Source organism: Pseudomonas sp. WS 5411 (genome assembly GCF_012985595.1).
Taxonomy (GTDB): Bacteria; Pseudomonadota; Gammaproteobacteria; order Pseudomonadales; family Pseudomonadaceae; genus Aquipseudomonas; species Aquipseudomonas shahriarae.
The window spans coordinates 1-45,518 of record NZ_JAARMC010000033.1 but is presented as its reverse complement, the minus strand read 5'-3'; the positions used below and the strand labels follow the sequence as shown (position 1 = coordinate 45,518).

The 45,518-nt window shown below is 60.1% G+C and carries 51 protein-coding genes and 1 pseudogene; 31 read left to right on the top strand and 21 right to left on the bottom strand.

Annotated elements, in window-relative coordinates:
* From HBR93_RS25715 to HBR93_RS25695, 5 genes and pseudogenes are all read left to right on the top strand, one after another.
* Nucleotides 1–335, top strand: a 335-nt coding sequence (locus HBR93_RS25715) for a ribonucleotide-diphosphate reductase subunit beta (RefSeq protein ID WP_169961166.1), incomplete at its 5' end; no start/stop codon positions are given.
* A 63-nt stretch (nt 336–398) separates the two neighbouring features.
* A pseudogene (locus HBR93_RS25710) lies at nt 399–575 on the top strand (HNH endonuclease); the annotation flags it as partial.
* 72 nt (nt 576–647) lie between these two features.
* The gene (locus tag HBR93_RS25705; RefSeq protein WP_057960453.1) at nt 648–1,292 is read left to right on the top strand and encodes an HAD family hydrolase; all 645 of its coding nucleotides are present in this window, start codon (nt 648–650) and stop codon (nt 1,290–1,292) included.
* 116 nt (nt 1,293–1,408) lie between these two features.
* On the top strand, nt 1,409–2,359 hold the full coding sequence (locus tag HBR93_RS25700; RefSeq protein ID WP_169961356.1) for a hypothetical protein: 951 nt from the start codon (nt 1,409–1,411) through the stop codon (nt 2,357–2,359).
* Between the two features lie 123 nt (nt 2,360–2,482).
* On the top strand, nt 2,483–2,857 hold the full coding sequence (locus HBR93_RS25695; RefSeq protein WP_057441910.1) for a helix-turn-helix transcriptional regulator: 375 nt from the start codon (nt 2,483–2,485) through the stop codon (nt 2,855–2,857).
* A gap of 21 nt (nt 2,858–2,878) precedes the next feature.
* Here HBR93_RS25695 and HBR93_RS25690 read toward each other — a convergent pair whose 3' ends face one another.
* Together HBR93_RS25690 and HBR93_RS25685 are read right to left on the bottom strand one after the other, a co-directional pair.
* Nucleotides 2,879–3,427 (bottom strand): hypothetical protein, encoded by a 549-nt coding sequence (locus HBR93_RS25690; protein WP_169961355.1) that lies wholly within the window; start codon nt 3,425–3,427, stop codon nt 2,879–2,881.
* 327 nt (nt 3,428–3,754) lie between these two features.
* Nucleotides 3,755–4,810 carry an MBL fold metallo-hydrolase gene (locus HBR93_RS25685; protein ID WP_169961354.1) on the bottom strand — a complete coding sequence of 352 codons (1,056 nt, stop codon included), beginning with the start codon at nt 4,808–4,810 and terminating at the stop codon, nt 3,755–3,757.
* 132 nt (nt 4,811–4,942) lie between these two features.
* Here HBR93_RS25685 and HBR93_RS25680 point away from each other — a divergent pair, with 132 nt between their 5' ends.
* Nucleotides 4,943–5,566 (top strand): TetR/AcrR family transcriptional regulator, encoded by a 624-nt coding sequence (locus HBR93_RS25680; RefSeq protein WP_115128784.1) that lies wholly within the window; start codon nt 4,943–4,945, stop codon nt 5,564–5,566.
* A gap of 196 nt (nt 5,567–5,762) precedes the next feature.
* Entirely contained in the window at nt 5,763–6,821 is a 1,059-nt protein-coding gene (locus HBR93_RS25675) for a diguanylate cyclase (RefSeq protein WP_169961353.1), read from the top strand.
* Between the two features lie 116 nt (nt 6,822–6,937).
* Here the strand turns inward: HBR93_RS25675 and HBR93_RS25670 are convergent, their stop codons facing one another.
* Nucleotides 6,938–7,825 (bottom strand): LysR family transcriptional regulator, encoded by an 888-nt coding sequence (locus HBR93_RS25670; protein ID WP_169961352.1) that lies wholly within the window; start codon nt 7,823–7,825, stop codon nt 6,938–6,940.
* Nucleotides 7,826–7,905: 80 nt separating this feature from the next.
* Here HBR93_RS25670 and HBR93_RS25665 point away from each other — a divergent pair, with 80 nt between their 5' ends.
* Complete coding sequence (locus tag HBR93_RS25665) at nt 7,906–8,613, top strand: CTP synthase (RefSeq protein WP_169961351.1); 708 nt, start codon at nt 7,906–7,908, stop codon at nt 8,611–8,613.
* On the top strand, nt 8,610–8,966 hold the full coding sequence (locus HBR93_RS25660; RefSeq protein WP_169961350.1) for an antibiotic biosynthesis monooxygenase: 357 nt from the start codon (nt 8,610–8,612) through the stop codon (nt 8,964–8,966). Before HBR93_RS25665 ends, HBR93_RS25660 begins: the two co-directional genes overlap by 4 nt.
* 6 nt (nt 8,967–8,972) lie before the next feature.
* Here the strand turns inward: HBR93_RS25660 and HBR93_RS25655 are convergent, their stop codons facing one another.
* Entirely contained in the window at nt 8,973–9,296 is a 324-nt protein-coding gene (locus HBR93_RS25655; protein WP_076962912.1) for a DUF2025 family protein, read from the bottom strand.
* Nucleotides 9,297–9,542: 246 nt separating this feature from the next.
* Here HBR93_RS25655 and HBR93_RS25650 point away from each other — a divergent pair, with 246 nt between their 5' ends.
* Together HBR93_RS25650 and HBR93_RS25645 are read left to right on the top strand one after the other, a co-directional pair.
* Complete coding sequence (locus HBR93_RS25650; RefSeq protein ID WP_169961349.1) at nt 9,543–10,670, top strand: glycerophosphodiester phosphodiesterase; 1,128 nt, start codon at nt 9,543–9,545, stop codon at nt 10,668–10,670.
* On the top strand, nt 10,671–11,345 hold the full coding sequence (locus HBR93_RS25645; RefSeq protein ID WP_169961348.1) for an AraC family transcriptional regulator: 675 nt from the start codon (nt 10,671–10,673) through the stop codon (nt 11,343–11,345).
* On the opposite strand, the gene HBR93_RS25640 is transcribed toward HBR93_RS25645, so the two are convergent.
* A complete protein-coding gene (locus HBR93_RS25640) occupies nt 11,337–12,215 on the bottom strand; it encodes a sterol desaturase family protein (RefSeq protein WP_169961347.1) in 879 nt (292 codons plus the stop codon). The genes HBR93_RS25645 and HBR93_RS25640 overlap by 9 nt on opposite strands.
* Nucleotides 12,216–12,366: 151 nt before the next feature.
* Between HBR93_RS25640 and HBR93_RS25635 the strand changes: the two genes are divergently transcribed.
* Nucleotides 12,367–12,672, top strand: coding sequence for a PepSY domain-containing protein (locus HBR93_RS25635; RefSeq protein WP_038442689.1), 306 nt, complete (start codon nt 12,367–12,369; stop codon nt 12,670–12,672).
* A 51-nt stretch (nt 12,673–12,723) separates the two neighbouring features.
* On the opposite strand, the gene HBR93_RS25630 is transcribed toward HBR93_RS25635, so the two are convergent.
* Nucleotides 12,724–14,352, bottom strand: coding sequence for a methyl-accepting chemotaxis protein (locus tag HBR93_RS25630; RefSeq protein WP_057441933.1), 1,629 nt, complete (start codon nt 14,350–14,352; stop codon nt 12,724–12,726).
* Nucleotides 14,353–14,583: 231 nt separating this feature from the next.
* Between HBR93_RS25630 and HBR93_RS25625 the strand changes: the two genes are divergently transcribed.
* Both HBR93_RS25625 and HBR93_RS25620 read left to right on the top strand, forming a co-directional pair.
* Entirely contained in the window at nt 14,584–15,606 is a 1,023-nt protein-coding gene (locus HBR93_RS25625) for a transporter (RefSeq protein ID WP_057441934.1), read from the top strand.
* 146 nt (nt 15,607–15,752) lie between these two features.
* On the top strand, nt 15,753–17,369 hold the full coding sequence (locus HBR93_RS25620) for an inorganic phosphate transporter (protein WP_169961346.1): 1,617 nt from the start codon (nt 15,753–15,755) through the stop codon (nt 17,367–17,369).
* Nucleotides 17,370–17,462: 93 nt separating this feature from the next.
* Here HBR93_RS25620 and HBR93_RS25615 read toward each other — a convergent pair whose 3' ends face one another.
* Nucleotides 17,463–17,906 (bottom strand): multidrug/biocide efflux PACE transporter, encoded by a 444-nt coding sequence (locus HBR93_RS25615; protein WP_057441938.1) that lies wholly within the window; start codon nt 17,904–17,906, stop codon nt 17,463–17,465.
* Between the two features lie 90 nt (nt 17,907–17,996).
* Between HBR93_RS25615 and HBR93_RS25610 the strand changes: the two genes are divergently transcribed.
* Nucleotides 17,997–18,851: a LysR family transcriptional regulator gene (locus HBR93_RS25610; protein ID WP_057441941.1), complete on the top strand. Its 855-nt coding sequence runs from the start codon at nt 17,997–17,999 to the stop codon at nt 18,849–18,851.
* Nucleotides 18,852–18,864: 13 nt separating this feature from the next.
* Here the strand turns inward: HBR93_RS25610 and HBR93_RS25605 are convergent, their stop codons facing one another.
* Genes HBR93_RS25605 through HBR93_RS25590 form a run of 4 tightly spaced genes read right to left on the bottom strand, consistent with a single transcriptional unit; the run spans nt 18,865 to nt 21,407 of the window.
* The gene (locus tag HBR93_RS25605; RefSeq protein WP_169961345.1) at nt 18,865–20,094 is read right to left on the bottom strand and encodes an RNA polymerase sigma factor; all 1,230 of its coding nucleotides are present in this window, start codon (nt 20,092–20,094) and stop codon (nt 18,865–18,867) included.
* Nucleotides 20,091–20,567, bottom strand: coding sequence for an SRPBCC family protein (locus tag HBR93_RS25600; RefSeq protein WP_057441942.1), 477 nt, complete (start codon nt 20,565–20,567; stop codon nt 20,091–20,093). Before HBR93_RS25600 ends, HBR93_RS25605 begins: the two co-directional genes overlap by 4 nt.
* A 32-nt stretch (nt 20,568–20,599) precedes the next feature.
* Nucleotides 20,600–20,944: a YciI family protein gene (locus tag HBR93_RS25595; RefSeq protein ID WP_057441944.1), complete on the bottom strand. Its 345-nt coding sequence runs from the start codon at nt 20,942–20,944 to the stop codon at nt 20,600–20,602.
* 43 nt (nt 20,945–20,987) lie between these two features.
* Nucleotides 20,988–21,407 (bottom strand): nuclear transport factor 2 family protein, encoded by a 420-nt coding sequence (locus HBR93_RS25590; protein ID WP_057960470.1) that lies wholly within the window; start codon nt 21,405–21,407, stop codon nt 20,988–20,990.
* A gap of 148 nt (nt 21,408–21,555) precedes the next feature.
* Between HBR93_RS25590 and HBR93_RS25585 the strand changes: the two genes are divergently transcribed.
* The 4 genes from HBR93_RS25585 to HBR93_RS25570 all read left to right on the top strand — a co-directional run bounded on the left by HBR93_RS25585 (nt 21,556) and on the right by HBR93_RS25570 (nt 24,207).
* Complete coding sequence (locus HBR93_RS25585; protein WP_057441948.1) at nt 21,556–22,044, top strand: GNAT family N-acetyltransferase; 489 nt, start codon at nt 21,556–21,558, stop codon at nt 22,042–22,044.
* Nucleotides 22,045–22,114: 70 nt separating this feature from the next.
* Complete coding sequence (locus HBR93_RS25580; RefSeq protein WP_057441950.1) at nt 22,115–22,369, top strand: helix-turn-helix domain-containing protein; 255 nt, start codon at nt 22,115–22,117, stop codon at nt 22,367–22,369.
* Nucleotides 22,362–23,570: a type II toxin-antitoxin system HipA family toxin gene (locus HBR93_RS25575; RefSeq protein ID WP_169961344.1), complete on the top strand. Its 1,209-nt coding sequence runs from the start codon at nt 22,362–22,364 to the stop codon at nt 23,568–23,570. Before HBR93_RS25580 ends, HBR93_RS25575 begins: the two co-directional genes overlap by 8 nt.
* 31 nt (nt 23,571–23,601) lie before the next feature.
* Entirely contained in the window at nt 23,602–24,207 is a 606-nt protein-coding gene (locus HBR93_RS25570) for a pyridoxamine 5'-phosphate oxidase family protein (RefSeq protein ID WP_057960474.1), read from the top strand.
* Nucleotides 24,208–24,358: 151 nt separating this feature from the next.
* On the opposite strand, the gene HBR93_RS25565 is transcribed toward HBR93_RS25570, so the two are convergent.
* A complete protein-coding gene (locus HBR93_RS25565; RefSeq protein WP_057441956.1) occupies nt 24,359–24,841 on the bottom strand; it encodes a GyrI-like domain-containing protein in 483 nt (160 codons plus the stop codon).
* A 195-nt stretch (nt 24,842–25,036) separates the two neighbouring features.
* Here HBR93_RS25565 and alaC point away from each other — a divergent pair, with 195 nt between their 5' ends.
* Nucleotides 25,037–26,248, top strand: coding sequence for an alanine transaminase (gene alaC / locus HBR93_RS25560; RefSeq protein WP_029296464.1), 1,212 nt, complete (start codon nt 25,037–25,039; stop codon nt 26,246–26,248).
* Nucleotides 26,249–26,302: 54 nt separating this feature from the next.
* Here alaC and HBR93_RS25555 read toward each other — a convergent pair whose 3' ends face one another.
* Nucleotides 26,303–27,655 (bottom strand): GntP family permease, encoded by a 1,353-nt coding sequence (locus HBR93_RS25555; RefSeq protein ID WP_057960476.1) that lies wholly within the window; start codon nt 27,653–27,655, stop codon nt 26,303–26,305.
* An 84-nt stretch (nt 27,656–27,739) separates the two neighbouring features.
* Entirely contained in the window at nt 27,740–28,273 is a 534-nt protein-coding gene (locus HBR93_RS25550; protein WP_057441958.1) for a gluconokinase, read from the bottom strand.
* Nucleotides 28,274–28,486: 213 nt separating this feature from the next.
* Between HBR93_RS25550 and HBR93_RS25545 the strand changes: the two genes are divergently transcribed.
* The 5 genes from HBR93_RS25545 to HBR93_RS25525 all read left to right on the top strand — a co-directional run bounded on the left by HBR93_RS25545 (nt 28,487) and on the right by HBR93_RS25525 (nt 32,330).
* Nucleotides 28,487–29,518 (top strand): LacI family DNA-binding transcriptional regulator, encoded by a 1,032-nt coding sequence (locus HBR93_RS25545; protein ID WP_162947806.1) that lies wholly within the window; start codon nt 28,487–28,489, stop codon nt 29,516–29,518.
* Between the two features lie 340 nt (nt 29,519–29,858).
* Nucleotides 29,859–30,182 (top strand): DUF6124 family protein, encoded by a 324-nt coding sequence (locus HBR93_RS25540; protein WP_169961343.1) that lies wholly within the window; start codon nt 29,859–29,861, stop codon nt 30,180–30,182.
* Nucleotides 30,183–30,299: 117 nt separating this feature from the next.
* Nucleotides 30,300–30,932: a glutathione S-transferase gene (locus HBR93_RS25535; RefSeq protein WP_169961342.1), complete on the top strand. Its 633-nt coding sequence runs from the start codon at nt 30,300–30,302 to the stop codon at nt 30,930–30,932.
* Nucleotides 30,933–30,942: 10 nt separating this feature from the next.
* Nucleotides 30,943–31,680 carry an NAD(P)-dependent oxidoreductase gene (locus tag HBR93_RS25530; RefSeq protein WP_169961341.1) on the top strand — a complete coding sequence of 246 codons (738 nt, stop codon included), beginning with the start codon at nt 30,943–30,945 and terminating at the stop codon, nt 31,678–31,680.
* Between the two features lie 149 nt (nt 31,681–31,829).
* Nucleotides 31,830–32,330 carry a hypothetical protein gene (locus HBR93_RS25525; protein ID WP_169961340.1) on the top strand — a complete coding sequence of 167 codons (501 nt, stop codon included), beginning with the start codon at nt 31,830–31,832 and terminating at the stop codon, nt 32,328–32,330.
* Nucleotides 32,331–32,516: 186 nt separating this feature from the next.
* Here the strand turns inward: HBR93_RS25525 and HBR93_RS25520 are convergent, their stop codons facing one another.
* The gene (locus HBR93_RS25520; protein WP_057439937.1) at nt 32,517–33,836 is read right to left on the bottom strand and encodes a PAS domain-containing methyl-accepting chemotaxis protein; all 1,320 of its coding nucleotides are present in this window, start codon (nt 33,834–33,836) and stop codon (nt 32,517–32,519) included.
* Between the two features lie 704 nt (nt 33,837–34,540).
* Here HBR93_RS25520 and HBR93_RS25515 point away from each other — a divergent pair.
* On the top strand, nt 34,541–34,957 hold the full coding sequence (locus HBR93_RS25515; RefSeq protein WP_057444176.1) for a GNAT family N-acetyltransferase: 417 nt from the start codon (nt 34,541–34,543) through the stop codon (nt 34,955–34,957).
* Here the strand turns inward: HBR93_RS25515 and def are convergent.
* The 3 genes from def to HBR93_RS25500 all read right to left on the bottom strand — a co-directional run bounded on the left by def (nt 34,954) and on the right by HBR93_RS25500 (nt 36,818).
* Entirely contained in the window at nt 34,954–35,493 is a 540-nt protein-coding gene (def, locus tag HBR93_RS25510; protein WP_029296447.1) for a peptide deformylase, read from the bottom strand. The two genes, HBR93_RS25515 and def, sit on opposite strands and share 4 nt — an antisense overlap.
* A 3-nt stretch (nt 35,494–35,496) precedes the next feature.
* On the bottom strand, nt 35,497–36,450 hold the full coding sequence (locus tag HBR93_RS25505) for a YihY/virulence factor BrkB family protein (RefSeq protein WP_115128800.1): 954 nt from the start codon (nt 36,448–36,450) through the stop codon (nt 35,497–35,499).
* Nucleotides 36,451–36,626: 176 nt separating this feature from the next.
* Nucleotides 36,627–36,818 carry a CsbD family protein gene (locus tag HBR93_RS25500; RefSeq protein ID WP_057439941.1) on the bottom strand — a complete coding sequence of 64 codons (192 nt, stop codon included), beginning with the start codon at nt 36,816–36,818 and terminating at the stop codon, nt 36,627–36,629.
* Nucleotides 36,819–37,017: 199 nt separating this feature from the next.
* On the opposite strand from HBR93_RS25500, the gene HBR93_RS25495 reads away from it, so the two are divergent.
* Nucleotides 37,018–37,395 (top strand): hypothetical protein, encoded by a 378-nt coding sequence (locus HBR93_RS25495; protein WP_057439943.1) that lies wholly within the window; start codon nt 37,018–37,020, stop codon nt 37,393–37,395.
* Nucleotides 37,396–37,590: 195 nt separating this feature from the next.
* Here HBR93_RS25495 and fadD1 read toward each other — a convergent pair whose 3' ends face one another.
* A complete protein-coding gene (fadD1, locus tag HBR93_RS25490; RefSeq protein WP_057439947.1) occupies nt 37,591–39,282 on the bottom strand; it encodes a long-chain-fatty-acid--CoA ligase FadD1 in 1,692 nt (563 codons plus the stop codon).
* 312 nt (nt 39,283–39,594) lie between these two features.
* Complete coding sequence (gene fadD2 / locus HBR93_RS25485) at nt 39,595–41,283, bottom strand: long-chain-fatty-acid--CoA ligase FadD2 (protein WP_057439948.1); 1,689 nt, start codon at nt 41,281–41,283, stop codon at nt 39,595–39,597.
* Between the two features lie 210 nt (nt 41,284–41,493).
* Between fadD2 and HBR93_RS25480 the strand changes: the two genes are divergently transcribed.
* Together HBR93_RS25480 and HBR93_RS25475 are read left to right on the top strand one after the other, a co-directional pair.
* A complete protein-coding gene (locus HBR93_RS25480) occupies nt 41,494–42,438 on the top strand; it encodes an alpha/beta hydrolase (RefSeq protein WP_169961339.1) in 945 nt (314 codons plus the stop codon).
* A gap of 68 nt (nt 42,439–42,506) precedes the next feature.
* Nucleotides 42,507–42,977, top strand: a complete 471-nt coding sequence (locus HBR93_RS25475) for a MaoC family dehydratase (RefSeq protein WP_032862565.1) — start codon at nt 42,507–42,509, stop codon at nt 42,975–42,977.
* A gap of 185 nt (nt 42,978–43,162) precedes the next feature.
* On the opposite strand, the gene HBR93_RS25470 is transcribed toward HBR93_RS25475, so the two are convergent.
* Nucleotides 43,163–43,630 (bottom strand): PA2169 family four-helix-bundle protein, encoded by a 468-nt coding sequence (locus HBR93_RS25470; protein ID WP_057439949.1) that lies wholly within the window; start codon nt 43,628–43,630, stop codon nt 43,163–43,165.
* Between the two features lie 206 nt (nt 43,631–43,836).
* On the opposite strand from HBR93_RS25470, the gene HBR93_RS25465 reads away from it, so the two are divergent.
* Nucleotides 43,837–44,073 (top strand): DUF3820 family protein, encoded by a 237-nt coding sequence (locus HBR93_RS25465; RefSeq protein WP_008056784.1) that lies wholly within the window; start codon nt 43,837–43,839, stop codon nt 44,071–44,073.
* 12 nt (nt 44,074–44,085) lie between these two features.
* Complete coding sequence (locus HBR93_RS25460) at nt 44,086–45,258, top strand: aminotransferase class V-fold PLP-dependent enzyme (protein WP_169961338.1); 1,173 nt, start codon at nt 44,086–44,088, stop codon at nt 45,256–45,258.
* The last annotated feature ends 260 nt before the right edge of the window (nt 45,259–45,518 follow it).

The window sequence follows — 45,518 nt, the reverse complement described above, 5'->3', positions numbered from 1 at the left end:
TCAACCAGATCAAAATCGAAAACCCACACCTGTGGGATGCCGACATGAAGGAAGAAGCGACCCAGATGATCCTGCAAGGGACCCAGCTGGAGATCGAATACGCACGCGACACCATGCCGCGCGGCGTATTGGGCATGAACGCGGCGATGATGGAGGACTACCTCAAGTTCATCGCCAACCGTCGCCTGTCGCAGATCGGCTTGAAGGAAGAATACCCAGGGACCACTAACCCGTTCCCGTGGATGAGCGAGATCATGGACTTGAAGAAAGAGAAGAACTTCTTTGAGACCCGCGTGATCGAGTATCAGACCGGTGGGGCGTTGAGCTGGGATTGATCAGCTCATAGTCGCAGCGTGAAAAAGCCCTGGGGTCGCACCCGGGGCTTTTTTATGGCCGCCGGTTTGCCATTTCTTGAAGTACATCACCTCAAACACCTGACCCGTAAGGGTTCGGATCGCATCTCCAATGCTGTAGCCTTGTGCCCCAATTGCCATCAGCGTTGTCACCGGTCGAGCGACCGGGATGATTTCACTGCGGGGTTTTACTCGAGAATCAGCAGATTGATACCGGAGTAGACTCCTGCGGTCACAGCTTATGCATTCCAAAAAAATAGTAGATAGGACCGAGGCCACCCCGTGAACCCAGACATGCTAGAAGCCGGCCCCGTGGGCGCCAAGGTACTTTCAGTGTTCGACTTCGACGGCACCCTGACCCGCCACGACAGTTTTGTGCCGTTTCTCAAGTTTGCTTTCGGCAAGCAGGAATTCAATCGCCGGATGCTCAAGCTGGCGCTGCCGGGCTTGCGCTTTCTGGTGCGCCGGATGAGCCGTGATGAGCTCAAGGCGCAGTTGATTCGCACCTTTATGACCGGCGTAGAGAAGGCCTGGGTGCAGCGCAAAGCCGAAGAATACTGCCAGGCTTATTGGAACAAGCTGATGCGCCCTGCCGGTTTGCAGTCGGTGGCCGATGAAATTGGCTCCGGTGCCGAAGTGACGTTGTGTTCGGCTTCGCCGGCAATCGTGTTGCAACCTTTTGCCGATCGCCTGGGAATCAAACTGATCGGGACCGAGCTTGAGGTGGTCGATGGGGTGTTGAGTGGGCGCCTTACGGGCAACAACTGCCGTTGTGAGAACAAGGTGTTGCGGCTTGAAGCGGTGTATGGCGACCTGGGTGAGTATCGGCTCAGGGCCTGGGGCGACACGCGCGGGGATCGCGAGTTGCTGGCGGCGGCGCAAGATGCGCATTGGCGGCATTTTCATTCGGCCAAGCGCCGAGGCAAACCGAAGCCGTAAGCCGCTTGGAACCAGCCCTTTCAGACGCGTTGAAAGGGCTGCGCCCTGATAGCGGACATTTGTGCTACCTGCGCAACCCCGCTATTAATAGCGAATCTTGCCACGGACCCGCCCCGATGAAATTCGACATAGCCTATTGCCTGAGCCTGGACGAAAAGCTGTCGATCTATGACGTGCGCGACCTGAATTTCGACGAAACCGCCGCCTTCGACTCCGATAAGGACAGCTTCCTCTGCCCCAACGATGATTGCCGCGCAGCGTTTGCGGCGGGCAATGTGCTGGGTACGTTCAATGGCAAGAACGTCAACTACCTGCGCACCCCGCACTTCAAGAACCTGCCCAGCACCCGGCATATCGACGGCTGCCGCTATGCCAGCCACAAGGCCGCTGCGGGAGACGCTGCGGACGAGCTCGAGGAGAACTTCCCGTCGGAGTTTGTGCTGACTCGACGTCAGTACGAACGCAAGACAGTCATCCAAGGTTCCGCAGACGCTATCCCACAAGATCCGGCGAAAGCACCTTCGAAAACCTCCAATACTTCCCACAGCGCCAGCGAAACCACCCCGGACAAGACCAGCGTCTTCGCCCACCCGGTGGAATGCTACGTGTCCAATATCGACGACAAGGACAAGCTCAAGGGCATGCCGTTGAAGATCGGTGAGCACACCGCGACGTATTGGGCGTTTTTCAAGAAGATCGAATACCTGCAAGACAGCAAGGGCTTGATCTACTGGGGCCGGATCAAAGCGATCAAGGACTACACCAGCAGCGTTCGCATCGACTTTGAAAAGAAAGTGTGGCTCGACAAGAAGCCATACTCCGTCAACGTCTACCTGAACAAGAAGCTGATCGAGAACTACCGCAAGCGCAAGGCGTTCCTGGAGCAGATCAGGGCCGCCGTAAACAGCGATCGCCCGCTGTATTGCTTCTTTTATGGTGTGACGCCGGAGTTGAAACAGGTACCAAGCAAGAAAAACCCCGAGCAGACGTTCGGGGTGTTCAGTGCCGATATCCAGAACCTAGACCACCTGCTGATCCGCGAGGCGCCGGGGCTGGAGGAGAAGTGACCGGAAGCGCCCGCCAATCGCGGGCCGATCAGCCGAGAAAGAATCCAGTTGATGAACGGTCAAAACAACTGTACAAAAACACAGTATAGTTTGCCCTCCCCCGTTGGATTCCTGGAGAACCCCATGTCCTCTCTGGCAGTGAGCACCACCGTAGATCAGCAAATCGTCCTTCATCAATTCACCCCACGGCACAGTGTGCAGGCCCGCGCGCTGCTGGGCTGGAGCCGGGAAGACCTGGCCCGACAAGCCGGGGTTGGGGTGGACGCTATCCAGCGTTTTGAAAGCCATCAGGAGGTGGATGACGCCATCCGCATCGCCCTGGCATTTCGTCTGGAGCACGAAGGCCTGGTGTTTTTCCCAGGGTTTGCGCCGGGATGGGGCATGAGCGGGCGTCGCTCCCCTGCGCCACAGGCGGATGCCGAACCGGCTCGTCGGAGCCTTATCGCCCGGCTGCTGGGCTCGCCATCCTCGAACACGCCTCAACCCAACGGCGCTTAGGCCCGATGACCGCGCAAAGGGTCACCTCACGGGCATGTCGGCGTGAGCCTGCATCGCCTGTTGATAGACCCGCACCAAGACCGACAGCGAGTCCCGTGCCCAACGGGCACCGTAGAACCAGAGTACGACCCTCGTGCCTTGGAGATCGTCGCTGAATATCTGGCATGCGCCTGGGTATCCGGTTTTGCAGAAGAGGTGGAAGGCTGGGCTTTGGCCGTCTGACACCAACGCGTCGAGGCGATGCTCGTTCATTCGCTTGTCGATCTCGTTGCTGGACTCCAGGGTGAAGTACGCGGCATCCGGTAACTGTGCCTCCACTGGCACCACTTGGGCGCCGGCAGCCTTTAACACCTCCAAAGCCTGGAGAAATCCGCTGGAATGCTCCACCGTTTCACGTACACCGTTGCGCAAATATCCGTCGGCAAAACCGATACGCCAATCGGCCAGGGCGGGAGCGGATTTGGCGGCGTTGTTTTCCATGATGGGCGGAACTTCCACCATGACCTGGCCTACAGGGTCCAGGCCGCTCAAGGCAATAAGCGATAGCGACGGATCACGTACGGTCTTCATCATCGGGCCAGGGATATCGAACCTGGGGCCCTGGACGGCAGGCGCAGCAGCAGGCTGAAACTCAATGCCACCGCGAGACGTTGACACATTGTCTGTCGACCCAGAAGGAGCGGCAGGCCCACAAGGCATTGCGTTAAAGGCGTTGAACACCAAAGGCAACCCCACGGAACAGGGTGCACCGGGCGACAAGGTTTTCCTACATTTGTCCTCCATCAGGCCCCACTCCCAGAAAATGGCTTTCCGAGATCATCGCACCCTTTTCCAGTCGGTTCTCCAGGCAGAAATACCTTGAAAGCCCTTTTTACAGTGTGGCTTTAGCAACCCCTTTCAACTCACTAGCTGTTCTGCCGCCTGGGCCTCGACATCCAGCCACCAGGCACGCCCACGTTCAGGGGCAGCCAGCATAAAAGCCTGACCCATGGCGGGTGTGGCAATTGACACATTGCGCTCCCAGGCCAGGGCCATGATGCGGTCAAACGGCTCATGCCAGGCATGGAATGCCAGGTCAAAGGTGCCATTGTGGATCGGCAGCAACCAGCGCCCCTTCAGGTCGATATGGGCCTGCAAAGTTTGTTCGGGCTGCATGTGGATATCGGGCCAGTCGACGTTGTAAGCACCGGTTTCCATCAGCGTCAGGTCAAATGGCCCATATTGCTCGCCAATACGCTTGAAACCTTCGAAATAGCCGGTGTCGCCACTGAAAAAGATACGCCGGGCATCATCGACCATCACCCAGGACGCCCACAGCGTCTGGTTGCCATCAAACAGGCCACGGCCGGAAAAGTGCTGGGCTGGGGTGGCGACAAAGTGGATGCCGTCCACTTCAGTGCCCTGCCACCAATCCAACTGCCGCACCTTGCCTGGCGCCACACCCCATTTGATCAAGGTGTCACCCACGCCCAGTGGCGCGAGAAAATAGCGCGTCTTGGCGGCCAATTGCACAACGGCTTGGCGGTCCAGGTGGTCGTAATGGTCATGCGACAAGATCACCGCCTCAATCGGCGGCAGTTCTTCAAGGCTGATAGGCGGCTGATGAAAGCGCTTGGGGCCGGCCCAATTGAAAGGCGAAGCCCGCTCGGCGAACACCGGATCGGTCAGCCAGAACTTGCCGCGCATTTTCAGCAGGACGGTGGAATGCCCCAAGCGGTAGACACTGTGATTCGGGGCGCTCAATAACTGCTCACGCGTCAGGCGCTGTACCGGGATTTCACCTACCGGCCGCGTGCTGCGGGGCTTATGAAAGAGCATGTTCCAGAAAATCTGTAGCGTTTTGCCAAAGCCTGCACGGCTGACCGGCGCATGATTGTTGAACTGACCTTGCTGCTGCTCGGACGATTTGAGCGCTGGGGAAGAGGTATCGACACGGGTAGAGATCGTGGCCATTACAGAGTGACTCCGGTACGTTCTGCTGATGCAGGTCAACAACTACACTGCACAGTGTAGTTTCAAGATTGCAACAAAACCCGGACCAAGTAAACTACCGAGTGTAATTTTCTTCCCAGAGCCGAAAGCCCCATGACTGCACCTCAACGCCTCACCGACCGTAAACGCGAAGCCATTGTGGCAGCGGCCATTGCCGAGTTTCGCGATAACGGTTTCGAGGTCACCAGCATGGACAAGATCGCCGCCACCGCTGGCGTATCCAAGCGCACGGTGTACAACCACTTCCCCAGCAAGGAGGAGTTGTTCACCGAGATCCTGAATAAGTTATGGGCCAGCAGCGTTGCACAACTGGATGTCAGCTACAGCAGCGCACAGCCCCTGCGCGACCAATTGCGGGTGTTGCTGCAAGCGAAGATGAAGATGATGTCGGACGCCAACTTCCTCGACCTGGCCCGCGTGGCAATTGCCGCGACCATCCATTCCCCGGAGCGGGCCCAGGGCATCGTCAATCGCCTGAGCGAACGTGAAGAAGGGTTCACATTATGGGTGCGCGCAGCGCAGGAAGACGGTCGCCTCAAGCCCGTGGACCCGTGCTTTGCCGCCCATCAGGTGCAAAGCCTGCTCAAGGCCTTCGCCTTCTGGCCGCAAATCACCCTGGGCCAACCCACCCTGGATGCAGCTACCCAGGCCAACGTGATCGAGTCAGCGATGGACCTGTTTCTGGCCGGCTACGAGATTGCCACCCGCCCCCAATAAATCCCTCTGTCGTCAATACGACACTGGCGGGTCGTTTTTGCCTGAATCCTGCGGATCCCCACGCAAATGGCCTGGAAGGACACTGATTATTCCTGCGTAAATCACTGACAATAATCACCTGTCATCTGGCGTAAATGGCCTTTTGACAAGGCACGCCTTCGCAACTTAAAAAAAGAACAACCTGACGCAGGAATCTATGGAAAACCTTCGAGGCAAAGGGCTGTCGTTTGCCCGGCGCATTTATCGGCCGCGCATTCTCGGGCTGGGCATCGGCAGCCTTTGCGTGCTGGCCGCCCTATACCCGCTGTCCATGCCCGGATGGGTCTGGGCACTGTGGCTGTTCAACGGGTTTATCTGGCCGCACCTGGCATACCAGCTATCAAGCCATTCAGCGTTTCCGTACCAGGCCGAGCGACGCAATCTGCTGTATGACTCAGTGTCCGGCGGGTTCTGGGCCGCAGCCACACAATTCACGCCCCTGACTGCAGTGACCATCCTCGCGATGATGACCATGCATAACGTCACGGCGGGCGGCAAAAAGCTGATGATCCAGGGCATGCTCGCGCAACTGGTGGGCGTGGCAGTGGCCTGGCTGGTGTTCGGTCCTGCGTTCAACCCCAATGTCGGCCTGATCCAGGTGTATGCCTGCCTGCCGATGCTGATTCTCTACCCCGTCGCCATCGGCATGGCCAGCTATCGCCTGGCCATCAAGCTCTCGGAACACAAGCGCGCCCTGAGTGCCTTGAGCCGTACCGACAGCCTGACCGGCCTGCTCAATCACGGGTCGTGGAAGGACTTGCTGCAACTGAAGTTTCACAAGTGCCAGCAGCGACAGTCCCAGGCCACCATCGCACTGATTGATGTCGACCACTTCAAGCAGATCAACGATGCCTATGGCCATATCGTCGGCGACCGGGTCTTGCGGCAACTGAGTAAGGAGTTGCAGCGCAATGTGCGGGAAAATGACCTGACGGGCCGCTACGGTGGCGACGAGTTCTGCGTGATCCTGCCGGACGTGTCGCTGGAGCAAGCCAGTTATGTGATGGAACGCCTGCGGGAAATGTTCAGCCGCTACCGCGACCCGCAGGTTCCAGAACTACGGGTCAGCCTGAGCATTGGCCTGGCGGCCTACCAGGTGCAATTCACCCAGGCGCATATGTGGCTCAACGCGGCGGACCAAGCCCTGTACGCCGCCAAGGGCACCGGGCGCAATCGGGTGACCGTCGCCGATTCACTGGTCGCACGCTCTGCCTGAAGGGGCTAATTATTCAGACCGCATGTTCGTCCACCCTGTAGAAGCCGGCTCGCCGGCGGGCGGTGAGCATGTTTGCCAATGCTCGGCTGGGCTTGTAGGCGCCGGCTGGCCGATGTCTATAAAGGGCGACGCAGGTGCCGGCCCAGCTCATCGAACAACGTCACCACTGAACGCAGCGCCCGACTGTCCGGGCGCGTCAGCAACCACAAGGCCGTGTCGTAACCCGTAAGCGCCGGCCCCAACGGCTGCAATCCCTGGCCATCCGCCAACAGAAAATCCGGCAGCGCCGCCACGCCCAGACCGGCACGTACCAATTGGGTTACAGACAACATGCTGTTGCACCGATAACTGGGCCTTACGCCGGGTAAATGCTGGCGACGCCAAGCCACGGTGGGATGGTCGGGCAAGAAATCATCCGGGGCGATCCACGCCAGGGCCGCCAAATCTTGAGTAGCGTGTTGCTCTATGTAACCGGCACTGGCGCAGACCCGATAGGACACCGTCCCCAAACGCCGTCCCACCAGGTGCTCCGGCGGCGTCCTGGTCAGGCGCAAGGCAATATCCGCGTCGCGGCGGCTGAGGTTGGCGAAATCATTGGACGTACTCAACTCCAGGGTCAGTGCCGGGTAAGCGGGCATGAACTGCGCCAAGGCCGGCAATAACAGGCCCTGCAACACTGAGTCGGTGCAGGTCAGGCGCACCGTGCCGCTGATCACTTCACCGCCCTGCTCGACCCCCACGCGGGCTGCTTGCAGCGCCTGTTCGGCACGCTCGGCCTGCTGGGCCAAGGTGGTGGCCAAGCTGGTCGGCAGGTAACCGGCGCGGCTTTTTTCGAACAGTGCCTGCCCCAAAGACGACTCAAGACGCCGAACGGCCCGAAACACCGTAGACACATCCACCCGCAGCAAGGCCGCAGCCCGCGCCAACGTGCCGCCGCGCACCAGGGCAAGGATCAGCGCCAGGTCGGGATAGTCGATTTGATAGTGCGTGGCTGCATTTAACATGTGGGGTAACGCCAATATTGATTGCGCGAACGCCAATCTATAGTGCCCTTCAGGACTCGACAAGCCATTGGACGCACGCCATGACCCTCACTGCTCTGCACCTCGCCCTGATCGGCGATTACGATCCTCAAGTCACCGCCCACCAAGCCATTCCCCTTGCCCTGCAACAGGCGAGTACACACCTGGGGCTGACACTTCAGATTGAATGGCTGGCCACCGACACCCTTCAGGACAACCACACCTTGCAGTCTTTCGACGGGTTCTGGTGCGTACCTGCAAGCCCCTATCGCGATGCCGACGGGGCGTTGCGGGCGATCCGCTTTGCCCGCGAACAGCGGCGTCCTTTCCTCGGCACCTGCGGCGGTTTTCAACATGCCGTGTTGGAATATGCACGCAATGTGCTGAGGTGGGCCGATGCCGAACATGGCGAGCTGGCACCTGATGCGCCACGGGCGGTGATCGCCCCCTTGTCGTGTGCTCTGATCGAAACCATCGCGCCCATCCACTTGATGGCCTTCACCCGTATCGCCGAGGCTTACGGCACCCTTGAAATCCAGGAGGGTTATCGTTGCCGCTATGGCCTCAATGCCGACTTCAAACAGGCACTGCTGGAGGACAATCTGATTGGCAGCGCCCATGATTCGGCGGGCGAGGTGCGGGCGATAGAACTGCTGGACCATCCGTTTTTTGTCGCCACTCTGTTCCAGCCAGAACGCGCGGCACTTACCGGTGCCAGCGTGCCGCTGGTCAGCGCATGGCTCCAGGCCTGCCTGGAGCGCTCGGCATGATCGCCCAGACACCCTCCCCGCCCTACTACGCAGTGATCTTCACTTCCCTGCGCACCGAGACCGACCAAGGCTACGCACAGGCCGCCGACCGCATGCTCGAACTGGCCCGCCAGCAACCGGGGTTTCTCGGTGTCGAATCAGCCCGCGGCGATGATGGCCTGGGGATTACCGTGTCCTACTGGACCAACGAGGCCGCCATCCTGGCCTGGAAACAACACGCCGAGCACCGCAACACCCGCGAACAGGGCCGGGCCATCTGGTACAGCGCGTTTCAGACACGGGTATGCAAGGTAGAACGGGCTTATGCCTTCACCGCAAACGGCACCACCCCCGCGCCTACGGGATTGGCGTGATGGTGATCAACCCACCAGGCTGCGCACCGCGCTGATCTGCGGGATCTCCACCCGGCGCATATACACCCGCAGCGGCTCGGTGATGTTGATGCGGTCGTCGATGTTCTGGTCCAGCAGCAGTTGGATGTGCTCGCGGGACAGGGTCATGGCCTGGTCGGCCGCCGGCTGCCAGACAAACTCGCTGGTGGGGATGATGCCGTCGTCGGCGACGTCCATGCCGAACGAGTCTTCGCTGAAACGCACGATGTACTGGCCGGTCTTGCGGTTCAGGCCGACAAAGCCGTTGAGTTGGTCGGCGGCCTGGCAGATGAGTTCTGAAGTGATGCGCATGCTAAACCTCACTGAAAAATCCCACAGGGGAAGTGAACGATGGTTTACACGCGAGGCGGCGAAAGAAGGCAATGCAGGTTTCCCTCTGGCGGGGAAACTCGGGCCAAGAATACTGCATAGCACGGCACAAAAGCGCAGAAAAATAGCGCATGCGCACGTTAATGTCGGTTTGGTGATAGCGCGATTTGCATGCAATTGTTAAAAAGGAAGCCTTCTTGAAGCTACCTCCACGAAAGGACCTCGCACATGCCTGCTACGTTTACCAAGAGTGCCCTGCTGCTCGCACTGATGATGGGCCTTGGCCACGCACAGGCTGCAAGCCCCATTAGCCCGGTTGAACTGGCGACCAAGGAGGGCATTCCGCACCCTGCCGTGATCGCCCACCGGGGTGCGTCCTACGATGCACCGGAATCCACCGCCGCCGCCTACAAGCTCGCCCGCGACCTGGGTGCCGACTACCTGGAACTGGACCTGCAACGCAGCAAGGACGGCGTGCTGTTCGCCCTGCACGACAATAACCTGCAACGCACCACCGACGTGGCCACCAAGTTCCCCGAGCGCAAGGACAGCCCGGCCAACGAGTTCACCTGGAAAGAACTGCAAAGCCTGGATGCCGGCAGTTGGTTCAACACCGCCTACCCAGAGCGTGCGCGCCCGGGCTTCGTCGGGTTGAAAATCCTCAGCCTGGACGAAATCATCAAGATCGCCGAAGGCAACCCCCAGCATAAACCCGGCTTGTACATCGAAACCAAAGAGCCCAAGCAGTTCCCGGGGATCGAAGCCGATCTGAAGGACAAGCTGCTGGACAAGGGGTGGCTGAGTTCCGTGGGTTCCAAGCTGGGCAAGAGCAACACAGGCGTCGGCCAGGGCAAGGGCCGCGTGGTGTTGCAGACGTTCGAGACGGCCAGCCTCAAGGAACTGCAGAAAGAGATGCCCAACACCCCGAAAATCCTGCTGTTGTGGGTAGGTGAAGGCAGCATCGAGCCCAAGTCCAAGGTGACTTTCGCCGAGTCCGGCGAACCGACCAAGGCGGCCTACTATGCCAAGCAGGAACCCAAGGACGCGGCCGAATTCGAGAAGTGGGTCGATGAAGCCAAGAGCCTCGGTGCAATTGGCACTGGCCCATCGGCACAACTGACGAACCTGGGCGACCAGAGCTATTCGGACCTGGTCAAGCCCGAGATGAACCAACTGACCCACGACAAGGGCCTGCTGGTGCACGTCTATACCGTCGACGAGCCGGTGGACTTCGAGAAGGTCATGAGCGCCGGGGTCGATGGCATCTTCACCAACCGTGCCGCCGAACTGCTGAAGTTCTACAAGCGCTGGCCGTCTTCCAGCGTGCAGGATCTGCTGCAGGACAACGGTTACTGAGTGAGCGAGTGGTCAGGCCAACTGTGGCTGGGGCCTGATTACGGCCTGATCCTCGGTGAGACGGGGCGTACGGCGCCCCACGCGCATTACGCCCATCAATTTATCCTGTCCGCGGAGAGCCCCATCACGGTCAGCCTTGATGGGCACCTGCAAACGGCTTACCGCCTGTTCATCCCCTCTCGCCAGCCCCATGCCATCGTGCATGCCCCCGGTACGGTGTTGATGGCTTATGTGGAACCCGGTGCATTTGAAAGCGAGTCGTTGCAACACGCCCTGGATACCGCCGATTTTTCCCATGAGCGCCTGGAGCAGACATTGCGCCAGCTACCACGTCGCCAGGCGGACGATGAGCGCGTGCAACGCGCCCTGCACACCCTCGATCAACAGTTGAGCGGCAAGGTCTCGGCGCAGTCATTGGCGCAGGCGGCGCACCTGTCGTTGAGCCAGTTGGAGCGCCTGTTTGTCAGCCAGCTCGGCGTGCCGGTGCGGCGCCTGGTGATGTGGCGCCGCCTGCGCCTGGCCCTGGATCTGGCCCTGAACGGTCACACCCTGACCCAAGCAGCCCATGGCGCGGGGTTTGCCGACTCGGCGCACTTCTCGCGGACCATGAAGCAACTGTTTGGCGTGACCGCCGGGGCCTCCTTGCGCCATCTTCAAGTACATCTCCTACAGTAGTGCGCTTGGCACCGCAGGTTCCTTGCTCAGTTGCGCCGCACTGAAGGGATCACGCAACTGCTCGACGTAATCCACCGGAAAATCCGGCCGGCTGCCAATCCCCAGGTCGCCCTCGCCCATTCGATAGTCCTCGGTGTAAAACGCAGTCCCCAACAGCCAGTCCCACAGGTTGAAAAACAAAGCGAAATTCACATCCCCTGCGCGCCCGTACTTCATATGGTGGAAGCGATGCACGGGCGCCCAGGCAAATACCCAGCGCAACGGCCCCAGGCGCATATCGACATTGGAGTGCTGCAGCAACAGTTGGATGGCAATGGCCAACGCCAGCAGCATCGCCACCTCCAGCGGAATGCCCAGCAGGATCAACGGCAGCAGGCCGGCCGTGGCCTCCAGCATCTGGTGCAAGGGATGCTTCATCAAGCCATTGAACCCATAGAGCCGCTGCACGCTGTGATGCACCGCATGCAAACGCCAGAGTGCGGCGATGCGATGGCTGGCGTAATGCATCAGGGTGATGCCCGCATCGGCAATGATGATTGCCAGCAGCAATTGCGCCCACAGCGGCCAGGCGCGCGGCCAGGCGCCCTCGATCGCCAGCCATGCCGTGAGCAGCGGCAATGCCAGCAACCCCAGGGCATTCAGGCTTTCATTGACCAGCGCGTGGAGGACATCCCGGCGTCGGTCGCCCAGAGGGCGGTTCCACTGGGGCTCGTAGGGCAAGCACAGCTCGGCGATAAACGACACGCCGATGGCCAGCGCAAACACCGCCAGCAGCCACTGCGATGCCCCTAGCGTGACCAACCAGAGCCCCGCGCCAATAAAACCCGCCCAGAACAAGGGCGCGTATAGCCAAGCCAATAGGTGTTTCATAAGTGTCTCCCGTGGGTGAGACACCAGCATGAAATTCCCCGGCGCGGGGCGATTGAACAAACAACGCAAACGTCCTACACAATTAAGGGTAAATTAAGTTGCGCGGGGTAATCTGATCCCACTTAAACAGCTCACCCCAAAGGACCACATCATGAAAAACCTGACCGCTCTGTTCGCTGCTGCTGCCCTGACTCTGACTGCCGGCCTGGCCCAGGCCGATGTTCGCCCGGACCAGATTCCAAGCCTGCTGCAATCGGGCGCCGTGAAGCCATTTGAACAGCTGAATGCCGCCGCCCTGGCCAAACATGCCGGCGCCACCATCAACGACACTGAGCTGGATAACGAAGCCGGGCGCCTGGTCTACGAAGTTGACCTGACCGACACCACTGGCAAGAAGTGGGATGTGAAGCTCGACGCCAAGACCGGCGAAGTGCTGGAAAACAAGCAAGACACTTAAGTTGCCCCGGCAACACAACGCGCCGCCTTCGGGCGGCGCAGTTGTGTCTGGTCAGGCGCTAAGGCGCGCCGTCACCTCATTCAGCTCAGCAGACAGCCCACGCAGGTTATGACTGGCCGCTTCGGTGCGCTGCACGTTGTCCAGGTTGGCAGTGGCCACCGTGGTGATTTGCGTGATGTTGCGCGAGATATCCTCGGCCACCGAGGTTTGTTCTTCGGCCGCTGTGGCAATCTGCCGGTTCATATCGCGGATCGCCTCTACAGCCTGGGTGATATGACTGAGCATCGCCCCGGCCTGGGTGACCTTTTCGACACTCTCATCACTGCATGACTGGCCGCTGACAATCGCCTCGGCGGCATCCACGGCGCCGGTCTGCACTGCCTGGATAATCTGGTTGATCTCGATGATCGACGCCGCTGTGCGTTGCGCCAGGCTGCGCACCTCATCGGCCACCACCGCAAACCCACGTCCGGCTTCGCCTGCTCGCGCGGCCTCGATCGCCGCATTGAGGGCCAGCAGGTTGGTCTGTTCGGCGATGCCGCGAATCACTTCCAGCACCGTGCCGATGCGCACGCTGTCTGCTTCCAGGCGGCGGATAATGCCACCGGTGTTGAGGATCTCGTTACGCATCTGGCCGATGGTGGCAATGGTCACTTGCATCACCTCGCCGCCCTCACGGGCCGAATGATCGGCCTCGTCTGCTGCCCGCGAAGCGCTGGCGGCGTGGCGCGCGACTTCCTGGGCGGTGGCGGACATTTCGGTCATCGCCGTCGCCACTTGATCGGTACGGCTGAACTGATCCTGGGTGCCCGTCGCCATCTGCCCGGCAATCGAGTTCAACTCGCCACTGGCGCTCACCAGGTCCTTGGCACTGCGCTGTAGGCGGCCAAAGGTTTCAGCGAGGAAGTCGCGCAACGTATTGGCGGCTTGGGCCAAGTGCCCCAGTTCATCCTGGCGCTGGCTGGCAACGCGCTCGGCAAACCGGCCATGGCTCAATTGGGCCACATAGTCGATCAGGCCACGGATCGGCAAAATCAGGTTGCGGTTGATCAACCACAGGCTGAACAGACCGATCAGCCCTCCAGACAGCACCATCACCGCCAGGCCCAGCATCACGGTACGTTCGGCATAGGCGCTGATTGCCAGGGATTGCTGCTTGCCCTGCTCATGCAGTTGGGTAACCAGCGCGCTCATCTGCTCACTCACCGCGCGGTCCACACCCTTGACCGCGTTATCCCCGGCCGCCGCATCAGCCCCGGCGGCCACGTAAGCGTCACGCCCCTTCTGGTAGGCCACGCCCAGCATCTGGTGCTCTTGACGCAAGGTTTCCAGGCGACGGTTCAAGCCTGGATCGCCCTGGGTGTTGCTCACCAGCCGCGCCAGGATGCCCTGCACGTCTTGCTGCCGATCCTGGAACTGCCCCCAGTACTTGTTCATGTCCTGGGGTTGCTTGCCACGCAGCAGGACGTTTTTCCATTCCTGGACCTGGACCTTGAATTGCAGGTTGGCTTCATCAATCAGCTGTGAGGTTTGCAACGGCCCCTCCAGCAAACTGCGGTAACTCTGCACACCGTTGGAGAGAAAATGAAAACACGCCAGGGCAATCAACAGCATTGCCAACAGGCTGCCACCGAGCAACGACAAAATCTGTGCTCTCAAGGACTTTCGCAAAAAACTCATCGGGGAGAAGCCTCGAAACAGGGAAATGGGGACCTGCACCGCAACATCCCTGTCGGCCAACACATGGCCAATCCAATTGCATACTTGCACCTTGAATCGGCCGGACTAGACGCTTCTTGAGCCCAGTGGATGAGCGGTCGTACGGCGTCGATCTGTGACTGACACAAAACGGTCAAATCCCCTTGCAATGATTGCGCGACGCGCATCTGTCGCCCTCCCCTGCGAGCCACCATGAACCACAGCATCGACCACGGCCACCAGGACTCCGACCTGTTTGGCCTGCTTTACGGTTTCCGCTTCAGGCCCGGCGAGAAAGCCGAGCAGATCGACTCGGCGGCCGTGCTCAAGGCCTTGCAAGCCCCGGCCGACCCCGATGAATTCCTCTGGCTGCACCTGAACCTGGCCCACGCCGCCTGCCAGCGCTGGATGCAGGCGCACCTGGAGTTGCCGCCGGAGTTCTTCGAAGCCTTGCACGAAGGCTCGCGCTCCACCCGTATCGAGCATGTGGACTCGGCCTTGCTGGCGGTGGTCAACGACGTGGTGTTCAACTTCAGCAGCATGATGTCATCGGACATTTCCACCTTGTGGGTCTGCGCCCGCAGCCGCCTACTGATCAGTGCGCGCCTGCAACCGCTGCATTCGGTGGACAAGCTGCGCTCATCGGTAAAGGCCGGCGAACACTTCCGCTCGCCCCTGGAATTGCTGGTGCATCTGTTGCGCGATCAAGGCGAGGTGCTGACGCAGATCGTGCGCAAGACCAGCCTCAGCGTCGACCAGATCGAAGACCAGTTGCTGTCCTCGCGCCTGTCCACCAACCGCGCCGAACTGGGGGCCATGCGCCGGGTGCTGGTGCGCCTGCAACGCCTGTTGGCGCTGGAGCCGGGCTCGCTGCTGCGCCTGCTCAATCGCCCGCCGCAGTGGCTGCAGAAGGAAGACGTAAAGGAGTTGCGCAAATCCACCGAAGAGTTCGCCCTGATCATCAACGACCTCACGGCCCTGGGCGAACGGATCAAGTTGTTGCAGGAAGAAATCGCCGCCAACCTCAACGAACAGAGCAACCGCACGCTGTTTACCCTGACGGTGGTCACGGTACTGGCGCTGCCGATCAATATCATCGCGGGCTTCTTTGGCATGAACGTGGGTGGCGTGCCACTTTCCCAGGATCCCGAGGGTTTCTGGATTCTGGTGGCGCTGGTGGCGACGTTCACCTTGATTGCCGGCAGATGGGCGTTTCGCAAGCGCCAGGATTACTAAGGCTCAAATGCAATCAACCTGTGGGAGCGGCGGTGGGTTTTAGACCAGCGGCCGGCTGACGACACCAAACACTGACTTGAGGCAGCACCTCTGTAACATTCTGCAATGATCATGGGAAACATCCTCCCCACTCTGGATGCTCCGGCATGGCCACCCCTTCCCTGACCGCCTCCCACCAGGCAGCCGCCCCTGACGCAAAACCGCAACTGGACACCAAACCCAGCCTGCTCACGGTGATCGTGTTCTTTTCCGTGCTCGCCATGGGCCTGTTGTTCACCGCCTACAGCCTGATGCACGACATGCACGAACTGGGCACGGTGGTCACCACCTGGACCCCATTCCTGCTGCTGGGTGTGGCGCTGCTGATTGCCCTGGGGTTCGAGTTCGTCAACGGTTTCCATGACACCGCCAACGCCGTGGCGACAGTGATCTACACCAACTCGCTGCCGCCGCAATTCGCTGTGGTCTGGTCGGGGTTCTTCAATTTCCTCGGGGTGCTGCTGTCCAGTGGCGCAGTGGCCTTTGCCATCATTGCCTTGCTGCCGGTGGAGTTGATTTTGCAGGTTGGCTCTTCCGCCGGTTTTGCGATGATCTTCGCCCTGCTGATCGCGGCGATCCTGTGGAACCTGGGCACCTGGTGGCTGGGTTTGCCGGCGTCGTCCTCCCATACGCTGATCGGGTCGATCATCGGGGTGGGCGTGGCCAATGCCCTGATGCATGGCAGGGACGGCACCAGTGGCGTGGACTGGGCGCAGGCGATCAAGATCGGCTATGCGCTGCTGCTGTCACCGCTGATCGGTTTCGGCTTTGCCGCTCTGCTGTTGCTGGCGCTGCGGGCCTTTGTGAAAAACCGCGCGCTGTACAAGGCGCCCAAGGGCAACACCCCGCCGCCGTGGTGGATTCGCAGCCTGCTGATCGTGACCTGCACCGGCGTATCTTTTGCCCACGGCTCCAACGATGGCCAGAAAGGCATGGGCCTGATCATGTTGATCCTGGTGGGCACTTTGCCCATGGCCTACGCGTTAAACCGCACCATGCCGGCCGATCAATCCCTGCAATTTGCCGCCGTGGCTGAAGTCACCCAGCAAGCCCTGGTCAAAATCGCCCCGCAACCGGCGCCGGTGGACCCACGGCCGACGCTATCGACCTATGTGCGCACCAAGGACGTCACGCCCGAACTGATCCCCGCCCTCGCCGCCCTGACCGGGCATATCGGCGAGCAAGTCAAAGGCTACGGCTCCCTGGCCAAGGTGCCCGCCGAGGCCATGGGCAACGTGCGTAACGACATGTACCTGACCAGCGAAACCATTCGCCTGATGGACAAGGGCAAGGTCGGAAATTTCGACACCGACACCGAGGGCAAGCTGCAACTGTTCAAGCAACAGATCGACAATGCCACGCGCTTTATCCCGCTATGGGTGAAGATCGCCGTGGCCATCGCCCTGGGCCTGGGCACCATGGTCGGCTGGAAGCGCATTGTGGTGACCGTCGGCGAGAAAATCGGCAAGACCCACCTGACCTACGCCCAGGGCGCCTCAGCGGAAACCGTGGCCATGCTGACCATTGGCGCCGCCGACATGTTCGGGTTGCCGGTATCGACCACCCACGTGCTGTCGTCGGGCGTGGCCGGGACCATGGTGGCCAATGGTGGCGGCTTGCAGATGAAGACCATCCGCAATCTGCTGTTGGCCTGGGTGCTGACGTTGCCGGCGGCGATTGTACTGTCGGGCAGTTTGTACTGGTTGTTTACCCAAATCTTCTGAAACTCTGGCACCCGGACGTGACCGACAAGGTCACGCCGGTAGCTCGCGAATAACCCGAGAGTGCCGCGTGCATTCAGGATGCCCGCGTCATCGTTAACGTCCTTCGCGAGCAAGCTCGCTGTTGAAGAACTTTCCCCGCAGCACGTCGTAGCCCCAGTGGTACACATAGGTGTACGGCAGGAAGAACAGCAGCACGCCGATATCCAGAATAAACGCCTGCATCAGGCTGATGTTCAGCCACGCGGCAATCAGCGGCACGGCGAACAGAATCAGCCCGCCCTCGAACAGCAGCGCGTGCATGATCCGGGTCTTGACGCTATTGGCCAGTTGCAGGCGCACTTTGAGGCGGTCGAAAAGGCTGTTGAAAATCATGTTCCAGGTCAGCGCCAACAAGCTGATAGCCAGGGTCACAGCGCCCATTTCCAGAGCCGGCCGGCCAGTGATCCACACCAGCAGCGGCGTACAGATCAACAGGGCCAGGCCCTCGAAACCAAGGGCCTGCAAAACGCGTTCAGTGATGGACTTGGTGGTGTTCATAAGCCTTGCTCTGTGAATGTCGAGGGTTGCCATCATCACTCCCGCACTCGATACTTAATAATCAATAACCATCGACCAAGGCGATAGATGATGGCCTCTCATGAAGTGTTGCAAGCGTTTGTGCAGGCGGCGACCCAAGGCTCGTTTTCGGCGGCGGCACGCAAGCTGGGCAAGAGCCAATCGACCGTCAGCGCCGCAGTGGCCAGCCTGGAGATTGATCTGGACGTGGTGCTGTTCGACCGCAGCAGCCGCAAACCCACCCTGACCCCGGCCGGGCATGTCCTGCTGCAACGCGCCGAGCAGGTGCTGGAGGCCAGCAGCCGCCTGGAGCTTGCCGCCAGCCAGTTGTCCCAGGGGCTGGAACCCAAGCTCAGTATTGCCATGTCCGACACCTATCAGTCGGGACGTTTTGAAACGCTGCTCAGCGCCCTTGAGCAGCGTTATCCGGACCTGGAGCTGGAGTGGCTGATTGCCGAATGCGAAGACCTTATCGCCCTGGTCCAAAGCGGGCGGGCGCAGCTCGCGTTTATCGAGGCGCAGGAGGTCTACCCGCCAGACCTGACCCATGCCACCGTCGAAGAGCGCGCGCAACTTGCGCTGTTTGTATCGCCGCTGCATGCACTGGCCGGCCTTGAGGGCATCAACCAGCAAACCCTGGAACAACACCGGGAGCTGCGCCTAGCAAGCATCATCAGTCCCAACGAAAACCGGCCGAGCGGCCGTGTATGGTCCGCCCCCAGCTTTTTGATGCTGATGGAAATGGCCATCCTCGGTTTTGGCTGGGCCCCCTTGCCGCGCTGGCTGGTGGAGCGTTTTGCCAATGGCCAACTGGTGGAGCTAAAGGCACGCGGCTGGCCACGTTCGGTGGCGGTGGATGCCTTGTGGTCACGACAACAGCCACCGGGCCCGGCCGGCAGTTGGTTGCTGCAAAAGATGCTTGAGTAACCTCAGCCGGCGCCTACAAAGGGCTATCGGTGCAGGTTGCCAGGCGTCGTTCGATAAAGCGTTTTTCCGGGGCCTGCTGGGTCAGGCCCAGGGCTGTTTCATACGCCTGGCGCGCCTCTTTCATCCGCCCCAGTTGCCGACAGAACTCCCCCCGTGCCGAATGCGCCAGGTGGTAATCCCGTAACTCGCCACGCACCAGGATCCCCTCGACTTGCTGCAACCCCGTCAACGGCCCATCGCGCATGGCCAGGGCAACGGCGCGGTTGAGCTCGATCACGGGCGACGGCAGCATCCGCAGCAGCACGTCGTACAGGCCGACAATCTGTGGCCAGTCGGTCTGCGCCGCACTCGGGGCCTCGGCGTGTACCGCGGCAATCGCCGCTTGCAGGCAATAAGGCCCGAAACGCTGGGTGGCCAGGGCCTGCTCTATCAACCCACAGCCCTGGGCAATCAGCGCTGCATCCCACAGCGTGCGGTCCTGCTCGTCCAGCAGCACCAACTCAGCGGCGGCAGAAAGCCGGGCCGGGCGCCGGGATTCATGGAGCAGCATCAACGCCAGCAGGCCCATGACTTCCGGCTCCGGCAGCAACTCCAGGAGCAGATGGCCCAGGCGGATGGCCTCGCGGGTCAAGTCGTCACGGGTCAGGTCAGCGCCCATGGACGCCGAGTAGCCCTCGTTGAACACCAGGTAAATCACCCGCAATACGCTGTCCAGGCGCTCGGGCAACTCCGCCAGGGACGGCACCTGGTAGGGAATCCTGGCCTCGCGGATCTTGCCCTTGGCCCGCACGATGCGCTGGGCGATGGTGGCCGGCGTGACCAGGAAGGCCCGGGCAATTTCCTCGGTGGTGAGGTCACAAATCTCACGCAGGGTAAGCGGCACTTGCGCATCCGCCGCCAGCGCCGGGTGGCAGCAGGTGAAAATCAGGCGCAGGCGGTCGTCTTCCACGTCTTCGGCACTCCAGTCAGCCGCCTCCAGCGTATCGGCCTGCTCCTGCAACAACGGGGTGAAACGGGCCTGGCGACGCAAGCGGTCGATGGCCTTGAAGCGCCCGGCAGACACCAGCCACGCTCGGGGATTGTCGGGCACACCGTCCTGCTGCCAGCGTTCGACCGCGACGAAGAACGCCTCGTGCAGGGCTTCTTCGGCGAGGTCGAAATCCCCCAGCAGGCGAATCAACGTCGCCAGGATGCGCCGCGACTCACTGCGGTAGACCGCCTCGACCTGGGCCTTGACGGTCAATCGGGCATGCCCGTGGTCACCAGGGTCACCAGCCGGTCCAGGCTCTCACCCCAGCCCTGATGAAAACCCATGGCTTCGTGGGCTTGTTTATCGGCTTCGCTCCAATGCATGGCGCGGGCGGTGTAGCGGGTCTTGCCAGCCACCTCCTCGAAGGTCACTTCGGCGCTCATAAACGGCTTGCCCGAGGGGATCCAGCCCGGCAGGAACGCATCGGTAAACACCAGGCGGCGCGGCGCGTCGATCTCCAGGAACACGCCCTGGGTCGGATACTCACTGCCGTCCGGCGCGCGCATCAGGGTGCGAAACAGGCCACCGACCCACAGGTTCATTTCGCACTCGGGCGTGGTCATGCCGTGGGGGCCCCACCATTGTTGCAAAAGCGCAGGCTCGGTCCAGGCGCGGAACACCCGGCTGGGCGGGGCGTCGATCACCCGGCTGATGGACAGTTCAAATGCAGCAGGTTGAGTGTTCATGGATAAACCTCCTGAGTTTTATAAGTGTTGGGTCAGAGATTCAAATCACGCACGGGGCGCACTTCCACGCTGCCGACCCGCGCCGCCGGAATGCCGCCGGCCACCTGCAGCGCCTCATTCAAGTCCTTGGCTTCGATCAGGTAGAAGCCGGCAAGCTGCTCCTTGGTTTCGGCAAACGGCCCATCGGTGATCGACAACTTGCCGTTACGCATACGCACGGTGGTGGCCGTGCTCACCGGCTGCAGGGCCTCGGCCGCAAGCATGCGGCCACTGCCGTGGACCGCCTCGGCGTAGGCGTGGCATTCCGGGTCCTTGGGGCTGTCGGGCAGGCTGTGCAGCAAAGCTTCGGCGCTGTAGACCAGGCACAGGTATTTCATGGCGTTCTCCGTTTTTCGGACTAATGACTATAGTTCGCGGCACTCACGGTTCCAGGTCGAACAGACCGGCGCCGGTTTCCATATCGAACGGTGCGGACCAATGCTCGTGCACCACCTTCCACTGGCCGTTGATTCGCTGGTAGCCGGCGCTGACCCGCATCCAGCAGGTTTTCAGCACGCCATCGGGCCCGGTGCCGCCGCAGTGGGCGAGCCAGTGGGCAAAAGCGCTGTCATCGGCGGCGACGATATGCAGTTCATGAAAGTCGAAAACACCGGGGCCCGGGCAAAACTCCATGCAGGCCTGCCAATGGGCGCGATAGGCCGCCTTGCCTTTGAACTGCAGGGCATTGACGGCGTCGAACGCGACGATATCGTCGGCGTAAAAGCTGACAATCTGCTCGACATCCTTGGCGACCACCGCTTGTTTCCATTGCTCGATCAGGGTGTTGATTGCGTTGCTCATGGCGATACTCCTCGGGGTGGAAAATCACAGAAGACACCCTTGGTCGAATGGGCCGCCTGCCAATCGACAAGCCTACAAAAAATAATTTCGCCAAGGGCAAAGCCGCTAGAATTTGCGACTTCCCTGTAGGACTTCGGATATCTGCTCGATGGAAACCCGCCTCGCGCCCTATGAGACGCTGACCGCTGCACAGCAACAGCAACTCGCTAGCCTCGAAGTCCACCCCGAGCAACTGGCCTATAGCGGCGATATCGACTGCGCGCTGAACAGCCTGCTGGTCAACCCAAGCCCCGGCATCAAGGGCTTTGCCTTGCTGGCCGACGAAATCCCCGTGGCCTTCCTGCTGCTCAAGCGCCCGCCCTGCCTGCCCCATTGGGCCGACGAACACAGCGCCACACTGCATGCCCTGCAAGTCGATCGCCACCAACAGGGCCGGGGCTTGGGCAAAGCCTGCCTGCAAGCCCTGCCCGCTGCCGCCCGCCTGGCCTGGCCACAGATCACGGCGTTGGAGTTGTCGGTGGACAGCGACAATGTGGCGGCAATGGGCTTGTATTTGCAGCAGGGCTGGGTAGACCGGGGCGAGGCGTATAAGGGGCGGGTGGGTTATGAGCGCCGGTTGGCACTGACACTCGGTTGATATCAGCGTTGACAATCCTAAAATGTAACGTATATATAACTTTAAAATACCAATGTAACGGTAACGCGACATGGATCCTGCACTTCTGAGCCAGAGAATCGGCAACCAGGTTCGCTCGATGCGCCTCAGCCGTGGCCATACCCAAGCACAGCTGGCACAGCTGGCCGGTACGACGCGGCAAAAACTGATCGAGATTGAGCACGGCAGCTTGTCGGTGGCGATGAATGCCTACGCACGGGTTTTTGCAGCCTTGGGCAGTGAGGTCAAACTGGTCCCCGTCTCCATGCCAACGCTGGAGGAAGTAGGGGATTTGTTCAATGAGTAGCTACAAACTGCAGGTCCGTACGCCCGAAGGCGCAAGTGGCAGCGTGTTCGTCGGCACTGAGCACTACCACTTTCGCTACGCTGATGATGCCCTGGAGCAGAGTGCAATCAGCCTGCTGATGCCAGTGCGGGCCGAGGAGTATCGACGGCATGAACTGCACCCGATCTTTCAAATGAACCTGCCCGAAGGTTATGTACTGGAGCAACTGAAAAACCGTCTGGCGAAGACCGTCAAGGTAGATCCAATGCTGTTGTTGGCCCTGTCAGGCAGCAGCGCACCTATCGGCCGCGTTTTCACCTCGTCCGCGCAAGTCAACCAACTGATTGAGCGCAACAGCCCCGTGTCGTACGGTGAGCGTCTGGATGAAATCCTCGCCTGGGATGGTGCCGAGGATTTGTTTACCCATCTGGTCGATCGCTACATCCTTCGCGCCGGCATTTCCGGGGTACAGCCTAAGGTATTGGTACCCGAAATCCCGCTGGTACCGGAACAGAAACTCACATCGAAAACCAACGATCTGATCATCAAGAGCGGGCGTGACGAGTTTCCAGGCCTGGCGATCAACGAATACCTGTGTATGTCGATTGCAAGGGAGGCAGGTATCCCCGTGCCACCCTTCTACTTGTCACAGAACCACAAGCTTTTCATCATGCGCCGCTTTGATCGGGACGAAAAACTCAACCCCCTGGGCTTTGAAGACATGACCACATTGATGGGCCTGTCCGCCGAGCAGAAATACAGCAAGAGCTACAACATGATTGCCAAGGCTGTTCGCCTCTTTTGTGCAATCGAACATGAACGCAGCTCCCTGGAGCAGTTGTTCGATAGCGTTGCGCTGAGCTGTATCGTCGGCAATGGTGATGCCCATCTGAAAAATTTTGGCTTACTCTACAGCGATCCACTCAAACGTGACGCCCGTCTTGCACCCGCTTATGACATCGCCAATACCACCGCCTATATTCCCGAAGACGCCCTGGCTCTGGACCTGGACGGCAACCGCTCATTCTTTGCGTCACGCTTGGGAATCCTTGAGTTTGCCAAGACCTGCAGCATAGAAAACGCCGAGGAGCGCATCCGGGCTCTGCTGCAGACCCTTGAAGTGGTGCTCGCACGTGAAGACGATTATTGTCGGCAAGCACCCCACGTTGCTCAGGCCATCCGGCTATCAGCGCAGGGCTACCAACGCAGCTTTGGCGGATAATCGCCAGCGCTCCCTGGGCAAGGAGACCCACATGCTAACCACCCTGGACCAACTCGAAACCCTCTACGGCCTGCCCCAGGAGCGTGCCCTACGCAAGGAAATCGCGTTTCTCAATGAGGATTACCAGGCGATGGTCAAAGCCTCGCCGCTGGTGATTGTCAGCTCTTCAGGCGCCGATGGCCTCGACGGCTCGCCTCGGGGCGATGTGCCGGGTTTTGTGCGGATCATTGATGAGCGCACGCTGGCGATCCCCGATCGGCCGGGCAATAACCGCCTCGATACCTTGCGTAACCTGTTGGTGGATCCGCGGATTGCCTTGCTGTTCATCATTCCGGGGATCGGGGAAACGTTGCGGGTCAACGGGCGGGCGCAGATATCCATCGAACCTGAGTTGCTGCAGAGCTTTGCGGTCAACGGCAAGCCGGCGCGGTCGGTGATTGTGGTGCAGGTAGAGGCGGCGTATTTCCACTGCTCGAAAGCTTTTGTGCGCTCCGATTGCTGGAACCCGGACAAGCATGTAGAGCGTTCGACACTGCCGTCAGCGGGGGCTTTTCACAAGCGTTTGAATGATGGGCAGTTTGATGCCGAGGCCTACGACCGGGAAATGCCGGAGCGGGTCAAGGCCACGTTGTATTGAGGCCCTGGCCGGCTCGGGCGCCCTTGAGATCGCCATCGCGGGCGAGCCCGCTCCCACAGGTAATTGCGCCGTACCTGGCTTTGAGTAACCCCTCGATACAAATGTGGGAGCTGGCTTGCCTGCGATGGCGGTGGATCAGGCGACGTACAGGTTATGCGGACTTTTCGACAGGCAGCCAGATTTCCACGGTACCGGTGCCCTTATCCACATCGAAGTCGGCGCTGTAGCGCTCCAGATCCGGCCCGGCGACCTTGTACCCCGACGTCGGCAACCACTCGTACATAATCCGTTCATAGGTCTGCGACAGCGCATACACCGGCCCGTAGTGCGCGAAGACCGCATAATGATTGGCCGGCACTTCAATGGATTGAAAGTTGCCCGGCACATCACTTTTGGCTGGCACTTCGACCCCGGCGATGTAATCAAACTCTTCCTGGGTGGCGTTGTAGCAAACGCCGTAGGTCACGCCGCCCATGCGCTTTTTGATGTCCTTGATGCAGCTGTCGAACAACTCCCACAACTTTGGAATGTCCCCCAGCGTGGCCTTGCCGTAATGACCGCCGACCCCGGCAATGACCATCGCCCTGCCCTCTTCCATGCGGGGTTCCAGGGGTAACGTTACCTGTTGGTTCATCTGCACAATCTCCATTGATAAATGACCAAAACCATACTGAGTATAGGGGCATAGTCATCTAACACTCCAGGCCGAAAATTTTCCGGCGCCATCTGGACAACCTACCCTCATCGCCCGTATTGTCTGCCCCGCAGGCCACCGCAGTGGCCGACGTCGCTCGGACGGTTCCGGGCGCTTACGTATTCCGAGGCAACAATGGCAGACCAAGGTTCGCCGCGCCGCTTTGCGCGCATAGATCGACTCCCCCCTTATGTTTTCAATATCACTGCCGAGCTGAAGATGGCTGCGCGTCGGCGCGGCGAAGACATCATCGACTTGAGCATGGGTAACCCCGACGGCCCGACTCCACCGCATATCGTGGAAAAACTGGTGACCGTCGCCCAGCGCGAAGACACCCACGGCTACTCCACCTCCAAAGGCATCCCGCGCCTGCGCCGCGCCATTTCGCGCTGGTACAAGGACCGCTATGAGGTGGATATCGACCCGGAAACCGAGGCCATCGTGACCATCGGCTCCAAGGAAGGCCTGGCGCACCTGATGCTGGCCACCCTGGACCAGGGCGATACCGTTCTGGTACCCAACCCCAGCTACCCGATTCACATCTACGGTGCGGTGATTGCCGGCGCCCAGGTGCGCTCGGTGCCGCTGATTCCCGGCGTGGACTTCTTTGCCGAGCTGGAGCGGGCGATCCGCGGTTCGATCCCCAAGCCGAAGATGATGATCCTCGGCTTCCCGTCCAACCCGACCGCGCAGTGCGTGGAGCTGGACTTCTTCGAACGGGTGATCGCCCTGGCCAAGCAGTACGACGTGCTGGTGATCCACGACCTGGCCTACGCCGATATCGTCTACGACGGCTGGAAAGCCCCGTCGATCATGCAGGTACCGGGGGCCAAGGACATTGCGGTGGAGTTTTTCACCTTGTCCAAGAGCTACAACATGGCCGGCTGGCGCATCGGTTTTATGGTGGGTAACGCGGAACTGGTCAACGCCCTGGCGCGCATCAAGAGCTACCACGACTACGGCACCTTCACCCCGCTGCAAGTGGCGGCGATTGCCGCGCTGGAAGGCGACCAGCAATGTGTGAAAGACATTGCCGAGCAGTACCGCCAGCGCCGCAATGTGCTGGTCAAGGGCCTGCATGAACTGGGCTGGATGGTAGAGAATCCGAAGGCGTCGATGTATGTCTGGGCAAAAATTCCCGAGGCGTATGCCGCCATGGGCTCGCTGGAATTTGCCAAGAAGCTGCTGCTCGAAGCCAAGGTGTGTGTGTCGCCGGGGATCGGCTTTGGCGAGTATGGCGATGACCATGTGCGCTTTGCGCTGATCGAGAACCAGGACCGCATTCGCCAGGCGGTACGCGGGATACGGGCAATGTTCCGGGCCGATGGCCTGGTCACCAAAGCCTGACCGAGTGATCGTTCCCACGCTCTGCGTGGGAACGATCAGTCACCCCAGGTTGGGTTACACCACCAACGACAGCAACATGATAAAGCCCAGCGCCACGATGGACAGAATGGTCTCCATCGCCGTCCACGTCTTGAACGTCTCGGCCACGGTCATGTTGAAGTACTGCTTGACCAGCCAGAACCCTGCATCGTTGACGTGCGACAGAATCAACGACCCCGCCCCCGTCGCCAGCACCAGCAATTCCAGGTTGACCCCCGGCACCATCCCCACCACCGGCACCACAATGCCTGCGCCAGTAATGGTGGCCACGGTCGCCGAACCCGTGGCAATCCGAATCACCGCGGCTACCAGCCAGGCCAGCAGGATCGGGTTGATCTGCGCCGTCACCGCCATATGGCCGATCACGTCACCCACACCGCTGGTCACCAGCATCTGCTTGAAGCCACCACCGGCACCGATGATCAGGATGATCGCGGCGGTCGGCGCAAGGCTCGCATCCAGCAGCTTGAGGATCTGTTTGGAATGGATGCCCTGGCGATGGCCAAAGGTGTACAGCGACAGCAGCAACGCCAAGAGCAAGGCACTGATCGGGTGGCCGATCATGTCCATCCAGTTACGCACGATGTGCCCGTCTGGCAGGGCAATGTCAGCGAAGGTTTTCAGCAGCATCAGGAACACCGGCAGCAGCACGGTGATCAGGGTGATGCTGAAGCTCGGCAGGTTTTTTGCGTCGGACTCGCGGGCCAGTTGGTCCACCAGTTCCTGGGACGGGTTGCCGGGGATGTACTTGGCAATGAACGTACCGAAGATCGGCCCGGCAATGATGGCGGTCGGCAAGGCGACGATCAGGCCGTAAAGAATGGTCTTGCCGATATCCGCGCCAAACACGCCGATGGCCAGCAACGGCCCCGGATGCGGCGGCACCAGGCCGTGCACCGCCGACAGGCCGGCGAGCAACGGGATGCCGATCTTGATCAGCGACACACCGGTGCGCCGCGCAACGATAAACACCAGCGGGATCAGCAATACAAAACCGATCTCGAAGAACAGTGGGATGCCCACCAGGAAGGCCGCGAACATCATCGCCCACTGCACTTTTTCCTTGCCGAAGGCGCGGATCAGGGTCTGCGCGATCTGATCGGCACCGCCGGATTCGGCCATCATCTTGCCAAGCATCGTACCCAGCGCCAGGATAATCCCGACAAACCCGAGCACCCCGCCAAAACCGTCCTGGAAGGCCTTGATGATCTTGTCCACGGGCATGCCCGAGGTCAGGCCGAGAAAGCCTGCGGCGATGATCAGCGCAATAAAGGGGTGGACCTTGAACCGGGTGATCAACACGATCAGCCCGATGATAGTGACCACTGCATCAAGCAGCAGGTAAGACTCGTGGGACATGCCAAACATGGGGGTCGTCTCCTGTTTGTTGTTGTTATTAAAGCGGGTGTTGAATTTCGTGCCGTCGGATAGCGCTATCTTTCGGGCAAAAAATCATCGGGAAGGTTCAAAACCGTGGGTCAGCCACCACGCGTGGGTCTGCGCGGCCAACGCCTCGATGCTGTCTTTACTGGCGTTGAGGGCCAGGGTCAGCGGCTCGCCAATGGGCGATTCGAGGGTGGCGAACTGGCTGTCGATCAGGCTGGCCGGCATGAAATGGCCGGGGCGATGGGACACGCGGTCGGCGGCCACTTCGCGGGTCAGTTCGAGGAAGACAAACCCCAGGCCCGGCGCGGCTTCGCGCAGGTGATCGCGGTATTTTTTCTTCAAGGCCGAACAGGTGAGCACCGGATGCTCGCCGGCCTTGAGCGCACGACGCAACTCATCGCAGAGGATGTCGAGCCAGCCGGCGCGGTCGTCGTCGTTCAGGGGATGGCCTGCGCTCATCTTTTCGATATTGGCAGCCGGGTGAAAGCTGTCGCCTTCAATGGCGGTGGCGCCGTTCAACAGGCACAGGGCCTCGCTGACACTGGACTTGCCACATCCGGAAACACCCATGATGACCAGGGCAGTAACAGGTTGACTCATGAAACACCTCAGGACGCAGATAGCGCTACCTTTGCACGCCCTAAGGCTAGTGCAAAAACAGGCTTTTCCCGCGCCTAATTGTCATTTTTATGGAGTGACGCGTGCATCCTCTGCCACCGCTTGCACCAGGATCAGGCAACCCTTTGCGCAAGTATTTGCAGGCTTTTGGAGACAGCGCTACCTTAGTGCCTCGATTTTTGTTTGGCAAGCCGCCTGATGACCTCCAAGAACGATAAAAATACCCGCACCACGGGTCGCCCTACCCTTAACGAAGTCGCGCGCCTGGCCGGCGTCAGCCCGATTACCGCCTCCCGGGCCCTGCGCGGGATCAGCACCGTGGCCACCGAACTGGTGGAAAAAGTGCAGAAAGCCGCTGCCGAGCTGAACTACGTGGTCAACCCGGCCGCCCGCGCCCTGGCCTCCGCCCGCAGCCAGTCGGTGGTGGTGCTGGTACCCTCGCTGTCCAACCTGCTGTTTATCGAAACCCTCGAAGCCATTCATCAGGTGCTACGGCCCAAGGGCTTCGAAGTGCTGATCGGCAACACCCACTATTCCCGGGACGAAGAAGAAAACCTGTTGCGCAACTACATGGCCTATCAGCCACGGGGCCTGCTGCTGACCGGCTTTGACCGCACCGAAAGCGCCCGGCGCATGGTGGAGTCGAGCAATGTGCCCTGCGTGTACATGATGGACCTGGACCCGACGGCCGGGGTCAACTGCGTCGGTTTCTCGCAGATCAGTGCCGGCGAAACCGCAGCAGCGCACCTGATCTCCCGGGGTCGCAAACGCCTGGCCTATGTCGGCGCACAACTGGACCAGCGCACGCTGCTGCGCGGTGAAGGCTTCCGCCGTGGCCTGCAACAGGCCGGTTTGTATGACCCAACCCTCGAACTGCTGACCCCGCGCCCCTCGTCGGTGGGCCTGGGTGGCGAGTTGTTCTTGCAACTGCTGGCCAGCCATCCGGATGTGGACGCGATCTTCTTCGGCAACGACGACCTGGCCCAGGGTGCGCTGCTCGAAGCCCTGCGCCACGGGATCAAGGTGCCGCAGCAAGTGGCGGTACTGGGCTTCAACGACCTGCCCGCCTCCAGCTTCATGGTGCCGCGCCTGAGCAGCATCAGCACCCCACGCGAAGCCATTGGCCGACGCGCGGCAGAGCATTTGCTGACGGTGATGGCCGGCAACAAAATCGCCCGGCCGGTGGTGGATATGGGGTTTGAGTTGAAGGTACGCGAGAGCAGCTAGGCATTGGCTGTAGGAAAGGGCTGACTGTGCGGCCACGCCTTGCTCCGTTACCTACGGTTGCGTCAGAATCCGCCGGCTTGTGCGCCTGGGTGGGGCTCTCTAAGGTGGCTCGGTCGCTGAATGTCTCGGTGATCGGGTTTAGTAGCCTGAGCAGTCATACAAAATGAGCATGAGCTTCATCTATCAGGCTTATCCGCCTGTGCTTGATGGTGGCTGTGCGCAGGGCGCCCTCGTGGTGCGCCGGGTTTTTGTGTGACTTTACCGGTCTACTAACCTGCGTACAGCCGCCACCCTTTCGTTTAGTAGCGATCCGGTGACGGCCCAGCCAAAGGTCATAACCATGTTCAAAGTTACTCCCAATCCTCCGCATGAGGACGCAAAACTCCACCTGGCCGCCCACCGCGCCATTGATCACTACCTCAACCCCCCAACCGCCCCCGCGCCCGAACCTTCCACTCTGTTCACCGTCACTTCCGGCGCCAGCAGCGAAAGCCTGATTGCCAACAGCTATGAAACCCTATCCTCGGTCACCACATTACTGCTGGACCTGTCCGAAGACCTGACCGGCAAAGACCGCGACAGGGCATTGGCGATTCACCAGTTGAGCGAGTTGGGCGTGTTGCTGATGGGCACACTGATGGACCAGCAAACACTGCACAACTAAAGCCCAGACGCGATCAGAAAGGTGGGAGCTGGCTTGCCAGCTCCCACCTTTTTTACCGTGCCCACTTGGCCCCTGCTAAATTGGCCAACGCCAACTCACACCTGCCAGGGAAGCACCATGGGACACGCGCTGAAAATCTTGGGTCGCACTTCGTCCATCAACGTACGAAAAGTCCTGTGGACCTGCCAGGAACTGAACATCCCCTACGAGCGCGAAGACTGGGGCATCGGCTTCACCCCCACCCAATCACCCGCCTTCCTCGCCCTGAACCCCAATGCCCAGGTGCCGGTGATCATTGACGACAACGGCGTGCTCTGGGAATCCAACACCATCTGCCGCTACCTGGTGGGCCTGCACCAGCGCCATGACTTGCTGCCCGCCTCCCCCGCGCCTCGCGCCAGGGTCGAGCAATGGATGGACTGGCAAGCCACCGAACTCAATCCCTCCTGGGGCTATGCCTTCCACGCCCTGGTGCGCCAGAACCCGGACTTCCAGGACCCGCAGCGCATTGCTGCCGGCGTGCGCGGTTGGAACGACAAGATGGGATTGCTGGAGCAGCAGTTGATCAAGACCGGCGCCTATGTGGCCGGTGACAGCTTCAGCCTCGCCGATATCCTGGTCGGCCTGTCGGTGCACCGCTGGCGGATGACGCCCATGGAGCGCCCTCGCTACCCGGCTGTCGATGCGTACTACGCCCTGCTCAGCCAGCGCCCAGGTTTCCAGGCCTTTGCCCTCGACGGTCACAACTAAGGATTACACGATGAAAGGACTCAACGTACTGCTCACCGGCGCCTGCGGCAGGATCGGCAAGACATTTTTCGAAGCGTCGAAAGATCGCTACCGCTTTACCCTCACCGACCGCGTCGAACCGGGCTTCGCCCTCGACGGCCATCGCTTCGTGCAGGCCGACTTGAGTGACAGAACGGCCCTCACCGCACTGCTCGACGGCATCGACGTGGTTGTGCACCTGTCGGGCATTCCCCACGCCAGCGCCACCTTCGACGAACTGCTCCCCAACAATATCCTCGCCACCACCTATCTGTTCGAAGCGGCCGTGGCCGCCAACGTCAAGCGCCTGGTCTTCGCCAGCAGCGCCCAGACCATCGAAGGCTACCCGGTGGATCGACAAATCACCCCGGGCATGCCGGTGCTGCCGGCCAACCTGTATGGCGTGAGCAAATGCTACGGCGAAGCGCTGTGCGGGTATTACGCAGCCAAAACCCCACTCTCCACCATCGCGTTACGCATTGGCGCGTTTGAATTTACCGAAACCCACGACCTGAACAACGCCCGCGACCTCAGCGCCTGGCTCAGCCCTCGGGATGCCGTGCAGTTGTTGCAGCGCTCGGTGGAGGCCGAGGGGGTCAAGCACCTGATCGCCCATGGCATTTCCAATAACCGCTTCAAGCGCCTGGACTTGAGCGAGACCACACGGGTTCTGGGGTATCAGCCGCAGGACGATGCTTTCCAGGTCTTCGAGATTCCCATTACCTACTGAAGGCAATGGCCGCCGACGGCAAACATTGGCCGTCGGCAACCCGCCTCTTGCCTCGGTATTGCCCTCACAGCCAATAAATACGGGGTTTTAGTTCCCGGCACGCTAATTGCTAAACCCTATGGACCGTTCAAAACCACAGGTGCCCGATCATGTTGGTCAATACCCAAGTCTCGTCCGTGATCCAACAGTCCAAACGCCCCGACCTGGACCCGGCCAACGCCGCCGCCAGCGCGCTGTACAGCGGCGTGATGCAAAACGTGCAGAACGCTGCCGCCGCGACCCAGGTACAGGCCACGCAAAAGGCCACCGACACCACGGCCAGCAACGTGGATGCGGCGTTTGCCAAGACCCGCCTGCAGTTGCAGGCAACACCGCCGACCAGCACCACGCCGGCCACCGCGAGCAGCACCCAGGCCCGGACAGAGTTCACCGACTACATGGCCAAGACGCCGGCCGAGCGCATTCGCGATCAGATCCTCAAGGAAAAGGGCCTGACCGAAGAAGAAGTGAAAGCGATGCCTATCGAACAACAGAATGCCATTGCCCTGGAAGTGACTGAGCGCCTGAAGATGCAGGCGGCGCAGCAGTTCGCCGAGAAGACCGCTGACCCGCAGATCAAGGCCGTGAAAGATACCCTGGCTGCCATCTGATATCACCCGCCACTGCCGCTCTGCGCGGGTTGAGCCTGGCAACCCACTCTCCCGTTGACCTGTGGCGAGCGGGCTTGCTGTGGCGAGGGAGCTTGCTCCCGTTGGACTGCGTAGCAGTCCCATTTCAGGGCCCCTTCACGCCCCAACGGGAGCAAGCTCCCTCACCACAGAGTGGGCACGGTCCCGTTACTGCAACTGCAGGGTGGAGTTGAACTGGCCGATAGCATCCACCACATGCCGCGAGCCCTCCTGGATCTCCAGGATCACCTGCCCCGCTTCATTGGCCAATTCCACCCCCAGCCCGGTACGGCTCAGGCTCGACTGCATGCTCGATACCGCGCTCAGGGACAAGTCGTGGTTTTTGCGCACCACGTCGACAATCTCGATCGTCGCCTGGCTGGTACGCGCGGCCAGGCTGCGCACCTCGTCCGCCACCACCGCAAACCCACGCCCGTGCTCACCGGCGCGCGCGGCTTCAATGGCCGCGTTAAGCGCCAACAGGTTGGTTTGATCCGCAATCCCGCGAATGGTCTGCACGATGGTGCCGATAATGTCCGACTGCTTGCTCACCGCGTCGATACTCAGCGCCGCCTGATTCAGGTCGCGGGAAATTTCTTCGATGATCTGCACCGTCTGCTGCACCACTTCCGACCCCTTACGGGCGCAGGCGTCGTTCTGCACCGAGGTGGCGTGGGCCGAATCGGCAGCGGTCCGCAACGTGGTGACCTGGTGGGTGATATCACTGGCGAACTTCACCACCTTGTACAGGCGGCCATTGGCATCGAAGATCGGGTTGTAGGAGGCTTCCAGAAACAGCGTCTGGCCATACTTGTTGCGCCGTTCAAAACGATGGGAGTGAAATTCACCCCGGTTGAGCGACGCCCAGAACGCCTTGTAAGTCGGTGACTCCACCTCGGCGCGGTCACAGAACATGCTGTGGTGCTGGCCAACGATTTCACCGAGGGAGTATTGCACCGTCTTCAGGAAGTTCTGGTTGGCATTGAGGATCTGCCCCTGGGGCGTGAACTCGATGACCGCCATGGAGCGGCCGATGGCGTCAATCAGGCTCTGGTTTTCATGTTCGCGGTGGATCCGTTCGGAAATGTCCGACGCCACCTTGATCACGCTCTGCACCTGGTCATCCGGACCGAACACCGGCATGTAGCTGGCCTCCAGCCACACCTCCTCGCCGCTCTTGGTCAAGCGCATGAACGTGTCGCTGATGGGCTCGCCCTGGGCCAGGTCGCGCCACAGCTTGGCGTAGGCGTCGCTGCGGTAGTAGGACTCTTCACAGAAGATTCGGTGGTGTTTGCCACGTACTTCCTCGGCGCTGTAACCCATTGTCTTACAGAAGTTTTCGTTGGCATCCAGGACTATGCCGTCGCGATCAAACTCGATCATCGCCATGGAGCGGCTGATCGCCGCCAGCTTGGCCTGGGCCTGGGTCAACGCGCAGGAAAAACGTTCGATTTGCAACAGGTCGGATTTGTGGTGCAGGTTAAACATGGTCGGATCACCTTCAGCGCTGTCTTTGAATGACGGTTAGTTCTTGGATTTGACCCAGCACAACTTTCCACAAAACAGGCAAACGCAATCGTCCAGAGACAGGACAAGTGTCAGGCGATAGATAAATGATGACTAATCGGAGAGTCCATGGGGCAACACTCGCTTCAAGGCATCCTTTTCTTGATGACCCTCTCTGGGGCCTGCTTCAACCGACACACGCAAGTCCATTTAACTTAAGGCTCCATTTTTCCCGGCGCGTTGAGGTACGCGCTCGCTATGCCAAAAACCACCCAGAACGCTTCATATGGCAAGCGACATAAGTGGTTATGGGTGAGCATAGACAGGGCTTGGCACTCTGCAAGGCCATTAATCAGCCAGCATTGGTAAATAGAGGTTGGAGGGGCGTGCGAGGGGGATATCAGGATGTATCTTGCCGTGTAGAAGCGAGCTCGCTCGCTCCTACAGTGAAGGGCTTAGTGACCGAACAGGCCTGTCTCAGTTTTCTTGGCTTTTTTGTCCGCGCGTTTTTCATCGGCGGTCTTTGCCGGTTTTTTCTTCGCGGCTTTCTTTGAATCCATACCTTTGGCCATGATGCATGCTCCACTAACAGAGGAAGTAAGCATGGGTATAACACCTATTGCCCAACAGAAGGCGCTTTGCCCGACTTATAATCCCCAGCCCTTGATCACGCTTGTCCAAATACCATGCCCGAGTTGCACATTGATCTACTGGCAGAGCCCCTGTGGCCGTTGCTGAACAAGTTCTACCGCCGCCATAACTCGCCGATGAAAGCCCTCAAGGGCGGCCAGTTGTGGGTCGCGCGCAACAGCGAGATCGTCGCCGGCCTGTGCCTGAGCCCCGTGGTCGGCGGTCAGTGGCTGACCGGGCTGTTTGTCGATCCGGCATTACGCGGGCAAGGGCTGGCAGCGCGGCTGATCGCTGAAGCGATTGCGCCTGTCGAAGGCACGGTGTGGCTACTGTGCCACCCCGACCTGGAAGGGTTTTATACAGCCCAGGGCTTCAGCCAGCAGACCGTGTTGCCGCAGTCGCTGGCAGAGCGCCTGGTGCGCTATAAACGCAACAAGCCGATGATTGCCATGGGCCTGTGCCGCCAGGGTTAAGCGTCGGCGGCGGGATCCAGCTCCGGAAACATCACCTCGATAAACCCGAATTTGCTGAAGTCTGTGATCCGCGACGGGTACAGGCGACCGATCAGGTGGTCGCATTCATGCTGCACCACCCGCGCATGGAAGCCATCGGCAATCCGCACAATCGGCTCGCCCTTGGGGTCAAAACCCTCGTAGCGAATCTGCTGGTAGCGATCCACCGCACCGCGCAGGCCTGGCACCGACAGGCAGCCTTCGTAACCCTCCTCCAACACCGGGCTCAGCGGGGTAATCAACGGGTTGATCAGGATGGTCTGGGGCACCGCCGGGGCATCCGGGTAGCGCTCGCTGCTCTCGAAGCCGAAGATCACCAGTTGCAAGTCGACACCAATCTGCGGCGCGGCCAGGCCAACGCCACCCACGTGTTCCATGGTCTGGAACATGTCGTCGATCAGTTGCCACAGCTCGGGGCTGTCGAACATTTCCGGGGGCACCGGGGGCGCGATACGCAGCAGGCGTTCGTCGCCCATTTTCAGGATTTCACGAATCATCGATCAACTTTCATCAGAGGTGGGTTTGGGCAGCGAATGGTCCCGGCCGAGGCCCGAGACATGCTGTTTTTGATCAGGGTGGTGTTCGCCAAAGTCTTTTTCGCCCGGGTCTTTGCCTTCGGCAGACATGTGCTCGATCACCGCGTTCATCTCCGCGCCCAGCAGTAATACGGCGGCGGAAATATAGAAGTACAACAGCAGGACAATGATCGCGCCGATGCTGCCGTACATGGCGTTGTAGTCGGCGAAGGTTTTCACGTAATAGCCAAAGCCCAGGGAAGCCACGATCCAGACCACCACCGCCAGCACCGAGCCTGGCGTGATAAAGCGAAATTTCTGCTTCACGTCCGGCATCACGTAGTACATCAAGGCCACGGCGAACATCAGCAGGATCACAATCAACGGCCAGCGCAGGATGGTCCACAGGGTAACGACGAACTCCTGCATGCCAATCTGCCCGGCCAGCCACTCCATCACTTGCGGCCCCAGGACCATCAACGCGGCGGCGGCCAGCAACATACCGGCGATACCCACGGTGTAGAGAATCGACAGCGGGAAACGTTTCCAGATCGGCCGGCCTTCCACCACGTCGTAGGCGGCGTTCATCGCGCTCATCATCAGGCGCACGCCCGCCGAGGCGGTCCACAGCGCGATGACGATACCCACCGACAACAGCCCACCCTTGGATTGCTGCAATTGGTCAATCACCGGGTTGACCTGCTCCAGGGCCTGGGGCGGCAATACCAGTTCCGATTGCAGGCGCAACCAGCTGAAGAAGTCCGGCAGGTGCAGGAAACCAATCAGGGCAATCAGGAACAGCAGGAAGGGAAACAATGAAAACAGCATCTGGTAGGCCAGTGCCGAGGCGTAGGTGGGCATCTCGTCGTCGATGAACTCTGTGACGGTGCGCATCAATACGCGGTGCAGCGGCAGATCTTTTAATACCGGAAAAATCATAGCGTCTCCTTTCGCCGCAAAAAGGTTGAGTTCGTGGGCGACTCAGGGGCCGTTTTCTACATCAAGGTAGCCTATTTGGCGACCTTGAAACAATTTCGAAACTTTAATCCGCCGGTTTGACATAAAAACGGCCATCCGTGGATGACCGTTATGCTGCGTGTTGGCAGGCGGGTGAATCAGGCTTTGTCGACCGTATTCTTTACCGCGTCCTTGACCTTGCCGATCGCTTGCTGGGCTTCGCCCTTCTTCTCTTGGATCTTGCCTTCGGCCTCAAGCTGGGTGTTGTCAGTGGCTTTGCCGACACCTTGTTTGATATTGCCAATGGCTTCGTTCGCTAAACCTTTTGCCTTATCCGCTGTGCTGCCCATGGTATTTCTCCGTAAGAACAATCAAGGGTTTTGGTCATTACCTAAGGATTGACCCTGGGCGTTTGCGTAGAGTTTCAATTATTTGCGTCAGGCATTTCATCACCCCGTACAGGTTTGGCTTTATGTTTTGCGGCCAACCCACGAGAATGCCCGGCAGATTCAGGCTCAACCGCTGAATAACAGATCCCGTAGGAAGGTTATGAAACTCAATAAATCACAGGCCATCGCCCGCAGAAACCTGGAACTGGGCGGTGCCGTGCTCGGTGTCAACAACTGCCACTTCACCGACCTGGACCGCAAGCGCAACATCTGGTGGTTCGACCTGCCGGTGGCGCGCATCGCCATTGGCCAGTACGAGTGGATTCATTTGTTGATGCACAACGCCGAAACCGATCAGCTGCTGCACCTGAAAGTACCGACCGTGTACCTGCGTGAGAAGCTTGAAGGGTTGGTGGTACGCAATGCAGGCAAGCGCAAGCCGGAGATTACCCTGGAGCTGAGCGCGGACAAGGACTCGTTCCTGAAGGATGTACGCCCGGCAGGCGCTGGCGTGAGCTTCGCGCAGTTCGCCCTGTAAACACCCGATCAGAAATGTGGGGGCTGACAGGACGCCATCGCGGGCAAGCCCGCTCCCACAGGGGTTGTGTGGTACAGGAGTTTTGAGTGCGGCCCAGGACAAATGGCTTGTCGGGTCGCCGCATCGCGGCGATAGCGGTGGGTCAGTCGACACTCAGCGCCCAATAAAAAGCCCCGCATTCGCGGGGCTTTTTGTTTACTTCTTCAGGCCCAGTTTCTTCATCTCTTCATCGCGCAACTCACGACGCAGGATCTTGCCCACGTTGGTGGTCGGCAGTGCTTCGCGGAACTCGACAGCCTTCGGCACTTTGTAGCCGGTGACGTTGGCGCGCATATGCTCCATCACCTGCTCCTTGGTCAGTGTCGCGCCTGGCTTGACCACGATGAACAGCTTGATGTGCTCGCCCGATTTCTCGTCCGGTACACCAATGGCCGCGCATTGCAGCACGCCCGGCAGGCTTGCCAGCACGTCTTCCAGCTCGTTGGGGTAGACGTTGAAACCGGAGACCAGAATCATGTCCTTCTTGCGATCAACGATGCGCATGTAGCCGTCTGGCTGGATGATCGCGATATCGCCGGTCTTCAGCCAGCCTTGGCTGTCGAGCACTTCGGCGGTGGCGTCTTCACGCTGCCAGTAGCCCTTCATCACTTGCGGGCCCTTGACGCACAGCTCGCCGATTTCGCCCAGGGGCAACTCGACGCCCTCATCCGAGATGACTTTGCACAGGGTCGAGGGCACCGGGATACCGATGGTGCCGATCTGGATATTCTGGATCGGGTTGACCGTGGCCACCGGGCTGGTTTCGGTCATGCCGTAACCTTCACAGATATTGCAGCCGGTCACGGCCTTCCAACGCTCGGCCGCCGCCAGTTGCAATGCCATGCCACCCGACAGCGTGACCTTGAGCCCCGAGAAGTCCAGCTTGCGGAAGCCTTCGTTGTTGCACAGGGCCACGAACAGGGTGTTCAGGCCGACAAAGCCGCTGAACTTCCACTTCGACAACTCCTTGACCATCGCCGGCAGGTCGCGCGGGTTGCTGATCAGGATGTTGTGGTTGCCGATCAGCATCATCGCCATGCAATGAAAGGTGAAGGCATAGATGTGGTACAGCGGCAGCGGCGTGATCAGGATCTCGCAGCCTTCGTTGAGGTTGGAGCCCATCAGCGCCTTGCACTGCAGCATGTTGGCGACCAGGTTGCGATGGGTCAGCATCGCACCCTTGGCCACGCCGGTGGTGCCGCCGGTGTATTGCAGCACGGCGACGTCTTCGCTGGCCGGGCTGGCGTCGGTGACCGGCTGGCCATGCCCCTTGGCCAGGACGTCGTTGAACTTGATCGCCTGGGGCAAGTGATAGGCCGGGACCATCTTCTTCACGTACTTGATAACGCTGTTGATCAGCAACCGCTTGAGCGGCGGCAACAGGTCAGCCACTTCGGTGACGATCACGTGCTTGACGCCAGTCTTGGGCACGACTTTTTCTGCCAGGTGCGCCATGTTGGCCAGGCAGATCAGGGCTTTGGCCCCGGAGTCGTTGAACTGGTGTTCCATCTCCCGCGCGGTATACAGCGGGTTGGTGTTGACCACGATCAGGCCGGCGCGGATAGCGCCAAACACGGCAACCGGGTACTGCAGGAGGTTGGGCAATTGCACGGCGATTCGATCACCGGGCTGCAAGTCGGTATGCTGTTGCAGGTACGCGGCAAAGGCACCGGACAATTCGTACAACTCACCGTAGGTGATTGTCTTGCCCAGGTTGCTGAAAGCCGGTTTGTCGGCGAAGCGTTGGCAGGACTGTTTCAGTACCGCCTGAATATTTTGATACTCGTCTGGATTGATGTCTGCAGCAATCCCGGCGGGGTACTTATCCTTCCAAAAGTCTTCGATCATGGAAGCCCACTCCTCAGCGACGCGAATTCATTCACCGCATTTGATGCGATTATTATTTGTGTGTTTTTAGGTGATTCCGGCTGTTTCAAGCAGGCCGAGAGGTCACAAAGCGCGCCGAGAGTAGCAGCTTTGCCAAGGGCCGCCTAGAGCCAAAAGAGGCCCCTACAGTCATAAACATGACTCAAGAATATGCAGTAGTCATTTTTAGAGCAAAGATTCTATAACCTGCGAAACCGCTCTACTTTAAGGGCGTACACAATAAATGTGGGAGCTGGCTTGCCAGCTCCCACATTTGAATCGCATCAATTCAGGTCAGGCGATATCACGAAGCTCTCTGCGCAGGATCTTGCCTACCGGCGTCATCGGCAGCGAGTCGCGCAACACAATGTGCTTGGGCACTTTGTAGCCGGTGAAGTTGGCCTTGCAGTAAGTCTTCAGCTCCTCAAGGCTGACACCCTGGGCCCGCGCCACCACGAACAGTTTCACCGCCTCGCCGGTACGCTCGTCAGGCACGCCGATCACCGCGCAGTTGGCAACGTTCGGGTGGGCCATCACCACGTCTTCGATCTCGTTGGGGTACACATTGAAGCCCGAGACGATGATCAGGTCTTTCTTGCGGTCGACAATGCGCACAAAACCGTCGGGGTCGATCACCGCAATATCGCCAGTCTTGAGCCAGCCCTCGGCGTCCAGGGTCTCGGCAGTGGCCGCCGGTTGCTGCCAGTAGCCCTTCATGACCTGCGGGCCCTTGATGCACAACTCGCCCCGCTCGCCCATCGGCAACTCGACGCCGGCGTCATCAATAACCTTCATCGCCGTGCCCGGCACTGGAATACCCACGGTGCCCAGGCGCGATTGATCACCGTAGGGGTTGGTGCTGGCCACTGGCGACGTCTCAGTCAGGCCGTAGCCTTCGCCGATGGAGCAGCCGGTGATCTGCTTCCAGCGCTCGGCGGTGGCCTTGACCAGGGCGGTACCGCCGGAGTTGGTGATCTTCAGGTGGGAGAAGTCCAGGGTCTTGAAATCCGGGTGCTCCATCAAGGCGACAAACAGTGTGTTGAGCCCCAGCAACCCGGTAAACCGCCACTTCTTCAATTCCTTGATAAAGCCGCCGATGTCCCGTGGATTGGTGATCAGCACGTTGTGGTTGCCGGTGACCATCATGCACATGCAGTTCGCCGTAAAGGCATAGATGTGGTACAGCGGCAGCGGCGCGATCATCACCTCCTGCCCTTCCTTGACCAGCGGATGCCCGTCTTCACGCAGCTGTGACATGCACGCCCGCACCTGCTGCATGTTGGCTACCAGGTTGCCGTGGGTGAGCATCGCGCCCTTGGCCAGGCCGGTGGTGCCGCCGGTGTATTGCAGCACGGCGATGTCATCGAGGGTTATCGGGTGGCGGGTCACGGCCAGGCCCGCCCCCATGCGCAAGGCGCGCTTGAACGACACCGCCCGAGGCAGGCTGTAGGCCGGGACCATCTTCTTCACTTTGTCGACCACGGTGTTGATCAGCCAGCCCTTGGCGGCGGGCATGAAGTCGCCCATCTTCGCTTCGATCAGGTACTCGATCTCGGTGTCGGCCGCCACTTCCTGGACCCGGGAACCAAACAGGTTGAGGTAGACCAGCGCACGAATGCCCGCATCCTTGAACTGATGGCGCATTTCCCGCGGGGTGTACAACGGGTTGGTGTTGACCACCACCAGCCCGGCGCGCAAGGCGCCGAACACGGCAATCGGGTAATGCAGGACGTTGGGCATCTGCACCGCAATACGGTCGCCCGGCTTGAGATCGGTGTGGTGTTGCAGGTAGCCGGCGAACGCCGCACTCTGGCGCTCCAGGTCGGCGTAGGTCAGGGTGATCCCCATGTTGCTGAATGCCGGACGGTCGGCAAAGGCTTTACAGGAACGCTCGAAGACTTCGATTACTGACTTGTACGCCGACAGGTCAAGCTCATTGGGAACGCCTGTTGCGCGTTTGTCATTCCAGAAATCAGGTTGCATTATTCTTGTCCTCTTACCCGAGTGTGCCCGACCGCTTCCGGCTGTTTAAGGGAAGCGGAGCTTCGGGGACGTTAGCAGCTATGGCCAAACAGGCAAATACACTAAAACGTGTCATTGATTGTATGAATCTTGCCCCTGAGGCCGCGGGTGATCAGACGCCGGCCCTCGGATGAGCTATACACTGCAACGACCCTGAGCAAAGGAAGCGCCATGAACCACACCACTTTCTGGCTGACCGCGAACGACCGCAGCCGCCTGTACGTCAACCAGTGGCTACCGGACGGCACGCCCACGGCGCTGGTGATGCTGGCCCATGGCATGGCCGAGCACAGCGGCCGCTATGCGCGCCTGGCCCAGGCCCTGTGTGATGCCGGCTACGGCGTGTACGCCCCGGACCTGCGCGGCCATGGCCGTACCGCCGATGAAGGCACCCTGGGCCTGTTTGCCGAGCGCGATGGCTGGAACAAAGTGGTAGGTGACCTGGCCGCGCTCAACCAGCACATCGGCCAGCAAGCCCCCGGTGTGCCGATCCTCCTGCTGGGCCATAGCATGGGCAGCTATATCGCCCAGGCCTATCTGTTGCATCACAGTGCCAGCCTGCACGGGGCGATTCTCAGTGGGTCGAACTTCCAGCCGGTGGCCCTGTACCGCGCCGCCCGCCTGATCGCCCGGGCCGAACGCCTGCGCCAGGGCCTCAGGGGCCGCAGCGCACTGATCGAGTTTCTGTCGTTTGGCTCGTTCAACAAGGCCTTCAAGCCCAACCGCACGGCGTTTGACTGGCTGAGCCGCGACCCGGACGAAGTGGACAAGTACGTCAACGACCCCCTGTGCGGCTTTCGTTGCACCAACCAGCTATGGATCGACCTGCTGGGTGGCTTGCAGCAAATCAGCAAAGCGTCCAATCTCAAACAGATTGATCCGGGCCTGCCAATCCTGGTGATGGGCGGCGAATGTGATCCGGTCAGTGAAGGCAAGCGTCTCACCAGCCTGGCCAACGCATTGCGCGATGCCGGCTGCCAGAACCTGCACGTGAACATCTACCCGCAGGCGCGCCACGAACTCTTCAATGAAACCAACCGCGATGCGGTCACCGCCGATGTGCTGGCCTGGATGGCCCAGGCCGTGAACCATCGCCGGCCGGCGCGCTGCGAGTGAACGCATAAATATTTTCGTTTAAAATCAACGAATTAAGATTACCGATTAGCCACAGGATGCAGGATCAGATGACCCAGGTTACCAACACTCCGTACGAAGCCCTCGAAGTTGGCCAGAAAGCCACCTACAGCAAAACCGTGGAAGAGCGCGATATCCAGCTGTTCGCGGCAATGTCCGGCGACCATAACCCGGTGCACCTGGATGCCGAATTCGCCAAGGCGACCATGTTCAAGGAGCGGATCGCCCACGGCATGTTCAGCGGCGCCTTGATCAGCGCGGCAGTCGCTTGTGAGCTGCCTGGGCCGGGCACCATCTATATCGGTCAGCAGATGAGCTTCCAGAAGCCGGTGAAAATCGGCGACACCTTGACCGTACGTCTGGAGATCCTCGAGAAGCTGCCCAAGTTCCGCGTGCGGATTGCCACCCAGGTGTTCAACCAGCGTGATGAGTTGGTGGTGGATGGCGAAGCCGAGATCCTCGCGCCACGCAAACAGCAGGTTGTGACCTTGACCGAGTTGCCGGCGATCAGCATCGGCTGATCAGGCATGTGAAATAAAAAATATGGGAGCGGGCTTGCCCGCGATGGCGTTCTGTCAGTCGATACATACATCGACTGATCAACCGCTATCGCAGGCAAGCCAGCTCCCACATTTGTATCGGGGTACGGCGCAATTACCGGTGGGAGCAGGTTTGCCTGCTCCCACATTTGTTACTTCAGCGCAGCTCAGGACTGGGCGCGAGCCTGGTTACGCAGGGCTTTCACCTGGTCGTGATTGCGTTGCGCACCATGATACTGGCGCTCAACCAGGTCACGAATACCGACCAGGTTGTGCTTGTTGATTTTCTCGATGGCCTCTTTGTAAGCCTTCAGTGCGTGGTCTTCACCGCGCTCAGCTTCGTTGAGTACCGCTTCTTCGTCCTTGCCGGTGACCATCGACTTTACGTCGACCCAGCCACGGTGCAGTGCGCCGGCCACGCTGCCGGAATCTTCCGGATCGCCACCCAAGGCCCGCACCGCCGTTTGCAGTTCGGCAGCCGCCGACGCGCAGTCTGCGGAACGCTTGATGAACAGCGCCTTGAGCTCAGGGTGCTTGATGTCTTCTGCGCAGGTCTTGAAGCCTTCCTGGCCGTCTTTGCTGGTTTCGATCAGGTCATTGAGTACGGAGATCGACTCTTTGTTGATATCAGTCATTTTTCAATTCCTTCGCGGGTTTAGAAAGGTATTGGGGTAGTTGCAGCGCCCGTGCCAGGTCTTGAATCAATATTTATTCCTTATTTTTCAAAAAGTTATAAATAATCCTCAAATCTGTATCCGCTTTATTTGCATGATCTGTCATTTGGCCTTCATGCAGAATGCCTGTATTTTCCAAGGCATCCTCCTGATTGCCTGAAGCCCGTATGAACCCCGAAAAACTCGAACTGCTGATCACCCGCCAAATGCCGTTCGGCAAGTACAAGGGCCGGATCATTGCCGACCTGCCCGGGCCGTACCTGAACTGGTTTGCCCGCGAAGGGTTCCCCCACGGCGAGCTGGGCGGCTTGCTGGCCTTGATGCAGGAAATCGACCACAACGGCCTGTCCGAACTGCTGGAACCGCTACGCGCCAAACACGGTAAACCCGCCCCGCGCCACTAACCGAGCCCGCCCATGCCCCACACCCGCGACGAAGCCTATTGGCAGGCCATTGCCCAGCGCTATGACCTGGAGCCCGGCCCCATCAACCTGGAAAACGGCTACTTTGGCCGCATGAGCCGGGCCGTGTTGGCCCAGTATCAGGAGCACGTGGCCTTCATCAATCGCAGCAACTCGGTGCATGTGCGCCAGCGCTTCGAGCAAGGGCAACATGTCGAGATTCGCCGGCAACTGGCCGAGTTGGTCAACGTCGACCCAGAAGCGATTGCTTTCACCCGCAATGCCACCGAAGCCCTGCAGTCGCTGATCCGCAACTACAACCGCCTGCAGCCGGGCGACCAGGTGCTGATCAGCGATCTGGAATACGACACGGTCAAAGGCGCCATGCGCTGGCTCGCCGGCTACCGGGGGGTAGAGGTGATCGAAGTGTCCCACGCCCATCCGGCCAGCTTCGACAGCCTGCTGCAGACTTATCGCGACACCTTCAGCCGCTACCCACGCCTGAGGCTGATGGCGCTGACCTATGTCACCCACCGCACCGGCCTGGTCATGCCGGTGGAGGCCATCGCCCAGGTTGCGCGGGAATATGGCGTCGAAATCATCCTCGATGGCGCCCATGCCCTTGGCCAGATCGACTTCGACCTGGCCCAGTTGGGCATCTCGTTCGCCGGCTTCAACCTGCACAAGTGGATCGGTGCACCGCTGACCCTGGGCTTTCTCTATATCGCCCCGCAGCGGCTGGCGGACATTGACCCGGACATGGGCGAGTTCCATTACCCAGCCAGCGACGTGCGCGCCCGTACGTCCTACAGCACGCCTAACTTTCCAGCGCTGATGACCTTGCCGCTGGTGCTCGAAGAGCATCGGGCCCTGGGCGGCGCGCAGGCCAAGGGGGCGCGGGTGAAATACCTGCGTGACCTGTGGGTGAGCCAGGTACGGCCATTGCCGGGGATCGAGGTGCTGACCTCGGATGATCCACGGTTGTATTGCGCGATTACGGCGTTCAAGTTCAACGGGCGTGATCAACAGCTGATGGCGGATCGACTGCTTGATGAATACAACCTGTTTACCACCCTGCGCAGTGGGTCAGCGTTTGGTACCTGCATACGCGTGACGCCGGGGGTGGTGACGTCGGCGGCGGACATCGACGTGCTGGTCAATGCCATTACCAAGCTGAACACTGATTAAAATGTGGGAGCTGGCTTGCCTGCGATAGCCGTAGGTATCTACACAACTCTTTTCTGGGGTTGTGTACATATCCGTTGCTGCGGTCACGGCGGCTATTGGTTCCGCCCTTACGGCGGGTCACTTTTGGAAAAGAGCCCCAAAAGTAACCAAAAGGGCTCTTGCCCCACCACTCGGCACCTCGCCTAGGCTCGGTGTGCCCGTCATCCGACATTGATTTGGGGGGCCGCCGCGATGGGCCATCCATGGCCCAGCGCGGCTAA

What these genes read in the sequence shown, in the direction of transcription:
- HBR93_RS25705 (WP_057960453.1), top strand. Translation starts at nt 648, where the DNA reads ATGCTAGAAGCCGGCCCCGTGGGCGCCAAGGTACTTTCAGTGTTCGAC.
- HBR93_RS25700 (WP_169961356.1), top strand. Translation starts at nt 1,409, where the DNA reads ATGAAATTCGACATAGCCTATTGCCTGAGCCTGGACGAAAAGCTGTCG.
- HBR93_RS25695 (WP_057441910.1), top strand. Translation starts at nt 2,483, where the DNA reads ATGTCCTCTCTGGCAGTGAGCACCACCGTAGATCAGCAAATCGTCCTT.
- HBR93_RS25690 (WP_169961355.1), bottom strand. Translation starts at nt 3,427, where the DNA reads ATGAAGACCGTACGTGATCCGTCGCTATCGCTTATTGCCTTGAGCGGC.
- HBR93_RS25685 (WP_169961354.1), bottom strand. Translation starts at nt 4,810, where the DNA reads ATGGCCACGATCTCTACCCGTGTCGATACCTCTTCCCCAGCGCTCAAA.
- HBR93_RS25680 (WP_115128784.1), top strand. Translation starts at nt 4,943, where the DNA reads ATGACTGCACCTCAACGCCTCACCGACCGTAAACGCGAAGCCATTGTG.
- HBR93_RS25675 (WP_169961353.1), top strand. Translation starts at nt 5,763, where the DNA reads ATGGAAAACCTTCGAGGCAAAGGGCTGTCGTTTGCCCGGCGCATTTAT.
- HBR93_RS25670 (WP_169961352.1), bottom strand. Translation starts at nt 7,825, where the DNA reads ATGTTAAATGCAGCCACGCACTATCAAATCGACTATCCCGACCTGGCG.
- HBR93_RS25665 (WP_169961351.1), top strand. Translation starts at nt 7,906, where the DNA reads ATGACCCTCACTGCTCTGCACCTCGCCCTGATCGGCGATTACGATCCT.
- HBR93_RS25660 (WP_169961350.1), top strand. Translation starts at nt 8,610, where the DNA reads ATGATCGCCCAGACACCCTCCCCGCCCTACTACGCAGTGATCTTCACT.
- HBR93_RS25655 (WP_076962912.1), bottom strand. Translation starts at nt 9,296, where the DNA reads ATGCGCATCACTTCAGAACTCATCTGCCAGGCCGCCGACCAACTCAAC.
- HBR93_RS25650 (WP_169961349.1), top strand. Translation starts at nt 9,543, where the DNA reads ATGCCTGCTACGTTTACCAAGAGTGCCCTGCTGCTCGCACTGATGATG.
- HBR93_RS25640 (WP_169961347.1), bottom strand. Translation starts at nt 12,215, where the DNA reads ATGAAACACCTATTGGCTTGGCTATACGCGCCCTTGTTCTGGGCGGGT.
- HBR93_RS25635 (WP_038442689.1), top strand. Translation starts at nt 12,367, where the DNA reads ATGAAAAACCTGACCGCTCTGTTCGCTGCTGCTGCCCTGACTCTGACT.
- HBR93_RS25630 (WP_057441933.1), bottom strand. Translation starts at nt 14,352, where the DNA reads ATGAGTTTTTTGCGAAAGTCCTTGAGAGCACAGATTTTGTCGTTGCTC.
- HBR93_RS25625 (WP_057441934.1), top strand. Translation starts at nt 14,584, where the DNA reads ATGAACCACAGCATCGACCACGGCCACCAGGACTCCGACCTGTTTGGC.
- HBR93_RS25620 (WP_169961346.1), top strand. Translation starts at nt 15,753, where the DNA reads ATGGCCACCCCTTCCCTGACCGCCTCCCACCAGGCAGCCGCCCCTGAC.
- HBR93_RS25615 (WP_057441938.1), bottom strand. Translation starts at nt 17,906, where the DNA reads ATGAACACCACCAAGTCCATCACTGAACGCGTTTTGCAGGCCCTTGGT.
- HBR93_RS25610 (WP_057441941.1), top strand. Translation starts at nt 17,997, where the DNA reads ATGGCCTCTCATGAAGTGTTGCAAGCGTTTGTGCAGGCGGCGACCCAA.
- HBR93_RS25600 (WP_057441942.1), bottom strand. Translation starts at nt 20,567, where the DNA reads ATGAACACTCAACCTGCTGCATTTGAACTGTCCATCAGCCGGGTGATC.
- HBR93_RS25595 (WP_057441944.1), bottom strand. Translation starts at nt 20,944, where the DNA reads ATGAAATACCTGTGCCTGGTCTACAGCGCCGAAGCTTTGCTGCACAGC.
- HBR93_RS25590 (WP_057960470.1), bottom strand. Translation starts at nt 21,407, where the DNA reads ATGAGCAACGCAATCAACACCCTGATCGAGCAATGGAAACAAGCGGTG.
- HBR93_RS25585 (WP_057441948.1), top strand. Translation starts at nt 21,556, where the DNA reads ATGGAAACCCGCCTCGCGCCCTATGAGACGCTGACCGCTGCACAGCAA.
- HBR93_RS25580 (WP_057441950.1), top strand. Translation starts at nt 22,115, where the DNA reads ATGGATCCTGCACTTCTGAGCCAGAGAATCGGCAACCAGGTTCGCTCG.
- HBR93_RS25575 (WP_169961344.1), top strand. Translation starts at nt 22,362, where the DNA reads ATGAGTAGCTACAAACTGCAGGTCCGTACGCCCGAAGGCGCAAGTGGC.
- HBR93_RS25570 (WP_057960474.1), top strand. Translation starts at nt 23,602, where the DNA reads ATGCTAACCACCCTGGACCAACTCGAAACCCTCTACGGCCTGCCCCAG.
- HBR93_RS25565 (WP_057441956.1), bottom strand. Translation starts at nt 24,841, where the DNA reads ATGAACCAACAGGTAACGTTACCCCTGGAACCCCGCATGGAAGAGGGC.
- alaC (WP_029296464.1), top strand. Translation starts at nt 25,037, where the DNA reads ATGGCAGACCAAGGTTCGCCGCGCCGCTTTGCGCGCATAGATCGACTC.
- HBR93_RS25555 (WP_057960476.1), bottom strand. Translation starts at nt 27,655, where the DNA reads ATGTTTGGCATGTCCCACGAGTCTTACCTGCTGCTTGATGCAGTGGTC.
- HBR93_RS25550 (WP_057441958.1), bottom strand. Translation starts at nt 28,273, where the DNA reads ATGAGTCAACCTGTTACTGCCCTGGTCATCATGGGTGTTTCCGGATGT.
- HBR93_RS25540 (WP_169961343.1), top strand. Translation starts at nt 29,859, where the DNA reads ATGTTCAAAGTTACTCCCAATCCTCCGCATGAGGACGCAAAACTCCAC.
- HBR93_RS25535 (WP_169961342.1), top strand. Translation starts at nt 30,300, where the DNA reads ATGGGACACGCGCTGAAAATCTTGGGTCGCACTTCGTCCATCAACGTA.
- HBR93_RS25530 (WP_169961341.1), top strand. Translation starts at nt 30,943, where the DNA reads ATGAAAGGACTCAACGTACTGCTCACCGGCGCCTGCGGCAGGATCGGC.
- HBR93_RS25525 (WP_169961340.1), top strand. Translation starts at nt 31,830, where the DNA reads ATGTTGGTCAATACCCAAGTCTCGTCCGTGATCCAACAGTCCAAACGC.
- HBR93_RS25520 (WP_057439937.1), bottom strand. Translation starts at nt 33,836, where the DNA reads ATGTTTAACCTGCACCACAAATCCGACCTGTTGCAAATCGAACGTTTT.
- HBR93_RS25515 (WP_057444176.1), top strand. Translation starts at nt 34,541, where the DNA reads ATGCCCGAGTTGCACATTGATCTACTGGCAGAGCCCCTGTGGCCGTTG.
- def (WP_029296447.1), bottom strand. Translation starts at nt 35,493, where the DNA reads ATGATTCGTGAAATCCTGAAAATGGGCGACGAACGCCTGCTGCGTATC.
- HBR93_RS25505 (WP_115128800.1), bottom strand. Translation starts at nt 36,450, where the DNA reads ATGATTTTTCCGGTATTAAAAGATCTGCCGCTGCACCGCGTATTGATG.
- HBR93_RS25500 (WP_057439941.1), bottom strand. Translation starts at nt 36,818, where the DNA reads ATGGGCAGCACAGCGGATAAGGCAAAAGGTTTAGCGAACGAAGCCATT.
- HBR93_RS25495 (WP_057439943.1), top strand. Translation starts at nt 37,018, where the DNA reads ATGAAACTCAATAAATCACAGGCCATCGCCCGCAGAAACCTGGAACTG.
- fadD1 (WP_057439947.1), bottom strand. Translation starts at nt 39,282, where the DNA reads ATGATCGAAGACTTTTGGAAGGATAAGTACCCCGCCGGGATTGCTGCA.
- fadD2 (WP_057439948.1), bottom strand. Translation starts at nt 41,283, where the DNA reads ATGCAACCTGATTTCTGGAATGACAAACGCGCAACAGGCGTTCCCAAT.
- HBR93_RS25480 (WP_169961339.1), top strand. Translation starts at nt 41,494, where the DNA reads ATGAACCACACCACTTTCTGGCTGACCGCGAACGACCGCAGCCGCCTG.
- HBR93_RS25475 (WP_032862565.1), top strand. Translation starts at nt 42,507, where the DNA reads ATGACCCAGGTTACCAACACTCCGTACGAAGCCCTCGAAGTTGGCCAG.
- HBR93_RS25470 (WP_057439949.1), bottom strand. Translation starts at nt 43,630, where the DNA reads ATGACTGATATCAACAAAGAGTCGATCTCCGTACTCAATGACCTGATC.
- HBR93_RS25465 (WP_008056784.1), top strand. Translation starts at nt 43,837, where the DNA reads ATGAACCCCGAAAAACTCGAACTGCTGATCACCCGCCAAATGCCGTTC.
- HBR93_RS25460 (WP_169961338.1), top strand. Translation starts at nt 44,086, where the DNA reads ATGCCCCACACCCGCGACGAAGCCTATTGGCAGGCCATTGCCCAGCGC.